Below are 57,406 nucleotides of genomic sequence, written 5' to 3' on the forward strand. Positions count from 1 at the left end.
GGTTAACGATATGCTGGTAATGACGTTTGTGTGACAAACACTATTTCACTGAGGAGCCGTATGATGCGAAAAGTATCAAGTACGGTTTTGGAGAGCAACGGCTCTCGTGAGAGAGTCGTTGACTTTAATTATTAGGGAAGAAGGGTTAAGAATACTGTCAAGAAATACTGTGGGACACACAGAATTTCAAGCTTGTGGAGAGGGCATAAGACTCGTTAGCACGCTTTGCTAAAAAGCGGCGCTCGGTGAAACAAGAATCTCCCAGAGAATAGCTTAACGGGAGAGTGTCAATGAGGGAATTTACCAATGCCAATGAACCGAATTATCAAAGGTCTGAATGAGTTCCATAACAACTATTTCAACTCTCACCGGGAAATGTTTGAACAACTATCTCACGGTCAAGCCCCAGAGATACTGTTTATTACTTGTTCAGACTCTAGAATTGACCCAAATTTGCTGACTCAAACCCAGCCTGGTGAACTGTTTATCATTCGGAATGTTGGTAATATTATTCCTGCCTTTGGAACACTAAATTGCGGCGAAGGTGCTGGCATAGAATATGCTGTTTACGCTTTGGGTATCAAGAATATTATTATCTGCGGTCATTCTCATTGCGGAGCGATGAAAGGTCTTTTACAAGTGGGTAGTTTGGCTGAAGAAATGCCTTTAGTTTATGACTGGTTAAAGCATCATGCCGAGGCTACCCGTCGTCTTGTTCTAGACAATTACAAAGATTATAAAGGTGAAAAGTTGCTAAGGTTAACTATTGAACAAAATATTTTAACCCAAATAGAAAACCTGGAAACTTACCCCTTAATTCGCGCTAGACTTCACAGCGGTCAACTCAATCTTCACGCCTGGTTTTATGAGATTGAAGCTGGAGAAATCCTCGCTTACAACGCTAGTCAAGGTGAATTTATCCCGTTGGAAAAAGGGCTATTTCCTGTACCCGACCCTCTCGCCGCCATGCGTTCTAGTTAATTAACAATCATTCCTGATATTATGCCCAGTTAATTTGCTGGACATAATGTTAAAACGTTAAATATGTTAAGTATCGGCAATGAAAAATTCTTTTTATTCCAAGAGAACGGAGCCTTTGCATAAAAAACTTAATCATCACTTATTGTCTGCTCATCAATGGTTTCAGAAAACTCCTGAAAGAGCTTTAGAGGAAGCATACCAAGCAGCCTTGATCATTAAATCTCTTGAAGAAGAGTACTTTAATGGCGAGAGAATTTGTACTGATTCTACCGATTATAGTGAAAATGTTTTGTCTTACTTAGAAACTGATTTGGGCAAGAATTTAAGTAAGGTAAGAATGCGATTGGCCGAATTTAAAGTCAGCCGCTATTTTCTGAATGTTTCTAATCCGCTTTTACTAGAGAAAGTGAAATTAATTGATAGCATCATCGAAAAATACTCATATCCTAGTAATAATTCATTAGCTTTAGTGCCGATCGCTAATTCAGTAAAACTCGACTCTTACAAAAAAAATCAATCCGTCTCCTCTATGAATATGGAAGATTTAACAACTGAAACTGTTTCAGATAAAACCGGAGCCTTACCCAGGTCAATTGGCAGAACAATTAATAAAATCAAAAGTGAATTAGACCCAAAGGCTGAGGAAGAAGTTATTAAAAAGTTTCGCAATTCTCGGAATAAAACTAGAATTTCCGTAAGATTTCTGGTAATTTTAATTACTGTTCCTTTGCTTGTCCAAATAACAGCGAAACATTTCTTAGTCACTCCTTTAGTTAATAATTTTGTCAGCCAAAACGAAGCTCAAATCTTTCTCAATTCGGAAATGAAAGAAGAAGCTCTCCGAGAGTTACAAAGTTTTGAAGAAGAGTTAAAGTTTAACAACTTAATTAATCCGACAAATCCATTATCGGCTGAAGTAATGGAAGAGCAGGTCAAACATAAGGCTAATGAAATTGCCGAAGAGTTTCGCGGCAAAAGTCGTGATGCTGTGGCTAATGTTTTTGCTGATATTATAGCGCTTTTTGCTTTTGCTTTAGTTATTGTGACCCACAAACAAGACATAGTTGTTCTTAAGTCTTTTATGGATGAAATTATTTATGGTTTGAGCGACAGTGCTAAGGCTTTTATCATTATTTTGTTTACAGATATCTTTGTCGGGTTTCACTCGCCTCATGGTTGGGAAGTACTACTGGAAAGTTTCGCAGGTCATTTGGGTATTGCGGCGAATAAAAGTGCAATTTCTCTATTTATTGCTACAGTACCAGTAATCTTAGATACGATTTTTAAATATTGGATATTCCGTTATCTCAGTCGAATATCTCCTTCCGCAGTTGCTACTTTAAGAAATATGAATGAGTAGTAAGTAGGTACATATAAATAAAGTGAAAATTAAGGGCAGGATGCCCACCCCATCCTCATATAACTATTATCACTTTATTTATTTACACCTACTTAATATCGTTTTTAGTTTAAGAATTGTTAGCAGGTAGACAAACAATGAAACAACTACCAATTCCTAGTTGACTGGTGAGAGTAATTTCACCGTCGTGCTTTTGGGCGATCGCTTGGGCTATTGATAATCCTAAACCACAACCTCCTTTCCAATAGGAACGAGATTGATCCGCCCGCCAAAATCTTTCAAACACCTGTTTTAAATGTTCCGGTGCAATTCCTACACCTGTATCGCGAACTTTTACTTCTATATAAGTACCAAAATGACTGGCTTTGATGGTAATTTTACCTCCTTCAGGAGTGTAATGTATGGCATTTTGCAGTAAATTAGTAAACAAGCGAATCAGCTGAACTGAATCACCTAAAACGTATAAATTATCAGCTAATTTTCCTAACAAATCAATTTGTTTAGCAGCTGCTTGTGGCTGATAAAGTTCAATTAAATTATTTAAAATAGCTGTTAAGTCCAGACGATCCCAATCATGACTATTGACATTATCAGTTCGGGCTAAAAACAGTAAGTCTTCTGTTAAGCGAGACATTTGATCGGTAGCATTAGCGATCGCTTGGAACTTTTCTGCATCTGTCGATCGCATTCCTTCCGGGTATTTCAACGCCACCGCTGCATTACTTTTAATTGCCATTAATGGACTTCGCAATTCGTGAGACGCATCAGCAGTAAACTGTTTTAAGCGTTGAAAGCTTTGTTCAATTGGTTGCATCGCTTGACGAGTTAAAAACACTCCCCCAACACCGCTTAAAACCAAAGCCATCACAATTCCCCCACCTAAACCAAAATCCAATTTCTGAATAGTTTCATTTAATTCTTTTAGGCTTTGACTCGCCCTAATATATCCAATTAGCTGACCATTATTACTACTAATAATCCGTAAAGTTACTCCTTCAATGGCAATCTTATCAGTTTGAAATTGTACTTTTTGCTCTGGATGTACAGGAATTGGTAAATTTAACACGACTTGTCCCTGTTGAGCAATCAATTTACCTTGAGGATTGAACCATTGTAAAGCTTGATTATGAAAAGCTAAATCTCTAAGAAAATATTCGTTTTCAAACTTTTTATTGCCTTGATAAAACTGTCCGTTAGCCGCTACTCCTTCAGCTAAAGCAATCAGTTTTTCTGTCTGCTGTTTAGCTAAGCTGCGAACAAAAACCACTCTTACAGCTAGGGCAGATATTATCAGTATTGATGCTAATACAAACAGGTAAGAACACAACAAGCGATCGCGGATTTTATTAAACATTCTCTAATTTCTCATTTCCTTAAACAAAATTATTAATTTGTTTCATTTGTTAGAGAGGCGGTAGCCAACACCGTACACAGTGGTAATTAAATCTTCCTTACTTCCAGCTTCTTTGAGTTTCCGACGCAAATTGGTAATGTGAGTTTTGATAGTATCTGACTGCGATGACTTATCAAACTCCCAGAGTTTATCTAGTAATGCTGAACGAGTAAAAACTTGCTCTGGGTTTCTCAAAAAGCATTTAAGGATCATATATTCTTTAGGCGTTAACAACAAAACTTTACCAGCATAAGTTACTTTATGACTACTAGGGTCAAGTTGTAAATCACCATAAATTAAAATAGGTTGTTGAGTTTGCCGACTTCTTCGTGATAAAGCTCTAATTCTCGCTGATACTTCCTCTAACTCAAAAGGTTTAACTAAATAATCATCAGCACCCGCATCAAGACCCATAACTTTATCTTGTGTAGTATCTCGCGCTGTTAACATCAAAATTAACGCATTTAATTGTGTATCTCGTAACCGTTTACATAAAGTGATACCATCCATTTTTGGTAACATTAAATCTAATAAAATTACATCGTATTCTGCTGAAATTGCATATTCCCAACCTTGCAAACCATCAGCAGCTAAATCCACAACGTAATGCTGATGTCTTAAATCTTCAGCTAATGGTTTGGCAATTCGTTCATCATCTTCAACGATCAAGATTCTCATACTGACATTGGATTAGACTATTAATCAATAAAGCCAAATTTACTACAAAAATAAGCCCTAAATTCCGTCGAGTAGTTCTGTTTTAAATGTGCTTCTTGGTAGTCAATCATAATCACTAGCTGGTTTGTTACCATATATAAAAATGTAATAAAATTTAATTATAATTTATTTTTCTTAAAAAAGAAGATTATTTTTTATTGTTGTTCTCATAGTTTAATAAAATAAAAACTTGTCTTCGGCATGAAATAGTGGAGTTTAAGCGAGCATAATTATGGGTCGCATGGATGGTTTTATCGGTCGTCGTAACGTTTTAAAATGGGCGGGAATTGGAAGTGCGGGTTTAGCTGTTAGTACTGCTGGCGGGTTCCTTTGGGGCGCACAGGAAGCAGTGACTCCGCAGTTAGCAGAAGCGCAAGAAAAACCGCAACCAGTCTCTGCGGATGTAGCTTTGCAGCGAATTATTGAAGGAAACAAAAGATTTGTTGAGGACAAGCGGCAAAATTTGCAGTCTAAATTGCGTTTACAAGAAACTGCTGCTGCACAGTATCCTTTTGCTTCCATTCTTACTTGTGCTGATTCCCGACTTCCAGCAGAAATTGTGTTAGATCAGGGACTTGGAGATTTGTTTGTAGTTCGGGTTGCAGGAAATGTTGCCAGTCAAACTGCCATAGGTAGCTTAGAATTTTCTACCGCAGTGTTAGGAACTCAGCTAATAATGGTTGTGGGGCATGAAAGATGTGGTGCAGTAGCAGCAGCAGTCAAAGGCGATCCACTTCCTGGAAGAATGGGGGTTTTTGTTGAAGAGATTAAACCAGCTGTGCGATTGGTAAGAGGAAAAACAGGCGATCCTGTAGACAATGCGGTTGCTGCTAATGTGAAATACCAAGTAGACAATTTGAAGCAAAAATCCACTATTTTGTCTAACCTGATTACAGAAGGTAAGCTAAAAATTGTGGGTGGTCGTTATGATTTGGATACTGGAGAATTAACAATTGTTGCTTAATAACGAATAAATTCGTTACAACAAACTGGAGATTAAGAGATTACAACTGTTTGATTTCATCTCCTAATCGTAAAATTTTTCCTGCTTCAGAAGCAGGAATTTTTGTATTAAGACTCAAGCGATAAAAGTGATTAAATCGAGATGAATTTACCCAATTTGGTAAAGTTTCTCGGCGTTTTTCGCTGAAAAGTTTTTGGAAGTTAGGATAACTTTCGCCTGTTAATGAGTTACGAGTCGGAACAATACAACGTTGACAAGGGTTAATTCCCTCAAATATCACTTCGCCAATTTGAAATTTTACGACTTCCCCCTCATTGCCAAAAAGTCGATCTTCCCAAAAGGGAGGAACACCATTTATCTCCAGGTTTGTACGGAGACGTTGGCGCATTTCGGTTACAGAAATTCCCGGAAACCAAGAGGCGACGGTTTCTAGAGTAGCGGTGCTAATTACAGTTGGGCCAGAGGCAATGTTATCATCTGGAAAACCAGTAGTTGAGTTTTTCACTAATGTGACGGCAAAACCAAAATATTGACTTAACCAGGATTCTAGCTGGGAGCGATCGCTCTCGATATCAAATTCCTGTTTTTCTGATGTTCCCTGAATCTCTAAACAAATAGTCTGTATGCTGCTATTCCAAGACGATCGCAATAAATGCACTAAAGCATTGCGTTTACCATTGACAAACCGACCTTGTGTATCTACGATAGCGAATTCTCGGTCTTGGCATAAAGCACCGCTGGGTAACACTTTTGCTTGGTTAACAGCTATTCCATCTAAGGATTTTACTGGATAAAGGGAAATACTAGCGAGATATGGCATCTAAGTGGATTCTTTAACCTTGGTTAACAATTGCTTGATCTGGTTAATCTTAATGTTACAACGGATACGCCTTTTCGTTACAAATCCAGTTATTGAAAGTACCTATTAGGTTAGACTGGAGACATGATAAGGATAGAAAAAAGTTACTTCATCCGTAGATGTGTCAACTTATATCAGGGGCGCTATTAGCAATAATAAATAGCAATAAAGGGTAAAAAAATGGCAGAGCTTAAGCTGTGTGTCTACCTGGAAAATGAAGAAAAGATAATACCAGTAGATCGAGATGAATTTATTATAGGACGTTTACCAGATAACCATTTAAATCTGCCTTATTTTGGAATTTCTCGCTATCATGCGCGAATTTTTAAGCAAGGGGAAGGCAAATGGTTCATTGAAGATACGGGAAGTAAAAATGGTACTTTCTTAAATGAAACAATGTTGACTAGTCCGGCAATTTTAGCACATAATGATTTGATTAAATTAGGGAATATTGATGCTAGAGTTATTTTGGATGATTCTACTTTACCAAAGGTAATAAAATTCGATCAACCTGAATTGGATGAGGGAATGACTATTGTTCGCAATGTGAATGATTTGAAAGAACAATGGATACAAGCGGATAATTTAGCTGATAAAGTTAAACGACAAGAAACCTCGATCGCCCGCTTAAAAGACTTAGTTGATATCGCGCAAAATTTAAACTCAGCCGAATCGATCGAAGAGATATTCTTAGCAGTTAAAAAAGTTGTTTTCCGTTACATTGAAAGTATGGAACGGTTAGGTTTGTTAATTGTTGATAATGAAACAGGGGACTTAAAACTATTTAATGGAGCAGTTAAAGAAGTTTACTATTCTCAGCCCTTACCTAATGATGCAAGTTGGATTAGTCGCAGTATATGCCAAACAGTATATGTGCAAAAGATAGCAATTCAAACTTCTAATGCCCAACTCGATGAAAGGTTCGGTAATGAAATTAGTATAATCACTAAAGATATTCACAGTGTAATGGCTGTTCCTTTATGGGATGAAACTAAAGTTGTTGGGGTTTTATATGCTGATGGACATATTCCCATTAGCGAATCAATTCAGCAAAAAGATGAAGATTTGAGTTTTTTTTCTACCTTAGCTAACTTAGTAGCTTCTAGTGTACAAAGATGGTTACTAACCCGGCAATTAAGGAATGAAGAAAAAATTCGTCATCGCTTAGAGAGATACCATTCTCCAGCAGTAGTACAACAAATGATGAAAGCGGGTAATTTATCAGACACTCGCTTAACTCCCAAAGAAAGCGAAATTAGTATTATGTTTGCTGATATCGTCGGTTTTACAGCACTTTCAGAAAAGTTAACTCCGGCAAAAATTTCCGAATTACTCAATGCTTTTTTTGAGGAAATGTTGCAAGAAGTGTTTGCGGAAGGTGGAACTTTAGATAAATTTATTGGCGATTGTATTATGGCATTTTTTGGCGCACCAGAACCGCAACAAGATCACGCGGAAAGAGCTTTTAGAGCCGCGAAAGGAATGTTAGATCGGTTAGCAAAAATCAATACAAATAAAGTGTTATTTCATCCTTTAGAATTACGAATTGCTATTAATAGCGGGAAAGCTGTTGTGGGAGATGTGGGTAGTACATTGCGGGTAGATTATACGGTTTTAGGTTCGACGATTAATTTAGCTTCGCGGATGGAATCAATCTGTCCTCCTGGTAAATTAATAGTCAGTGAAACAACATATAAAATGTTGCAACCTTCTCAACGTTTAGAGTTAGAAGAAATGGGGGAATATCGCTTTAAAGGTATCGATCAACCTATACCAATTTATCTGATAACTAAAAATTTATTGGCTACTAAACGCCAATAAAAGTTACAAAATTTTGGGGATAAATTAATTTTCACAGAAATTAGCATGGTTGTTTTCGCTAAAAGCTACGCGATCGCGCCCTTGTTGTTTAGCAGAATAAAGTGCTCGATCCGCAGCATTAATTAATTCTTGCGGCGATAATTGAGCATCTGGAATCACACAAGTAACTCCCAAGCTAACTGTCAAATGATTACTTACTAAAGATTGACTATGGGGAATCTTTAAATTATGAATTGTTTGGCGAATAAGTTCCGCTAAATAAGTTGCGCCTGACAAATCAGTGTAAGGAAGTATCACCGCAAATTCTTCACCACCGTAGCGAGCAAATAAATCAGCTGGGCGGCGGAAAATGTCACTAATAACTATTGCTACTTGGCGTAAACAATCATCTCCTGCTAAATGACCGTAAGTATCGTTATAAAGCTTAAAAAAATCAATATCAAACAAAATTAAAGATAATGGTGCTTTTTCTCTTCTCAGACGCAACCATTCGTTGTTAAGATATTCATCAAATCGACGGCGATTAGCTATTTGAGTTAAACCATCAATAGTTGCTAATTTTTTTAACTCCTCATTCGCTGTTTGTACTTGGTGATAAAGTTCTGATTGATAAATTGCCATTGCTAATTGATCGGCTATTTCTCTAGCTATTTCTATCTCTGATTCTTGCCAAGAATATTGTTGAGGTTTTAAAAGGCTCAGGCTACCCCAAGTCACTGAGTTAAAGTGTAATGGAATCAGTAACCAAGCGCCTGGAAAAATCTGAGATAAATTTTGATTAATCTCATCTTGACAAAGGCTAGTATCATTTAGCTGGACAATTTTTAATTTTTTGAGTTGTGAAGAAATCGGATTGTCTCGATCGGGAATTTTCTGCCCCATCAAGCTATTTCTCTGATTGTTTTGGCGATATTCTGCTACTGTTAACCAAACTTCTGGCTCTGGTAAATACTGAACAATAGCCACTTGCTCAACTTCTAAAAGTTCACCAATATCTGTAACAGCAGAGTCAAAAATAGTTGGTAAATCCAAGGAGTTGCGAATTATTTGAATGACTCGGTTTAGAGCTTCTTCTCTCTGCGCTTGCGATTGTAGTAATACTTCTAGCTGTTTACGTTGAGTAATATCTTGAACTGTACCAAATAGTTTAACTACTCGTCCTTGACTATTGAAAACTGCTTCTCCTCTAGCTTGATTGTAGATAACTGCACCATCTTTACGAACAGCTTTAAAATCAATTTCAAAAGATTTTCCCTCGCTAATTGCTCGGCTAATTGCCTGTAGTAATCTTTCTCGATCTTCAGGAAAACAAACTTGCAAAACTTCTTGGTAATCATATTCTTTGCGGTCGCAAAAAAAGCCAAAAATGCGGAATAACTCTGACGAACCAACAATTTTTCTAGTAATTATATCTAATTCCCAATTGCCGATCCGAGCAACTCTTTGAGCCGCCGCAAGTTTGGCTTCACTTTGTCGCAAAGCTTCTTCTGCTTGTTTACGAACAGTGATATCTTCACAAACAATTACTGTATATAAAAGGGAACCATCTTTATTTTTAATTAAAGATACTGACAAGCGTCCCCAAACAACTGCTTTATCCTTGCGGATATAACGTTTATCAATTACATAGCTATTTATTTCTCCTGCTAATAACGACTTGTGTAATTCCCGATCTATGGCTAGATCTTCGGGATGGGTAAATTCCGTAAAGTGCATCCCAATTAGTTCTTCTTGGGTATAGCCAAGAAACTGACAATCTGCTTCGTTAGCTAACATGGTATATCCGTCAGCATTAACTAATGCCATGCCTACCGGAACATTGTCAAAAACCGAACGAAACTTTTGTTCACTCTGCCGCAATCTTTCTTCTATTTCTTTGCGATCGCTAATATCAACCATCGAGCCAACCATACGGATAGCATGACCATTAGCATCTCGCACTGCTTTACCTTGACTGAGAAACCAACCATAACTACCATCTGCCTTTTTTAATCGCATTTCGCACTTATATGGCTGGTTAAATTCTAAATGTTGTTGGATTGCTTGGTTGACTCTTATCTGATCTTCTTCGTGAATTAATTGATAAAATAAGTCTAAAGTCGGATGACAACTTCCCGGCATTAAACCAAGTAAAATCAACAATTTATCCGACCAAAATAAAGTATTATTTTTGATATCCCAATCCCAAATTCCCTCATTAGTAGCCTCCAGTATTAACTGGAATATTTCATAATTTTGGGATAAATCTGTTTCAGGTTGCAGATTTTTTTGTAAGATCATTTTTTTCCGAAGCGGTTTTTGTATTTGATTAATTAAACGATTTTTGCGCCAAATTAGCACAGAAAAAGCAACTAATGCCAGCAAGGTTTCTGGAAAATAATTAAACTTCACTAAAATCGCCTTTTTTTTGCTATTATAACATTAATCTCCTAACCATAAATAAAGCAATTGTTCTAAATATGGGATACTCATTTATTATAATGGCTGATAAAACTATGTTATATTGCTCAGTGCTATACACAATTGAATAAGTGTATAGTTTATTAAACAAGAGCTAACAAAAAAATCAGAAAATCGGAACATAACCTAGACGATTCCGTAAAATTGGCATTTTCCTGGTTACATTCATTAGAGAAATACCATTGTTGCCCGAAAGCAGAAAGGCTTTTATATTTGATCAGGAAACAGTTAGCTGCTCACCGGGGTACTCTTGGATCACGATGACGCTACCTGTTGCTGACCAAGGGAGTGTTTGCCAAGTCCAGTTCTCAACTAGTATGCTGCTGTAGTTGTTTGCACAAAGCAGCAGACTCTTCAAAAGCGTATGTTAAAGCTTCATTATCTTGTGGTTGTGAGTGTGAGTGCCATAGTATGTGCTGGTATGCCCCGCATAGCTAACGCTAAAAGCGGTGTAGCCAGTCCTGAGTCCAGCAGTGAAGCAATGAAAAGTAACCAAAGTTTACCTGCTGTGGTTCAAAAGAGTGATTTATTACTTAGTAATCAAAGGCACAAAGAGGAACAAAGAAAAGCCGATCGCGAACTGCCGTTACTGGAATCCGCGACAGGGCGATCTGGCAGGCAAAGCGATCGCAATATCAAGGCTTTAACGTCAAATCATCAAGTGACAAAAAACCGCAGATCCCTATCTCCAACCAATAACTTGATGGCACAAAATCTACCAGTTAAGCGACCACCGGGCGCTGTTCCCATTCCCAACTATCTGACCCCCAATCCTAACCCATTACAGTTTCCCACCAGACCAGAAGAGGTAAACATAGAACTAACTCAACCTCTGACCTTAGAACAAGCAATAGAACTAGCAGAACGGAACAATCGCCCCCTGCAAGTAGCCCGACTACAAGCGGAACAGGCCCAAGCCCAGCTACGAGAAGCCAGAGCAGCCTTGTATCCCACAGTAGATTTAAACGCAGATGTGCAAGGGGGACGAAGCGCTGAAAACGAGTTTGGCTTTGAACGAGATCAAAGGAGAAGAGAAAGGGAAATAGATGCGGCACGAGAAGCGGCACGACAACGAGGCGAAACATTCGTCGAGCCACCTGAGCAGCTATCTGAGCCTGGAGCACTAAGTTTAAGCGGCACAATACAAGCTCAGTATAGCCTTGTAGATGGAGGGCGGCGTAACGCTCAAATTCGGGCAGCCCAAGAAAGACTTCGCAGCGCCCAGTTAGCAGTTGAAGCCTTAAGCGAACAAACACGCTTGGACGTTTCCAATGCTTACTACGACTTGCAACTGGCAGATGAACAGGTAAGAATTGCCGAATCTGCTGTCCGTAATGCTCAACAAAGTTTACGAGATGCTATAGCATTGGAACAAGCCGGATTAGGCACCAGATTCGATACCCTGCGGGCACAAGTGCAGTTAGCCAACCAAAACCAACTTTTAGTTACTAACCGCGCTCAACAGCAAGTCAACCGTCGCCAGTTAGCGCAAATTTTGAGTTTACCCCAATCAATTAATATTGTCGCTGCTGACCCTGTAGAAATTGCTGGACTATGGAATTTAACTTTAGAAGAAAGTATTGTTAGAGCATTTCAAAACCGTGCTGAACTGGAACAGCAGTTAGCGCAACGGAATGTTGCTGAACAGCAACGGCGTGTTGCCTTAGCCACTCGCAGACCGCAAGTAAGTTTAGTTGCCAACTACAATCTGCTAGATCGGTTTAATGATGGTTTCGGTTTGGCAGATGGTTATACAGTGGGGGCAAGACTGAATTGGAATTTGTTTGATGGCGGCGCAGCTAGGGCAAGGGCAGCGCAAGAGGAAGCTAATATTGAAATCGCAGAAACTCAATTTGCCGATCGGCGGAATCTAATTCGTTTCCAAGTTGAACAAGCCTTTTACAATTTAAACGCTAACTTCCAGAACATTCAAACTGCTAGACTCGCCGTAACCCAAGCCGCAGAAGCTTTACGTTTAGCACGGTTGCGTTTTCAAGCTGGAGTGGGTACGCAAACGGAAGTAATTGACGCAGAAAACGACCTGACAGAAGCGCAAGGAAACTTAGTTAGAGCAGTAATTGACTACAATCGATCGCTAGCCACCCTCACCAGATCTGTAAGTAACATCCCACTTCCCTAGAGGGGATGGGGAGATGGGGGGATGGGGAGATGGGGGGATGGGGGGATGGGGAAGTTTTTTAACTCAAAACTCTCTCCAGGGCGGGTGCGAGTAAAAAGCTTTTTCACTCACAGACAATCTCTCTTGCAAAACCCGCCCCTACAAACTCAAAACTCTCCCCTAACCGAACCCACCTCCCCACCTCCCTAACCCCTAACCCCTTCCCAGTCCCCAGTCCCCAGTCCCCAGTCCCCAGTCCCCAATATTTAAAGTTTGTAATAGTTCTTAAGAAAAAGTAAAATAAGACAGTCAACGCTAATCGACGGGTTTGTTCAAGGCGAAGATCCGGTTAATCAAGGGGTAAGTAATGGCTAACATTAAATTTGTTAAAGAAAATAGTGAAGTGGTTGCAGCCGATGGGGCGAATTTAAGAGAGAAAATGCTGCAAAATGGCATAGATTTGTATAAATTCACGGGTAAATTAATGAATTGCGGTGGTTACGGTCAATGTGGCACCTGCATTGTCGAAATTGCCTCTGGAATGGAAAACCTTTCTCCCCGCACGGAAGTAGAAAATCGGAAGTTGAAGAAGAAACCGGAAAATTATCGGCTGGCTTGTCAAACTTTGGTTAATGGGCCAGTCAGCGTAATTAGCAAACCATAAGTACTTGGCGTGATATCCTAGTTTTGTCAAAAGATTGCTGTGAACAGAGGTTGGGATTTTATGGAAGTTAACGATCTAGGGTTTGTCGCCAGTATTCTATTTGTGTTGGTTCCTACCGTTTTTCTCTTAATTCTGTACATTCAAACCAACACTCGTGGTACCGATAAGAACGTTTAACCAATAGACCTTTTACAAAATTGTTTTTAGTTGTCTGTTGGCTGAAAGAATAATCAAGAAGAGAAAATTCAAGAAGGGAAAAGGGAAAAGGGAAAAGGTTAAAGGGTAAAGGGGAAAGGAAGGAATCTAAATTTCCTCTTTCCCTTTTTCCACTTAATCCCTTTTCCTTTGATACAACTGTATTGAGTGATTAACCAACAACACGGGCTAACAGAACTGGACAAGGGGCATAAACTCTTACGTAGTCAGATAGGGAACTACCTAACAAGCGGTCTAAGTCTGGGAATGCTTTGGCGATCGACGGACGGCGATCGGGAGAACCTAGCAATAGTAAGTCTACATTATTCTCTTGAGCCAGATTACAGATTTGTTCTCCAGCTTTACCAACAGCACTCACAGACTTGGTGTTAATACCCAATTTCTTGGCTTCAGCAGTGGCGCTATCTAACACTGACGCAACAGCGGGGGGAGTCTCTTGACCTTTGGCGTTAACGTGAGCCAAAATCAATTGACCGCCTTTGATGTCGCGCAGGAGGAACAAAGCCAGCTTTAAGCATTGTTTGGCAGCGTCCGAAGCATCCAAAGCGACCATTATTTTGTTAAGTTTCTTGACGTAAATATCGTCCTTAACCAATAACATGGGACGGTTGGACAGTTGGAAAACGTATTGACTGACAGAGTTTTCCAAAATTGACTCTAGGCGCTTTAAGCCACGAGAACCCATAATAATTAAATCTGCCCCCATTTCGTCAGCGACTTCGCAAACAATGGTTTTCGGATCGCCTTGTCGCAGCATGGCGTTGACGTGGTTTGGGTCTAATTGTAAAGTTTGAATCGCAGTGGCAAGAAACTTACCTCCTTCTTCCCACTTAGCTGTCATCTCATCGGCATTGACTTGCGGGGGTACAACGTGCAACACGGTGACTGAAGCAGGTTTAATGGCGGGTATTTCCATCAAAGCTTTTAGCATTTCTTCAGTGTGACCTGTTCCAGAATCAGCCAGCAATATTTTTTCTATCATGTGTTTGTCTTTGATAGTAATTAAACTGAAGGGTAAAGTCGTTTCAATCATTCACGATAGAACGATTAGCGACTTATCTCGCAAGTCTTTTACAAGCTGTTACAAAACGCGATCGGGATTTATGGATTTACATGATGAACAGGATTATTCTAGAAATCTTGTTCATCCATAAATTTTGTAAATCCTGGTCAAAGTTTCTTCCCTTCTGGCTTCTTCATTACAAACTGTTGCCAATTAAAACGAAAGGTGCCCAGTAGTAAGGGTGAGATAAGTTTGATTTTACTGGTTGGGCGGCAGTGATGCCTCGTTGGGTTAAGTTAGTTCCTGAGTCATTGCTTTGTAAAAATTTGAGTTGGGCTTGACGGAGGGCGGCGGCTTTAGTTATTTGTGTGTCGTTGGCATTATTTGCTAGGTTACTGTAAAAGTTTTGCATTAATTGACTAGTGCTACCATCATTCACTTGCCATAATGAAGCCATGACGGATTTTGCACCACCATTGAGAAAATAATAACTTAGTCCAGAAATTTCTATTCCTTCGGCGTTTGGCCCTCCAAGGGCAGTTTCACAGGCGGAAAGTACTACTAAATGAATGTAGCTTAATCCTGGCAATTTTTTAATGTCAGGAATAGTTAGTTTACTGCCATTTCCTAATAGAAGATAGGAAGCATCTGGACTTCCGGGGACAAATTTTCCATGTGTGGCAATGTGCAAAATATTTCGTCCTGCTAAGTTATCTCGTAAGGCTTTAAAGTCAAAAGTTTGATTGATAAATTCTAATCCTGGATAGATTCCTTTGGGATCTTCTGGTTTTTGGCGGACTATAACATCTAATTCATCTGGTACGAATGGTAAAGCATTAAATTCGGCAACTGCATTGGATAATCCTAATGCTAAGATTGATGCTTTTTCGGTGCCGGGAGGTAGGCGATCGCGCATATCTGTCAAGTCAGCTGATAATACTGTAGAGACATTGTAGTTTTCAATTAAATATTTTTGTCCGTCATACAATGCACTCATCGGGATGTAGCGGGTGACGCGATCGAGTGAGAAAATTAAGTTTTTAACTTTACTAGTTTTTAATTCGGTTTCTAAAGGTTTAATTAACCCGTCATAGAGTTTTTTCCCGGTAGCTTGCACTTCGCTAATTGAAGAATTAGGTTGTTGTAATAACAGGCGAAATTTAACTACTGTTTCGCCTAATTCCCGACGATTTACTGGTACTTCTACTGTTTTAACTACGCCTCCGGGAGATGCTAATAACAGCCAAATTTTATCTTCTAAAACTAAGGGATAAATTAGCACGGTTGCAGGTTGTGCTTCGACAATTTCTTGAGTTTTACTAATTTTAGTAGGGTCAAAAAATGCGTCATCTTGGGCGCGTCTTTGTCTAATTTCTTTTTCAATTGCTTGGACTTTTTGATTAAATTGCCCAATTAAAACATCGCGTAGATCGAGTAATTGACTTAATTGATTGCATTGATTTAGCTGACATTGATATAGCTTTTGTCCAAATTGAATTAAGCTGCCATTTTCTTGTAAAATTTTGGCTTCTGTTTGGTTAAAAGCTAGTTCTGGGTTGTTACCTCCCGATCGCGTATATTCGCGCAATTCTTCGGTTTTTAATAGTTCTAAAACCTGTTGTGCTTCTAAAATTCGTCCTTGGGAAAGCAACAAATCTGCTAATTCGCGATAGATATCGGCGGTTTTTACGCGATCGATACTTTGAACTGCTTGCAAAAATGACTTTTGTAAGGCTACAGGTAAACCGCTAATTTTTCCTCTGATTTGTTCAATTTCATTGATTGCTTGTTTATAATAAGTAATGGCGGTAATTGGTAAGTTTAGGTCACGATAAACACGGGCGATTCCGGCGAGGATGCTATAATCGCTATCGATGGAAATGGCTTGTTGGTATAGTGCGATCGCTTCAGTTTTTCTCCCTAATTTACTATTCATTCCTCCTAACAAATTTAAAGCAATAGATGCCAGAGTATTATCTTTTTGTTCTTTGGCTTTAGCGAGACTCTGTTGGAAAAACTCAATGGCTTTTTGGTGATTTTCTAAACTCGCATAACCAAGACCTGAAACTAGCAAGGAATAAGCTTCAAGTTGGGGATTCTTTAGAGTACGAGAAACTGTTAAAGCTTGCTGAGAAAAATCAACTGTTTTTTGATAATTACCTTCGCCAAAATATCCAACACTTAGCATAACTAACAAAGCAGATTCTATAACGGGGTTGTCAGTTCCTTTGGCAAGAGTTAAACCTTTTTGGGCCAATTCTATAACTTTTTGATATTCACCTAATTCCGCATAAACACTCAATAAACTAAACAAAGGTAAAATTTGCGCTTGGGGATTTTTGATTCCTTGGCTAAGTTTTAAACTTAGTTCACCAAACTCCAAAGTTTTTTGATAATCTTCGAGTTGATTGTAAATATTGGCTAAATAAATCAAGGATAATAATTCAAATGGCGGCTCTTTTATTTCCTGCGACAATTGGAAAGCTTGCTGGACAAACTCTAAAGATTTCCGATATTCTTCCGGTGTATTTGCTAATTGGTAATAAGTTTGACCGATGACTAATAAAGCATAAGTTTCTCGTGATTTGTCTTTAATTTCTTTAGCAAGGGTCAAACCTTTTTGGGCGAAGGCGATCGCTTTTTCATATTCTCCCAAATTATTGTAAGTATCGCCTATTTGCGAATTTAAATATGATTCCAAAGAGAGATTTTTATATTTCTGAATGACTGCTAAACTTGCTTCAGTCAATTTTAATGATTTCTGATATGCTTCGGGAGTATTCGCCAATAAATAGGAACTTCTAGCCAAACTAAAAGAAGCAAATATTTCCATTTGGGGATTTTGTAATTCTCGCGCAATTACTAAACCTTCTTGAGCAAATTCAACAGCTTTTTGATGTTCTTCTAGATAATCATAAGCCAGTCCCAAAACTACTAAAGCACGACCTTCAAAATTGCGATTTTTAATTTGTTTAGCTACGGTTAAAGCTGATTGACCAAATTGGGTGGCTTTTTGATAATCTCCTAAGTTCGTATAAGCAAAACCGAGAGTAAATAAAGCTAAAACTTCCATTTGGGGATTTTTTATTTGCTTAATCATGGCTAAACCAGGTTCAGCAAATTCTACAGCTTTCTGATAGTTTTCTAAGCCAAGATAAGCATAACCCAATGTTACTAAAGCCATTGCTTCTAGCTCTGGTTGTTTAACTTCTCTAGCTAAGTTTAAACCTGGTTCGCCAAATTCAATAGCCTTTTTTTGGTTTTCCAAAGAAGCATAAGCATAACCGAGACTCACTAAAGTTAAAGCTTCTAATTGAGGATTTTTTGTGGCTCTAGCGATGGGCAAAACTTGTTCATAATATTCGGCTACTTTTTCTAAGTTACCCAAGGAATCATAAACAATTCCCAAACTGACTAAAGCTTTTAATTCTAACTCTTGGTTTTTGATTTCTTTGGCTATTAACAAAGCTGGTTCCAAATATTCCACAGCTTTGGAATAATTTTCTTGGAGTCGATATAGAGTTCCGATATTTTGTAATGACCTAGCTTCCAAATCACGGTTTTTTATTTCCTTAGCAATGCTCAAACTTTGCTGGTAAATTTCTATTGCTTTGGTGTTATTTCCGGCAGCATTATAAGCATTACCCAAGTTTTTTAGAGTTTCCCCTTCTCCTAGACGATCTTTAATTTCCTGATAAATAGTTAAAGCTTGTTGGAAAGTTTTAATAGCGGCTTCAGCTTGATTATTTTCTAGTTGTTGGAGTCCGGTTTTTCCCAGTGTTTCAGCTTCAATTTTCCGGTCATTTGTCGCAATTTGGGCTAAAGTATTTGTGATTCTGGGTGTTGTTTCGCCCCAGGAAATAGGAGAGAAGGAAAGGAACAGGGTAGTGGTGATTAAACTTAACTGATAAAAACGAGTATTCATTGATTTTATAGTTTTTTTAAGCATCAGCAAATTATGGTTGGGTGCGTCAGAGGGAAAATCCTCAAATATTGATCGATCGCAAAAGTCAGACACACCCAACAAGTTTATTTAAGGCTTTTTGACAAGTAACTTTTCCGCTAATTCAGCTATTTTATTCTGGTTCTTTAATAATTCGCTGAGCTACATTACTGATTACTTGGCTAAAGGGATGATTTGGTTCTTTTAGACAGAATAAATCGCTACTACCAAGCTGGATCATTTCTTCTGCGACAGGGAGAATACCTGCAACGGGAACGCTATAAATTGATTCAATTTTTTCTTTTAAAGCTTTAAAATCTAAACTGGGTAAAGCTTTATTAACCATGAGTAACATTTTTGGTACTTGCAATTTTCGGGCTACTTCTACGGTGACAGCTGTTCCTTGAAAATCTTGGCGATCGGGACGTAAAAGCAGTAGTAAAATATCAGAAATTGTGATTGAAAGTAGGGTTTCTTCGTTTAATCCGGGGTGGGTATCAATAAATAAGTAATCGAGATTTAAAGTATCAATCAGTTCGTTAAATCCTTCATTGAGTAAACCTACATCATATCCTTCACGTAGTACTTTGGTAATTTCGCCCGATCGCAAACTCGAAGGAATCAGAAAAATTTTAGTTGCTGAAGGAACTTTGTCTTTAAAAACTTTACTAACATCATAAGCTGCATCTTGAATAGGACAGTTTCCCCAGAGGTAATCATTAAGCGATCGCGTCATTTTCTCTTCATCAAAACCAAACAAAATATGAATTCCTGGAGATTGAATATCTGTATCAACGATCGCCACTTTTTTACCATAACTAGCAACAATAGCTGCTAAGTTAGCTGTTACATTAGATTTACCAGTTCCACCACGAAAGGAATGTACCGAAATAATTTCTGACATAAAAAACCTCTAATTACTAATCAAAAAACACTATACCAATTATCAGCTACTTTGGGTTAATTAGATTCTGTAGGGTGCGTCAGAACCTTAACTTTAGCCCTGTTTGCCGAAAATTATTGGCTCTGACGCACCCTACAGACTAAAAAATGAGTAATCAATCAAAAAATATACCAATTATCAGTTATTTTGAGTGAATTTCTATTCCAAAGCTTGCCAAATTTTTCCCGGAAGTTTGCGTTTTGCTGGTTTAGAAACTAGGCGAAAATGATAAATTGGATTATCTTCTGTACCAGTTTTTTGCAAGAAACCTTGAGCCACAAGAATTTCTAGCTTAGGATAAGTAAGTTCTTCTGTTTCTCCTATATTAGCAGCGACATCAGTGAGAGTAAATTCTTTTTTTTGAGAGCGGATCATCCAATTAACAATTTGCCTGAGATGATCGGGCAGACTTAAGACATCCGCCATGTTTATTCCCAGATTTTCCATTCTAAACCTTCTTTGCGTAATTGTTGCAATAGCTCCTCAGTCATTTGTTTTGGCTGGGAACTTAAGCGGAGAATTTCTAATGCGATCGCCTTAATTCCCAGAATAGCCGAATGCTCAGGATAATGCCAAGAAAAAAACTTTCCTTGTGCCATTAATCCGATGTCCTCACTAAAGGGAATCATCCCAATTACAGGCGCTTGATAAGTTGTCTCTAATTGCTGTTTTAGATGAAGAAAATCGACATTCTCCGGGATTTGATTAACTACTAAATTAATTTGGGGAACCTCCAACTTCCGAGCCAAATCTACCGTGACAGCTGTTCCCTGAAAATCTTCATTTTCAGCACATAAAACCAGCAACAAAGTCTCGCTATTTGCCAAAAATAAAAGCGATTCTTCGGTGAAACCTGCCGGGGAATCAATTAAAAGAAAATCTAGTTGTAAGTTACGAATAATGCTTTGAAAGCCATCACTTAAACACTTTATCTCGTCATCTTCATAAATCCATTGAGCAATTTCTCCTGGTAAAAATTTAGTTGGAATAATGTAAAGTCTACCTCTATTTCCGATTAAATCAGTAATATTATGAGCCATTTCAGCAAATTGTTGATGATTGTCAATGTGTTCCGCAAAAATTCGGTGAATCTCGTTTTTTTGCAAACCAAAAAACTGGTAAATTCCTGGTGATTCGATATCTGCATCTAGGATACCTACTCGCAATCGCTGAAGAGTAAGTTGTACTGCTAGATTAGCCGTCAAGGTGGATTTGCCAGTTCCAGGGCGAAATGAGTGAATAGAGACAATTTTGCTCATAGTTTATTTAAATTGTTTTCCTTTATGACTCCTGAGATTTAGAATTTTTTCGCCGCATTTGTTTGGCTTTTTTCTGCAACTCTTGAAAGTAATCTGTTTCCGTAATTTCAGCTACTTGACGCTCTTTTTTCGCCTGATCGATTTCAATTTGTAATTCTACTAATTGCTGTTTCAATTTTTGCTCACGCGCTTTGACTTCTTCAGCCATTTTGCTAAAAACTCGCACCAAATTACCGATATCATCCTCGCTTTTAGAAACTTGGTTTAATGGCTCTAAATCGTAATTTCCCTTTTCTAATTCTGTCGCTGTTTTTGTGAGAACACCAATGGGTTTAACCATACTTTTTGCTAGCAGTAAAGCCCCCAGCGCCGCCCCACTTGTCACCACAATTCCTGCTAAATAAGTTTTCCAGCGTAAATTGTATAAATGATCGAGCAACTGTTGTTTTGGTTCAATCACTCCCACCGTCCATTGTTGGTATGGGTTTTTCATGGTAGTAGAACTAACGATTTTTTTGCCGTTTTCTTTGGAGTCAGAAAATTCCCCTTGATGTGGTTTTTGAGGACTCTTGATGATTTGTGCTAGTTCATTGAATCCTAAATCTTGTTTGAGTTTTTCAGGAGGATAACCGCGATCGGCTGACACCCTTTTTAGAGCTTCTGGAGATAAAGGCTCAAGACTTTTGTAGAGGAAAGATTTATTAGGATATGCAATTACAATTCCTTCACGATCGACTAGAAAAGCAACATGTTCTTTGCCAACATTCAGCGAGTTTACAATCTTCCATATTGCGTTAGCTTTCATTTCCAAGACGGCTACGCCCAAAATTTCGCTGTTGTTTTCTGTTCCGATTAATTCTTTCCAGGTATGAGCATCAACTCTCCCTGTGATAGCAAGATTGTGTGATTTTTGAAATTCTCTGACTACCGCAGCAGTGTTAGCATCATACACATTATTAACTGATTTGATTGCAAATCCTCTTTTTTGTAACTGCTCCTCTAATTGCCTAACTTTTTTCCCTGTGTCACCTTCTTTAATTGTCTCTACTTTCCGAATTGGGCTAGAGAAATATAACCCTGGTTCACCACCCGTTAAACCAGTTAAAATTGTAGAAATATATAATTCACCTGCTATTGCTTTTTGAAAATATTGCCGGATTTGGCAATTAGTGTTTTGCCATTTTATATGTTTTTTTGTCGGGGGAATTGCTATTATTTCCCCTTTTTTATTCAACAGATAAACTGTCTCAAAATCATCACTAGGACTAGAGACGCGGAAGTTCTCCAGCATTTGATTTATTTGTGGCAACCGAGATTTTTGTTCTTCGGGGGTAGCTAAGAGAAAGTCTACGATCTCACTATCTCCGCTCAATTGTTTGACAACAAGCTGATTATCAATAAGTAATTGATCGAGGCGATCGGCTAAACCTTGAGCTAATAAACTGAGATTATCATACTCTCTCTTAGTTGTATTTTTTTCGTTTTCCCGAAAGTTGTAAGTAGTTATAAGTGCGATCGGTAAAACCGCTGCTACTACTAAAGCTGTGGAAATTTTCGCAGTAATTGACCAGCGTTTCGGATTCAGTATTTTAGGAAAATGTTTGATTTCTGAGAGCTTTTTCATAGTAATTATGGATTATGGACTAGGAACTAGGGACTAGGAAAAAGGGAATTTTTGATTGTCCTTTTTCCTATCTATGATTGTTACTTAAATAGGCAGGTTGCTGAGAATTTTTTTCCCTCTTTTCCGCCAACCTACGCCTAACATTCCTTCATCAGATCTGCCAGCAGATGTGTCAATTTCTGGGTCTTTTCTTTCCTCATCAAACAGCGGACGCAGACCATTTAATTCCGCAAGAATGGTAGAACCGTTGCTAATAATAACCGCGATTACTGGGTTTAAACTAAACAAAACTCCTGCCAAAACAACGGATATATTGGGAATAGCAACTAAGGCGATATTTTGGTTTACTATTTCCATTGTCCGTTTCGCTAGATTAATAGCATGATTCAAACTGCGTAAATCGTTATCAAGTAACACTATATCAGCTGTCGATCGGGCAACATCGCTACATCCAGTTAGGGTAATTGAGACATCAGCATAACCCAAAGCAGCAGCATCATTGAGTCCTTCACCAACAAAGGCAATTACTTTACCTTGTTCGTGTAATTGTTGCAGGATTTCGATTTTTCTTTCGGGAGTTGCTGAGGCATAAACTCTGCCCATACTCATACCTAATTTATAGGCTACTGCACTGGCGACTTGATGGCGATCGCCTGTGAGCATATAAGTATTTATCCCTGCTTTTTCCAAAATTTTAATGACTGTGGCGCTTTCTTTTCTGACTGGGTTACTGTAGATAATATATCCCAACAATTTGCCATTTTTTGCCACATAAACTAAGGAACGATTGCGAATTACTCCTTCTTGATTTTGCAATTTTTCTACATCTATTTCCACTCCTGCTTCTTGCAGAAATAAAGCTTTCCCGACTAAGATTTCTTGTTGGTTAATTTTGGCTTTTACACCCATTCCTACTTGATAATCCCAGCTTTCGCAAGCTTCTAATTTAATGTTTTTGGTTGTCACATATCCGCTAATCGCTTCCGCGAAGGGATGATGTAAAAATTGTTCAGCAGAAGCAGCTAAACTTAATATTTTTTCTGCATTTACTTCAGGAGCAAGAATTTCGATTCCGACAATTTCTCCTTTTACTTCGGTTAAAGTTCCGGTTTTGTCAAAGACAATTGTATCGACTTTAGCTAACATTTCTAAGGCGCGTCCGTTGCGGATATACACGCCAGTTTTAGCAGCATATTGGAGGGCGGATAAAATAGCGGTGGGGACAGAAAGACCAATACCTACGCCAAAGTCTAATTGTAGCGGTGCGATCGCTCGATGTACATCCCCCGTAAAGGCAAAAATTCCCGCCCCTAAACACATTGCAGGTAACACCGCTTGATTGGAAATTTCTTCTGCATAATCAGCAATTCGGCTATCATAAACAGGTGCATTTTCTATTAATTGAAATGCCTGTCCTGCTTTAGTATTCTTGCCAACTTTTTCGGCTAAAATAAATAACTGACCTCTCACTAACAAGGTGCTAGCATAAACAATTTGACCGACTTCACAGGAGATTAATTGCGATTCCCCAGTCAGGACTTGTTGATCTAACAATGCTGTTCCTTGGATCGCCTTACCATCAACCGGAATTCGATCGCCTGCGCTGACAATTATGCAATCACCTACTTGTAAATCGGACAAAGCAACTTCGGTTTTGTTACCATCTCTTTCTACCCAATATAAGCGCGAAACATCCACAAATTCTAAGTGCGATCGATGACTTTCTGAAGCAGTCATTTCCCGCAAAGTTTCGCTAGATTCATTCATTAAAATTGACAATGCTGGTGCAGTTAATTCCCCTTGCAAAGTGTGCAGAGTTACCCACATTGATTCCAACACATTAACAGTTAAATGACGTTCTTCTGTCAGGGAATGGATTGCTTTTTGATACAGAGGAACAGCACTCAGCAAAATCACACCTCCCACTACAAATGCTGGGATAGTTAACTCAAATAATGGCGTTGCTAATAGCGCCAAAACCAAACTTAGTACAGGTAAACCCAACTTTTCTAAATAGTTGATTTCGCTCCGACTTTCTAAGGGTAGATTTGTAATTTGTTTTTTTGTTGCTTGGGTAATTAGTTTAAGGCGCTGTTCATCTCGAATTAAACTAATAATTTGCTCTAGAATTAAGGAATCTTTTAGTTGATTTTTGTCGTAGATAACAATCAGCGATTTAGCTAGGGGATTGACGCGAACGTTGGTAACAAATGCGATCGACTCAACTGAGCATTTCAGGTTATTAGCATATTCTGAATCACTTGCTAGTCGGGATACCAGAATGCGTAAACGTCCCGCGATGCTGTGAATCACTTGATAATCCATTGTTTCGATCTCGTTTTTCTCTGCGATGTTGACTCGGTGAGGACTTCTGCAAACACCCATTTGTGAGATTACTTAAGTCCAATTAATCTAAGTTTAAGTATAAGCTGTGATGAAAATAACACAGTTTAAATAATTGTTAATTATGATATAAGAAGTAAAAGCAAGTATCAGGAGAGCATTACAGGAAGCAAAAGCAGGACAACGCCTACCCCTTTCGCAAATGTGGTCAGGAATAGATGTCGAATGAAACACCTTTAGTTAAAGTCGATTTAACGCCAGAGTCCAAAAGGAATTTGCTCGATCGTATAGGACTGAATCACCCTATAATCCATTTCCAATCAACACAAAAGGTGCCCAATAATAAGGATGAGAAAACTGAGAACTCCGATTAACTGGAGTCGCAGGCTTAATCTCAAAACTTACAGTAGCACGATTTTCCTTAATAGTGGAACTTTGGTTATTTCCCCGCAATAAAGTTAATTGGGCGTTTCTTAAAGCCGCAGCTTTAGTAATCGGAGACTCAGCAGTATTATGAGATAATTGATTATAGAAATTTTCCATTAATAAAGAAGTGCTGGCATCATTGACTAGCCACAAAGAAGCAATAGCCGCTTTCGCCCCACCTTCCAAAAAATAAGCACTAATCCCAGAGATTTCTAAACCTTCCGCATCTGCGCCACCCAAAGCAGTTTCGCAAGCAGATAATACGACTAAATGCACATCAGTTAAACCAAAACTGACTAAATCTTTAATTTGGGGAATGGCTAACTTTTCTCCTGTTCCTAATAACAAGTAAGAATCTTCCGGTTTTCCAGCGACAAATTCCCCGTGAGTTGCGATGTGTAAAATCTTTTTTCCTGATAACCTATCTCGCAAGATTTGCCAGTTAAAAGCGTTATTTAAGAAAGCTAAACCGGGGTAAATACCGTTTTTATCTGCGTCATTTTCGCGGACTACCATATCTACTTCAGCGAGCACATTTGGTAAAGGATTAAAACCTGCAACAGCGTCAGATAAACCGAGTCCTAAAACGGGAGTGTTGGCGGTTCCGGGGGGGAGTCTATTACTTACATCAGTCAACCCAGCTGATAAAATAGTAGAAACACTGTAATTTTCAATTAAATATTTTTCCCCATCAAACAAAGCCGCCATTGGAATATAGCGGGTAACTCGGTCAAGGGAAAAGACCAGATTAGTAACTTTTTTATTCCCTTTAATCTCAGATTCCAAAGGTTTAATCAACCAATCATAAAGTTGTTTGCTGGTAGCTTTTAATTCCTGAATATTGGAAGTAGGGCGTTGCAGTAATTGGCGGAATTTTAACACAGTTTCCCCTAATTGCTTGCGAGAAACCGGAACTTCTACACTTTTGAGAACTCCACCTTCAGCGGCTAAAAGTAACCAAGTTTTATCTTCGACAACGAAGGGATAAATTAACACAGTACCAGGTTGGGCAGCGATAATTTCTCTAGCTTTGCGTCCGAAGTCGTTGGGGTCGAGAACTTGTTGGTCTTGGGCGCGACGGTTGGCGATAATTTGTTTTAAAGTAGCAATGCTTTGATTATATTGAGTAGTTAAAGCTTGTAATTGGTCGTTGAGTTGGCTTAATTCGCTGCATTGAGTTTGGCGACATTCAATAACTTTTTGCCCGAAAGCGATTAAACTGCCGTGAGATTTGATAATCTGTTCTTCAGTGGAGTTAAGGTCGATGCCGGAAGTTCGGTTACTCGCTTTGGCGTTCCGAGTGTAGTCACGAATTTCTTGGAGTTTCAGGAGTTCTAAAACTTGTTGTGCTTCTAAGATTCTGCCTTGTCCAAGTAACAGATTGGCTAAAGCGCGATATATGACAGCTACAGTTTCGGTGTAGGATTTTTGTTGTTCTTGGGGTAGTTTACGTAAATCTTGGCGAATAATTTCGATCACATTAACTGATTGTTTGTAGAAAACAATGGCTAATTCTGGTTGGTTTTGCTCAGTTAGTAAAACGCCAAGATTATTGAGAGTCGTCCCTTCCATCACCTTGTTGCCAACTTGCCTGTGAATCGCTAAAGCTTGCTGATAAAATTCCAAAGCCTTCAGGTACTCTCCGAGACTGTAGTAAACTGACCCAACATTACTGAGCGTCGTCCCTTCCACCACCTTGTTGCCAACTTGCCTGTGAATCGCTAAAGCTTGCTGATAAAATTCCAACGCTTTCGGGTATTGTCCGAGACTGTAGTAAACTAACCCAAGATTATTGAGAGTCGTCCCTTCCATCACCTTGTTGCCAACTTGCCTGTGAATCGCTAAAGCTTGCTGATAAAATTCCAAAGCTTTCGGGTACTGTCCGAGACTGTAGTAAACTGACCCAAGATTATTGAGAGTCGTCCCTTCCCCCGCCTTGTCGCCCACTTCCCTGCGAATCGCTAAAGATTGCTGATAGAATTCCAACGCTTTCGGGTATTGTCCGAAATTGCGGTAAACTTCCCCAAGATTATTGAGAATCCTCGCTTCCCCCGCCTTGTCGCCCACTTCCCTGCGAATCGCTAAAGCTTGCTGATAAAATTCCAAAGCTTTCGGGTACTCTCCGAGACTGTAGTAAACTGACCCAAGACTACTGAGAATCGTCCCTTCCCCCGCCTTGTCGCCAACTTCCCTGCGAATCGCTAAAGATTGCTGATAGAATTCCAAAGCTTTCGGGTACTGTCCGAGACTGCGGTAAACTGCCCCAAGACCAGTGAGAGTCGTCCCTTCCCCTCTTCTATCTCCTATTTCTCGATAAATTACCAGAGCTTGTTCTAAATTTCGTATTGCTTCTCGGAATTGGCTTTGGCGATACTGCTGTTCTGCCAATTGGTACAATCTATCCGCTTCAGCTTTGCGTTGTTGATTTGTTGTCGTCTGTGCCATTGCACTTAATATAGTTGGCGTAGTTTCTCCTAATGGCAAAGTAGAAGCAACTGCAAACATCAAACTAGCAGCAAAAACACTCAGACGACTCATAGCTAACTCCGCAATTAACAGTTATCCGCTGGCTGTTCAATTACATTTATGTCTCATCGCTGAGAACTTATGCAAGTTTTTCGGGTTAAAGAAACCCGGTTTTTTGGAAAAACCGGGTTTCTGGGCAAATTTGGTAGACTACTAGAAGCACTCTCCCGAAACTTGGAGGTAGCCGAGTGACAAAGATTCTGGAAGCCACCTATACTAACGGCAATCTAATTTTAAGTGAAGCCCTCAGTCCCGACTTGGAAGGCAAAAAACTGCGAGTTTTGATTCTCGAAACTCCTGAAACAGATGAAGAATTAACCAGAGAAGAAAAGCTGACACGCTTCTTAGAACAGGCAAAACAGTTTTCATTTAAGTTGCCTAAAGATTGTAAATTTGTGCGAGATGAAATCTATGACCGATATACTGTTTATCGATAATAAAAGTAAGTTATACGAAAGCGACTTTTGCTTGTGGGTAGAAGATACCGTCTCCAAGTTGAAAGCGCAAAACTTTGATGAACTAGATTTAGAAAATCTAATTGAGGAGATTGAAAGCTTTTCCAAACGAGACAAAAGAGAGTTAAAAAACCGTCTGGACGTTCTCCTAAATCATTTACTTAAACGCTGTTACATTCCCACGCCGGAAAACTATCGAGGCTGGGAATTAACTATCAGAGAACAACGCAAACAATTACAAAGATTACTGGAACAATCTCCCAGTTTACTAGGTTATTTATTAGAAGTGTTTGCCGAAATTTGGCAAGTTGCTTTAGCAGATGCTCAAAAAGATTATCCTCAAATCAAATTCCCTGATGATTGTCCATTTCTCAAAGATGTAGAAGCAATTTTATCAGCAGAATTTTGGATTATTTAGTGTTGCGTTGCGCGGAGTTTGTTTGTTTAGTTGCATCTTGCACCAGTGCCAAAATCCGCCTGCCTTATCAATTCGCTTTTCTTAGAGCGAAAGTCCTCTTCAGAGGACTAAAAATTTGCAATCAAAATAGTTGAAATCAAAATGTTTCATTCCACGTTTTTGACTTCATTCCTCATACCGACCTTCAAAAGGATTTTTAAAAGTAATCTTTTTCCAGAGAAATGCGTAGATGATATTGATTATTAATAGGGTGCTTGGTAAGCTTTTCAACACTTAAATAGGTGTAATACCCTGTCCGGGAAGATTACCTATACTGTAGAGACGTTATATATAACGTCTAAATCAGGGTTTTGGATTAACGATAGGTTATGAAGTTTCAATTTTCATCTTCTGGGAGCAAGTAAAAATCATCTATTTCTTCGTCTTCTTCTGCGAAAATCTCCTCTTCATCTTCGGGTTCTACCTTGTTTTCTACTACTACACCCTTTCTGATAAATTCTAAACATTTACTAGTAGGATCTACGGAAAAACTGAACAAGGGACTTTCTTCTGATTGGCATTTTCCGGCGCGGAAAAAGTTACAGACTGCACAACAATCTTCTCCAGATGCGATCGCTTCCTCCACCACAATATCTCTCTGCGTTAAGGGACTAAGTTTTAAATGAAAACCTTCCCATTTCGCTTTTAAAACCCCGGTTTCCGCTAACATTTGCCAACGCGGATCTGTTTCGACAATTTCTTCTGGTATCCTAATCCAAGCACCTTCGACTTCTGCTTCTACATTCACTTCAAATTCAGTCGGTAAATCAAATTGTACCAACTTTCTCGCGCTTAAATGTCCCGGCGCTTGTCCATAAACAATTTCATCTCCAACTGAGGGAATATGGATATAATATTTATCTTTTAAATCCCCCGCACGCGATAGTTCATGTAATGCTTCGTGGGAACCGTGAATTAATATTAAATGCTGAGGATTTACCCGATGAATTACTTGAGTTAATCCAACTTTGTCAGCATGAGCACTAAGGTTAAATTTGCGAACTTGCGCTCTCACATTTAACTCTTTGCCGTCTAATGTTACCGTATCTCCTGTGTTGAGATTTTGCAACAAACGACCGGGACTTTCTTCATCAGTGTAACCAGAAATGAAGATTGCAGAGTTTTCCCTTTCTAACAAAGTACTAGCGTAATAAATTGAAGGGCCACCCGTTAACATCCCGGAACTAGCAATAATTACACTGGGTTTTGCCATTGCTAAAGGTCGTTGTTTTGGCGAAGTAATGGGGATGACGGGAGAAGGAGAATTAGGATCGAAGAAAGGTTCTTGTTTTTGTTGAGCGAAGTTTTTTACTGATTGGGGAAGTAAAGTTAAATTATCTCGAAAAACATCGGTAACTGCTCTGACTAACCCATCAACAAAAATGGGAATTTGTAGTTTATGAAATACCGCCGAAGTGCGAATTGCTAAAATAATTTCTTGTGCTCTTCCTAAAGCAAAAGCTGGAACTAAAACATTACCACCTTTTTTGACAACTTCGGCGATCGCTTCTAGTAAAGCACTCTCTTGCGCTTTCCGGTTAGGATGGTTATCCGCGCCATAAGTTGACTCAGTAATTAACATATCTGCTTTTGGCAAATCTGCTAATTTTAAACCTTCCGTTGTCCGACTTGAAGTAGTATTGTAATCTCCAGTGTAGAGTATAGATCGATCGCCATACTGCATATAAATACAAGCAGCACCGACAATATGACCAGCATTAATAAATTTTACCTTTAAACCCGGTAAAGGTTCAAAATCCACTCCAATTGGTTGAGTTTCTAACCGAAACAAAGTTCTTTCTAAATCCGTTTCATCAAAAAGTTCTGGCGAATCTTCGCTCATTTGCTGAACTTTCAAACAATCTTGTAACATCACATGAGCAATTTCTCGCGTTCCCGGAGTGCAAATCATTCTCACACCTGGAAACCGCGCCTGAAACACCGGAACTGCACCAATGTGATCTTGGTGAGCATGAGTAATTAACAGTAAATTTGGGTTTTGTAAATGATCTAACGCTGGCAAAGGATCGTAACCTTTCGGACGAGTGCCACAATCCATTACTATTTCATAAGGGCCAATAAATACTTGAAAACAAGAAGCACCAATTCCCTTTGCTGCACCCAAAGGACGGACAATTAATCTAGTATTTACATTATTTTGAGCATCAAATTTTATTTCGCGATCGCTCTCTAAATCAACTATTTCTTTAATCTCTGGCGCATATTCATAAACCTTAATTTTTTCACCTTTAATCAATACTCTGGCACGTTTTCCCGTTGTTGGTAAAACTGCTTCCCACTCCCAACCATCACGGCGTTTGATTGCTGGCGCAAGTTGCCAACCTGACTCTTTTGTTTCTTCCAAAAGTGCAGTTAAAGCAGCATCATTTGGCGGTGGAGTTTCTGGCGATGGTAACTTTTTGGCAGGTTCTACAGTTGGCAAAATTGAGATAGGTGTAATTTGATTTTCTGCACCGCTTCCCTGATTTTCGTCAAGAGATACTGCACTCAAAATTTGCAAAAATTTTCCCACTCGTTGCGCTTGCACTTTGAGCAATTGACTTAGTTTCAGGTTAAGATTTTGGGAATTAAGCAAAGTCAGCTTGAGAGTCTTTTGTTCCGATCGCTTGATCTTAAACTGAACCAAAGCATTACGTTTACCAAGTTGTATCACCCTTCCCACTAACTCACAGATATCCGCAACTTCTGCGTCACTGGGTAATTCTTCCGAACTAACCAAAGTTACCTGAGACACTTCCGCTGTAGAATCAGTGCTGGGGATAATTTGCCAACTGCGCTTTCCTTCCTTCCATTCGGGGACTTTTTGTGCGACGCGAAAGCGGGTGTTGTCCGCACATTGAAGGTACATTACCCCTTCGATCGAACAAATCTCTCCGCTCCAAGTGCAGTTAAAAATCTCAGTCTCAGAAGTCCCGGCAGCAATAGTAGCATCAATCATATTCGGCATCGGCATCGCTGTGCGATCGCTCATCGTACTATTAGTTTAAGATACTGCTAGTTTGTCACTGCAACGACTCTAACACCCAAAACAGGTTTCTGGTTGCAGATTAATTTAGCTAATTTAGTATTAAAATAACTTGTCATCTCTCCCGGGAGTGAATTATTTTAATCAAAGTTGATGCCCAAGCGCATTTTATCTAAAAAGTTAGGTGAGAGGATAGGTTGGGGTGTGCTGTTTTTATGAGTAATCCTAGTAGACTACTGAGATTAGTTTTAGCCCTTGGTGTTTTTTTCTTAACTTTCCATTTTAGAACCCCTGTTTGGTCAGATTGGGGAAACTTGTTATTTTGGCTAATTATCATCCTTAGTAGCTTCCTAATTCTCACAGAAATTTGGGCTTTTCACAAAATCTTTCGCCGGAAAGGAAGACGACTTAGCGTAATAATTGTAGCCTTAGCTTGGTTGAGTCTTTCTATTGCTACAGCTTCCCAAGTAAAATTCTTGTTAACCAAACAAACTGTCTTAGAAAATTTAACCGCTGCCACCCCAGAAACCCCCAAAACTCCCAAAACCCCCAAAACCCCCGAAACTCCAAATATTGTCAATTTAGGTCAGCATTTCGTTATTGGTTACAGAGATTTTGATGAACTAAAATTATTAGTGGAAAAACAAGGAGTAGCAGGAGTTTTTATCACTAACAGAAATGTGCGCGGCAAAACCAAAGAGCAAGTAAAACAAGAAATTAAAACACTACAAGAAATTCGCCAAAGTCAAGGTTTACCTCCTCTTTTAATTGCCGCAGATCAAGAAGGAGGCATAGTATCAAGATTATCACCCCCCTTAACTAAATTACCTTCTTTAGCCAAAATAATTGATGATGATAAAAACATCGACCAACAAAAACAGAAAGTCATTGAATATGCAGCTAAACAAGGGCAAGAATTAGCCGAAATTGGGGTGAATTTGAATTTCGCGCCAGTAGTTGATTTAAACAAAGGAATCAGAATTGTTAATGATAAGTATTCTAAGATTAACTACCGTGCGATTTCGGAAAATAAAGAAGTCGTCGCTAAAGTTGCTTTGTGGTATTGCCAAACATTAGAAAAATATAACGTTAAATGTACAATTAAACATTTCCCCGGTTTAGGAAGAGTCAAAACTGATACCCATATTGCCGAAGCAGAATTAAATGCTTCTGTAGCCGATTTAACTAATGATGATTGGGTTCCCTTTCGGGAAGTGATGAAAAATACCCAAGCATTTACGATGATTGGACACGCTAAATTAATGGCAGTAGATCCAGTAAATGCCGCTTCTTTTTCTCATAAAGTAGTAACAGATATTATTCGCAAAAATTGGCAACATAATGGGATTTTAATTACTGATGATTTTGGAATGCAAGCGGTTTATGGAAGCAAAGATGGTTTAGAAAATGCTACCGTGAAATCGATTAATGCTGGAGTTGATTTGATATTGCTTTCTTATGACAATGATTTATATTACGATGCGATGTATGCGTTAATGCAAGCAGCAAAAACCGGGAAATTAGATGCTGAGGTGTTGAGGAAAAGTGGGGAGAGGATCGATCGCTTTTCGTCAACAATAAAGTAAGAAAGGCTGAAGCTTGAAGGGAATAAAATTCTGTTTTGTTGCTCCATGTATGCTAAAATAGTACTTATAAGTGCATATTATTTGTGAAGCTAATAAACGTTATGAAGCGTCTTGTTGATTACGTTAAAGCGATTAAAGGTGTAGCGTTGAGTTTGAGGACGAAAAAAGCCACCTATTTCAAAGCAGTTCAGAAATTAGCAAATGGATTGCATAGGATGACAAATTAGCAGATTAACAGTATAGAGAAGGATAAGCTGAGTTTACCTTCTCTATACTGTTAATAAGGGTTCGCTTTTGAGTAATTCAAGCTTATCTGAAAGAGTAATCGCCTCTCTAACTTGATAACTACCCCACCGCCAACTTTGTAAACTTCCGCATATAAGGCGACCTGTAACCCAGCACAATATCAGATTTAGGCACTCCGGCTTCAATTAATTCGTTGGCTATACCTTCTTCAGTTCCATCTCGTTGAATCCAAATTTTTTCCGACTTAATTTCGATGTGAATCACACAGCCAAAAACTCGTTTTTCTCCACGCCATCCGACATGAAACATTAGGTAGCGATCGCGCTCTAGATCGAAAGCAATTTGAGTTTCCACTTCGCGATCGTCACTATCTCCCTCAGAATGTTTTTCGACAATCGATTTAATTATTTCTCTATATTTCTCTATATCCATATTACAATCTCCTCTCTAATCGTATTAAATATGAGCAAGTTTAATTGCATCCGCGTCACTGACATTTGAGCTAAACGCCGAGTGAAAAACTCTTCATAGATATCTTCTGGAACTGCTAAATAAAGAATTCTATTTGGTTCTTGTTCTTCAAGGACAACTTTATAGTTCCAGGCTTGACCAATCGCTTCATGAAAATCATTAATCAATTAAAGACCTAAAAAACTTTCTATTCCTCTGAACAGCTAGCTGAAAAATTGGTTTTTGAAAATGTCGAATATAGATCGCTTGACTGATAGCTAGAAACAACTGGCGATCGCTAAACATTGAATAATATCGATCGCCTTCTTCTGTAACTGGTATATGCGTTTCGGTTCCCGGATTATCTTGAGGGTCGTATTTACCGCTTTCTTGGCGATCGTCTTCATGAATATCTGATGTCATAACTTTGCACTCACACAAAACAGGTTATCCCACAAGCTTAGTATTCCGTTTCTCCTATTTGTTCTATCGTCAGACATGACATCATTTGCGATCGCACTTGGTATCTCATAGCACGAGCTTTCTTTAACATTCTCTGTGTTAGCGATCGCCTGCGGTGCATCATCCCGATCCTAACCTCCATGAGTTACGAGGCTTTGCAGAAAACCGTTCCCCAGAATTATTTCCCTATAGTTGAGATAGTCTGATTATTTAGTTTCAGGGTAAAAGTAAAGTTATTTATCATTTTTAAGCAGAAGATTGAGAAGATGGTAAATTAATAATTGAAGCTTCTAGAGCTTCTCGGATAGAGATTACAGCCTAAGCCCACTATTGAATTAAGGAGGAAAAAAGCTGTTTCGTTTACTATCTCTTGTATTAACTAACAACAGCACTCAACAACTAGAAAACTGATATTTCCTCAACTGAAAAAAGGGGAGTAAGACAACAGAAGCTAAGTTTTTCATTGTCTCTCCAACTTGAATTAACTAACAGAGGAAATCACTCGGTAAGTCCAGTTTGGGTGCTGTTGTTGTTGGAAACAACAAGTTTTGCTAGAATGTATTGTGTTAGACATCTGGCAACATACTCAGCAAGTTTTACTGGGATGACTTTAGTGGCTAAACAGGATCTTTGTAGCTAGCCAAGGTTTAAAAAGAAGAACATCAAAGACAGCTTTTACCTCGAAGGTAGTATCAAGATTTTTGATAACAGAATTAAATTACCGAGAATTAAATGGGATGCTAGAGTGAAGCTCACAATGGGAGATGTTACAGTTGTCCTGTGACTACCTTCCCTGATGGTGGTCGCTGACCAGTTTAGTCTGAGTTAATGGATTAGGAAACCTCCCATGTCTGGAACTCAACCCGAATCAACAACCAATCAATCTCCGCCAGTTGTAACTCCAACTCCGGTTAATTCCACAGTTACAACTTCGCCTGCATCGCAAACAATTCAAGCTAAAGTCAATGGATTTTTTAGTAATTGGAAAGTGAAAGCTGGAATCATCGGTACAATTGTAGCAATTTTTGCTATTGGGATATTTACCCTCAATTTCTATTGGGTTAACATAGTTGCCACTAAAGGGCTGAAAGATTGGTCTAAACACGCCAACATTCAACCCATAGAATGTATGATGAGGGACACCGATAATAATGGTTACGTTAGCTGTAGTGCGAAGGACAATGATGGTAAACCGATCGCTCTGGAATGTGGTTCTAATATATTCAACATCGGTTGTCGAGTGAAAGTCAAAATGGAACCTTAAGTTCCTTTGAGTACCTAATAATTTTCATGCACTAATTTTTGAGAGCGAAGGGAACTTTATTTTACCTCGCTCTCAAAAAATTTAGATTGATTATTAGAGATTTTAAATTAAACCAAACTTCAAAATCTGAAATTGCTTGAGCAAGGAAATAACTTATGATTGCGAGAAAGAGAAAAACAACCAAATCAAAAATTGACGATCGCCAAAAGTGTGTTTGTCCGATTTGCTGCATTATTCCTCCCTATATGTTAAGGGAAATTGCTGTAAATGGAACAGACGAACAGCGAAATTGGGCTTTTCAAACATTAATCGTTTCCGAACAATTTCGCGGAAGAAGAGAAGCAATTGGCGGGATTCAATTAATGCCACCACCAGGGGAAAAACGCCGCAGTATTTATGATGCGAAAAATGGGATTGAGTTACCGGGAACTTTGGTGCGAGTGGAAAACGATCCGCCAACGGGTGATTTAGCGGTGGATGAAGCTTATGATGGTTCGGGTGCAACTTACGATTTTTTCGGTGATATTTACGATCGCAATTCCATCGACGATCGCGGCATGGCTTTAGATTCTACCGTTCATTATGGCGTAAATTATGACAACGCTTTTTGGAATGGTAGTCAAATGGTTTACGGTGATGGAGATGGGGAAATTTTTAATCGGTTTACTAAAGCAGTTGATGTAATTGCCCATGAATTAACTCATGGAATAACAGAAAACGAAGCGGCTTTAATTTATTATGGAGAATCAGGGGCTTTAAATGAATCTTTTTCCGATGTTTTTGGGGCTTTAGTAAAACAAAGACTGCTCAATCAAACCGCAGATCAAGCTGATTGGATTATTGGCGAAGGTTTGTTTACCGAAAAAGTTAATGGTGTGGGTATTCGTTCCATGAAAGCACCAGGAACAGCATACAACGATCCCTTACTTGGTAGAGATCCCCAACCTGCAAATGTTAAAGACCAATATCGAGGTAGAGATGATAATGCTGGGGTGCATATCAACTCAGGAATTGCTAACCGTGCTTTTTATTTAGCTGCGATCGAAATAGGCGGTTATGCTTGGGAAAAAGCCGGAAGAATTTGGTATATTGCTTTGCGCGATCGCTTACGTTCCAGAGCTAATTTTAGACGTGCTGCTAATACAATTATTGCGATCGCAGGTGAATTATATGGCCCTGAAAGTTTAGAACAAAAAGCAGTCCGTAACGCTTGGCAACAAGTAGGAGTGCTCTAGAGGCAGAAGAGATGGGGTGATGGGGTGATGGGGAAGTTTAACTCAAAACTCTGTAGGGGCAATTCATGAATTGCCCCTACAACTCAAAACTCCCCCCACCTCCCCACCATTCGGCTGACCAAGACGGAAGCCTCCCCACCTCCCCACCTCCCCAGTCCCCAGTCCCCAATCACTTTACCCTCATCAGCCATTCTAAAAGCGGTCTTAAAGTATCTGGAACTGCTTGTTCGCTAACTATAACTCTGTGTTGTCGCTGACTTTTTTCCACAGTGATTTGGTAGTGAAAGCGATCGGGTTGAGGATTAGCAGAAGTTATATTTTCAGGTAATTTAAAGAAATTAGCCGCTTCAATTAACAGCTGTAGCTGATTTCTTTCACTTTCTGGAAGCGTATCAATATCAATTGTTTTGGTTATCCGTATTCCGGCAAAACCACCACTACGTTCAAAAATTACCCGCATAATTAAGAGATTGGTAATTACTGGATTTTAGATTTTAGAACCTAACATCTAAAATCTAAAATCTAAAATTGCTTATGCCATCACCATACCACCATCGACATTAAATACTTGTCCTGTAATATAAGCAGCCGCAGGATCGGCAGCTAAAAAACGCACCATACCAGCAATTTCTTCTGGCTTTCCGTAACGTCCTAAAGGAATATATTTGAGGATTTCCTCAGATTTTAAATTGCTGGTCATATCTGTTTCAATAAATCCTGGTGCAACAGCATTTACTGTAATTCCCCGACTAGCAAATTCTTTGGCAATAGTTTTAGTAAAACCAATTACGCCAGCTTTAGCAGCACTATAATTTGCTTGACCAGGATTTCCCATTTGTCCAGCCACAGAAGTAATATTAACAATTCTGCCAGAACGTTGTTTCAACATTACTTTACTAACGGCGCGGGTACAGAGGAAAACGCCTGTTAAATTCAAGTCAATTACTGCTTGCCAATCTTCTGGTTTCATGCGTAATAAAAGTGTATCGCGGGTAATTCCAGCGTTATTGACTAAAATATCAACTCGACCCCACTTTTGTGTAACGGCATTGAGGATATTGTCTACTTGTTCAGCTTGAGAAACATCTGCTTGTAAGGCGATCGCTTCACACCCCATACTGTTAATTTTGGCTACCACTTCTTCAGCTGCGGTACTGGAACTAGCGTAGTTAACTACTACATTTGCGCCTTCTGCGGCTAAAGTTAAAGCGATCGCGCGACCAATTCCCCGCGATGCACCAGTAACAATGGCAACTTGTCCACGTAAACGCTGAAGATTCTCTGGTAATGGTTCCATGAAAAGTTCCTTTTTTCTGTCTGAATGCCACAGTAAGTAAAAACACTGCGCTAACTATCTTAGGTTGATTTGTACCCTAGTCGGACAGAATTTTTTAAATAAGGAATTAGGATGTATTTATGGTTGTTCAAAAAGGAATTTTATTATATGGCGACAAAACAAGAGTTCACCAGTTTTGACGATTTGTTAAGTCAGTCCGATTTGCCTGTGTTGGTGGATTTTTACGCTGAGTGGTGTGGCCCTTGTAAAATGATGGCAAAGATTTTAGAAGATGTGAATGCTCAGTTGAGCGATCGATTAAGAATTGTAAAAATTGATTCCGAAAAGTATCCTGAGTTAGCATCGAAATATAATATTTACGCTTTGCCAACTTTAATACTGTTTAAAAATGCCGATCCTGTAGAAAGAATTGAAGGAGTAGTTCAACCAGGACAACTAATTCAACGTTTACAAGCTTTCATTTAATTGATGGATAATTTACTTAAGCCACCTGATTCTCCGAGTCGGGTGGTTTTATAATTAAACTAATAATTTGGCACGGGAAAGACAATGGCTGAAACTAAATCTAATCGGGTGGTACGACGAGGCAGAATTTTTCCAGAAATCCAATGGTCTGAGGAAAGGAAAGCGCAATGGGAAGCTGAAAGCAAAGCCTTCCGTCAGCGTTGCGAAGTAATTTTTAAACAAGTGCAACCAGAGTTAATTAAAACTCATTACAACTGGTATATTGCTGTTGAGCCTGAGAGTGGAGATTATTTTATCGATAAAAATGACATGGTGGCTACAAAAATAGCTCTAGAGAAACATCCCCATCGCAAATTACACCTTTTTCGTATTAATGAAACAGGGGTTTGTGGCACGATATGATTCAGGGGAGATTTGGCGAGAGTGATGAGTTATTTTTTGAAATTGAGTTGATTACTGGGGAAGGGTTAGAGTTACCAGTTGAAGCGTTATTGGATACTGGATTTTCTGGTTGGTTAGCAATAAATTATCAAGATTTAGATGGTCTTGATTGGATTTTTGTAGAGCAACAAGTAATGGGAACAGCACAAGGAGATTTTGAGTTGGGAATCTATGCTGGAAAAATGCGAATAGATGGAGAAGAATTTGATATTCCAGTTCATGTGGGGAATGGAGTTCCTGAAATTTTAATTGGTCGGCAATGGTTGAAAAGTCGGCGGTTGGTGGTGGATATGTTATCAGGTATTTTGACTTTGGGGAATGGTTGAAAAGAGCGATCGCCAACTCTAAAAAATCAGCTTTATGTAAATTATTGGTGCGTTACACTGCGTTAACGCACCCTACAATTAGTTTAAGCCTAACGCACCATTCCCAAATTTTGTGAGATGATGAACATTTTTCCCCATCAACCCAAAAGAGCCAAGAGCGATCGCTAACTCTAAAAACTCAGCTTTATGTAAATTATTGGTGCGTTACACTGCGTTAACGCACCCTACAATTAGTTTATGTCCGTTTGCAAAGTAACCAGCGTAATTCCATTGGTGGTCTACCATTAGCTACGGGGAAAAGATCTCTACCAGTTGACCAATTAATAAACCAACCTGTGGGGGGCCAAGCTTCTGCTGGTAAATTTTCTTTTTCATATTCAAATACAGGTTCATCGGAAATTAATTCCAATGGTAAACCTTCCATTGCTGATTTTAAATCTGCTCTGGTAAATACAGAAGACCAAGCAATTTCTGCCATTTCTCTGACAGTTCGATCGGGTTCATAACCATCAACAGCTAAGAAAGTATTAAATAGTAATAAACCACCTGAACGCAGAACATCACTCATTTTGGCTAGCAAAAGTCGCAGTTGATCTGCATCGCGAAAATGGGAGATTACTTCAGAAACAATTGCTAATTTATAGTGTGCAGGTCGCATTCTTACCATTGGGTCGAGAATGTTACCTTCAGTAACTACTACTGGCAAACCTTCTGCTCCTACAGCTGCTTGAATTTGTTGGACAAAAGCGGGTGTTAGTTCTACAGCGTGAACTAAATAACCGAGTTTTCCCAATGGCAATGTGTTGCGACCTGTTCCGGCTCCTACATCTAAAATTGGTGTAGTACTAGGGTCTTGCTTCATTTCTGATACCACAGCCATGACTTTGGCATCTGGATGAGAACCAAATAAGGGGGGTTTTCTATTTTCTACCCAGCTTTTATATTGGTCTGCAACTGTGGAAACGGCTGTGGAAATGTTGCAAGTTAAACCCACTTCTGGCGCTTTGGCTGGCTCGTATTTAATGATTACGTTAGAGTGGGGAGAAACTTCAAATCCTTGCTGTAGTCTTTTACTAAGAATCTGACGCAACTGATCTAATTCTGCTTGTGAAAAAGGTCTACCAAAGGTTTCAAAGAGTGTTTCCAGTCTCTTCATGTAATTATCTAGCATGGATGGCACGCAAGGCAGTACCAATTCTCCACGCGGATAAATGCGAGTATTTAGCTTGCTGATAATGATTTTTTCTAGTACAGCCTGGTCGGTGATAAAAGGCTGTTGTTCTGTCTTTGCTGGTGTGTCTTTAGAGGCGACCAAGTTGCTAGTCTCCGTTGCTTGAGATCTGTCAGATTGATTTTCGATTTTATCTTAACCTTTGACTTTCAGAGTTAAGCTTACGCTTTTCCCCCATCCCACTTTACCCGCTGTGAACCCACCCCGCTTGCCAACTCTAGTTGCAGCCAATATACTTTAATCAGCTAATTTTACTAAAATCCAGCCAAAGTATCGCCAATGTCTGACACTCCTTTAATTGTTTCTCCCCAATGGCTATCTGAACATCTCGAAGATCCCCAAATTATCATTGTGGATTGTCGTTTTTCGTTAGCCGATCCAGAATTAGGACGCAAACAATATCAAACTAGTCATATTGCTGGTGCATTCTATCTTGATTTGAATCAAGACCTTTCCTCGCCAGTGGGAGAACATGGCGGAAGACATCCGTTACCTAACATAGAAAAATTAGCCCAAAAGTTAGCAGCAATTGGAGTCAATTCTCAGGAAACTTTAGTTGTTGCTTATGATGATTCGCGGTTTGGTTTTGCGGCGCGTTTATGGTGGTTATTGCGCTATTTGGGACATGACAAAGTAGCTTTGTTAGATGGTGGGTGGAAGTCTTGGGTGAATGGTAATTATCCGGTGTCAGATGCGATACCAACTGGTAAACCGGGGAGATTTGTGGTGAATTTGCGATCGCCAATGGTAGTCGATATTGAAACAGTAAAAACCCGCAAAGATTTACCCCAAGTTGTCTTAGTTGACTCGCGAGAAGGCGAACGTTACCGAGGGGAAAAAGAACCAATAGATCCGATCGCCGGACATATTCCCGGTGCAGTAAACTATCCTTGGCAAGAAGTCACAGACGAACAAGGAAACGCCAAACCACCAGAAGCACAAAAAAGCCGTTGGTCAGAGGTAGAAAACGCCGAAGAAATTATTGTTTATTGCGGTTCTGGGGTGACAGCTTGCGTCAACTTACTCTCATTAGAAATAGCGGGGATTAAAACTGCTAAACTGTACGCAGGTAGTTGGAGTGATTGGTGTTCTTATCTTAATAAATCGGAAAGTTGATACTGTAAGTGAGATTAAATAACCAATCATTGTAATTCAAGAAGTTCTCCGAAGAATCTCCCGTACTAAAGCCAAACTTAAAAATTAATTGGTTCTGGCGATTTATACTGTAAGTCACCCGACCCAGAAAGCGACTAAAGTAATCTAGACGCTGTACTTTAGTGTAGTCAGAGAGGAAAAATTGGTATTCTACACCGACTTGAAAACTTGGGCGAACATAGTAACCTAAATAGAGAGTTAAAAAGTGAGTAAACCGACTGCGATCGTCCGGGTCAGCCAAATCCAGAGCCACATTATAATAAGAAAAAAGTTCTAATTTTGGAGTGATAAAATCTCGTCGTGATAGCCACAAATAGAAGAAATTTTCCTGCAAAAAGCGATCGCCATTAGTCCGAAACAGCTGTTGATTATACCAACCAACTTCCCCAGTCATTCGAGAATTTAACTGCTGACGAACACCCGTTTTAAACCGCACCAAATTATAATCAAACTGAGACTCCTTAAAATAACGAGTCAAGTTCCCATCCAAAGAAAAACTTAACCAAGTCCTCTCACCAATCTTTGGCGTTGACCAAAACAGAAATCCAGGGGAAAACTGTGAATCCGTAACCGGATCAATACTAAAAAAAAGATTATTGCTGCGGGAGAAATTTAGCGTAGGAACAAAATATAAAACAGGTTGGCGTTCCGTAGGCGGAACCCTTTGTAACCGCAACCGCAACCTACCTAAATCTGGATCAACCTCTACATTCTCTGGTGTTGATTGTGTTTCCGTTTGCGCCACAGAAGAATCAGAATCAGACAGATTATTTGCTGGAATATCATCCACTGCTAAACTTTCGACAGTCACCACGCGATCGAGCTTTACCGCTAAACCTGGAATTTGCAAATCTGCTGCGGACTTACTTACCGAACCCAACACAGTTTTTTCGTAAGAAATCAGTGGTAAATTAGGAGCCTGATGACGTAAACTTTCCCCGGAAAAATCAGGAGCAAAAGACTCTCTTTCCAAAGTGCCTGGACTAGCGACAGCAGCATTCAAATCCAAAGTCAAACAAGCAACACCACTAGACAGTAAAAACAACCAGAAAAAAAGACTTTCTTTAGGTTGCCGCTGTGGTTCTAAATAGTGCGGTAAAGAAACTTTTAGCTTGCTAATAATGGCACTCCCGGAACGAGATTGACAGCTAAATGCTGAGTTGTAATTAATTCTCAACCTAACATCACCCACAAAGTTGGATTAAATTAGTATCAACACCTAGACCTTACAAAAGGAATGACGCTTAAATGGCTGATTTAATATACCCAAAAGTGTAATCAAGCCAGACACTAAAGACCTTATCTTTAGTAGTATGAGGCTAAAGCGGCTATTCCAATGCGACGATGGTACGGGTTTTCTTGCTGAGGTAGATCCATGTCTCAAAAGTTTATTCTGCTTCTGGGCGTAATTGTATGGGGCATTATAGCCTTCTCACTACCCAATGCGGTACGTGCTCAAACGCCTTTAACCAGAGCCCTTGTTGAAAGTATACGTAATTTAGTGCGGCTGATTCCGCAAAATCAAGGAGGACGACCTGCCAGAATATACGATCGAGTCAGTCCCGGAGATTCCCTGGCAACAGGGCCAGAATCTTTAGCAGAATTACGCTTCAATGATGGTTCTTTAGCCCGCATTGGTCAACAAGCAGTATTTTTGTTTTTACCCAATACCCGTACTTTTCGGTTGAATAACGGTACGATGCTGCTGCTGATTCCGCCTGGACGTGGTGAAACTCGCGTGCAAACGCCTAACGCTAGAGCAGGAATTCGAGGATCTGCCTTATTTGTACGCTACATTCCTAATACAAATACTACGATCGTAGGCGCTCTCACAGATAGCAACATAGAAGTATTTAACAACAGTGGCTCACAACGAGAAGGACTGCGAGCAGGACAGTTAGCAGTCATTGAAAAAGACAGAATTACAGGCATATATGATTTTGATCTGAAAACTTTTTATGAAACTAGTGAATTAACCAGAGGGCTCAATCTAACTGAATTAACAAACCAAGTTCCAACCGATCCCGCAAGAGCACAAGTTCAAGCCGAAACTTCCACAGCTTTAGCTGCTCAGCCTCCTATAACTGGTAGGGGTATTCTAGAAACTCCAGCTTTTGTCCGCCTTCCCACAAATATATCAAACCCATACCAAGTTGTGCTGCGATGCGCTGCTTCTGGCGTTGCGGGAAAGCAGGAAAGCCGAGCAGTAGATGAGTCTTTCCAATTACAAATTTCTTTTTCTCCTGCTGTTAGTTCCGGGAATACCTCAAATTGCGATCTATCACTAGCCTTTGATGAATCTAAAATTATCCTCCCTGAACCGAATCTGCCTTTTCCAAACAATTCACCTATAGATAGAAATCCTTTAGAATCATTCCCTCCCGTTGAAGCTGGGGAGGTTTTGTTTAATCAATCACCCACACCACCGCCGCCTGCGCCACCCGTAGAACCACCACCGCCGCCTGCGCCACCGCCGCCTGCGCCACCCGTAGAAGCACCACCACCGCCTGCGCCACCGCCGCCTGCGCCACCGCCGCCTGCGCCACCGCCGCCTGCGCCACCGCCGCCTCTGCCACCGCCGCCTCTGCCACCCGCGCCTGCGCCACCGCCGCCTGCGCCACCGCCGCCTGCGCCACCGCCGCCTGCGCCACCCGTAGAACCACCACCCGCGCCTGCGCCACCGCTGCCTGCGCCACCCGTAGAACCACCACCCGCGCCTGTGCCACCGCCACCGCCGCCTGCGCCACCGCCGCCTGCGCCACCGCCACCTGCGCCACCCATAGAACCACCGCCGCCTGCGCCACCCATAGAACCACCGCCGCCTGTGCCACCGCCGCCTGCGCCACCGCCGCCTGCGCCACCCATAGAACCACCACCGCCTGTGCCACCGCCGCCTGCGCCACCGCCGCCTGCGCCACCCATAGAACCACCACCGCCTGTGCCACCGCCGCCTGCGCCACCCATAGAACCACCGCCGCCTGCGCCACCCGTAGAACCACCACCCGCGCCTGCGCCACCGCTGCCTGCGCCACCCATAGAACCACCACCGCCTGTGCCACCGCCGCCTGCGCCACCGCCGCCTGCGCCACCACCGCCTGCGCCACCGCCGCCTGCGCCACCGCCACGACCAGAGGCTTAAGTTAACGGGTTTTAACCCGTTGGCGATTTCCCAAATACTTTTGACCACACCCTTAAGCTGGTGTGTGTGGTTGGTCTAGTTACGATGTGCTGCACTAAAACGCCGATTTAGTAATCATAGAAACCTGTTTTCCAGGTTATCTTGAATACTGAATCGGCGCTTTAGTGGGCTTTAATTTATTTTGTTATCAGAAAACCTATTGGCGTTTACCAGTTTTTAAGAAATAGTTTTTCTGATTAGTGATAATTTAATTGTTAGGCGGTAGGGAAAAGGTTTGAGATTCGACAGACCAGTTTTTTGTGGGAGTATTAATCTCTGAAAAATCTGTTATATCTAACGAATCATTTGTCCAGTTTTTGGTCTCTATTTCCTCTTCTGAAGCATCTGTGATTTCCAGTGAAGCTTCTGACCAGTTTCTCGTAGGAAGGTTTAATTCTAGGTAATCTGTTTTTTCTGGTGTATTTTTGGTTGCAGGCAAAGCATGATTAGGAGAGTTGGTTAACTCTAAAAGATCTTCTATTACTTCTGTTGCGGTCTGATACCTTTGATTAAAATCGGAATACACCATTTTGCTGACTATAGCTGCTAGTTCTGGGCTAATTTGCACTTTATGCGTCCACAAGATTTCTCCTGTTTTTGGGTCTTGAATTAATTGTGTAGGAGATACTCCTGTGAGGGCTTTAATTGCGGTCATTCCTAATGCGTAGATGTCGCTGTTTGGTCTTGGTCTACCGCTACATTGTTCTGATGGTGCATATCCTTGTGTACCAATGGCGACTGTGAAGCGAGTTGACCCGTCACTGTTTAGTACTTGAGTGCTAATTTGTTTGACTGCACCGAAGTCAATGAGGACTAATTTCTGATCTGAGTGTCGTCTAATTATGTTGTTGGGTTTAATGTCTCGGTGAATAACTCCGTTATTATGGACGAATTCTAATACTGTTAAGAGCTCTTTTAACATATTGATGACTTCGCCTTCGGGAACTTGCTTACCTTGTGGTAATTCGTCTTCTAAGGAATGTCCATCAATAAATTCTTGGACTAGGTAAAATTCTTCATTTTCTTCAAAGTAAGCTAAAAGTTGGGGAATTTGGTCATGTTTACCTAGCCTTTCTAAGGTTTCTGCTTCTCGCGGAAATAAACGTTTAGCTAGGTCTAAATGTTTGGGGTTATAAATGTCTGGTTTAAGTTGTTTGACTACACATAAGGGATTGCCCGGTCGCTGGGTGTCTTGGGCTATGTAGGTTTCGCCAAATCCTCCTGCACCCAATATTTTAATGATTTCGTAGCGACCACCAATTTTTTTGCTGGATGATTCTAGGTCTTTTATGGGAAGTAGGTCGGCTAGATCGTCTTGTTGGCTGATAATTTGTTTGACGATCGCTGAATTTGCATATCTCTTTAAGGTTTCATGGAGTAAGAGTTTTTTCACTTTTTCTTGGGCTGCTTCGGTGGTTGAGTAGCTAATTCCGGTGAGGACGATCGCGATCGTTGGTACGGCTGTTGGTAATATTTTGTACCCGTGATTAAAGGCTATATAACTAATACTTCCCCAGGCAATTATCATGCCTATTGTGTAGCTTAATCTATTAATGTTACTTTTTTGTTTGTTGAGTATTATCGCTGCCCCTCCCACACCTATCAGTACAACTATTGCTTCGATAAATCGATTGGAAATTGCTTTGGCGAGGGCTGTTCCTTGCTGCAAGGTGGCGATCGCATTGGCATGAATTTCTACTCCAGGCATTTCTGAAGAAAATGCTGTTGGATAAAAATCTTTTAAGCTGGTATCAGTGGCTCCAATTAATACAATTTTGTCTTGAAATTCAGAAAGTATTTTTTTCCCTTCTCTTGGATCTAATACTTGCCAAAACGAAATTTGTTTAAATGTTCCTTTGGAACCGAAGAAATTTATCCGATCGCCTTTGGCTGGCGGATAATTTATTTTCGCTGCTTGTAATGTTGCTTCGGCAAAATCAAACCCAGCTTTCTTTAATTTCAGGTTGTCAGTTGCTTGTAGCTGGTGTTGATAATTTGCTGCTAATTTCTGACGATAGGCGTTAGTAAAACGGTGAATTTTCCCATTTGCCTCTAATAAATAATTAATTGAACCCAGAGAAATTGGATTTGTTTGTAATAGCGGTAATGGTTCTATTAGTTGTACTTGTAGTCCGGTAGGAGTGTTGTATTCATCGTAAGCTGCTGGTAAGGTAATCCGACCTGCAAAGCGCTGTAATGTTTGTTGCAAGCGGCGATCGTCTGCTGCTCCATAACTGCTAGGATTAATAAATTCTATATTTACAGCTACAGATTTTGCCCCGGCTGCCATCAGTTTATCTATTACTTGTGCATAAGCTGTTCTTGGGAAAGGAAAGCTTTGTAATGGCTCTAAACTAGCGTTATCTTTGGGAGCAATTTGATATAGTTGTCGGGGTATTGATAATGTGTCATTGTCGATCGCTAAAATCACTATGTTATTAGGTGGAACAATTGGCCCTCGCAGTTGAAAAAATATGTTTTGCATTTCGTTTTCAACTTTCTGCACTACTTGCGGGTTCATTCCTGTAGCGATCGCTGCTGCTATCACCCACACTCCGGCAACCATATTACCCCAACGATGAAAACGATTACTCTGCAAAGATTTACCTCTGGATTTAGCGCTAGTTAATTTGCTTTTAACTGAGGGAAGTTCTGTAGTAGACTGAGCTAACTTACTGGAGGCTACGGTTGGTTTTAATGGCATATCTTACCTCTCATCTTGAGTTGAGTATTTATTATCTCTAAGTTTTCAATTTTATTTGTTCATTCCTTATTTAGAATAGCTACTTGGCTCTTTATTTCTTTATTACCACAGGTATATTTTGCTTCACTTAACTCATCACACTTTTTGGCTGCGATCGGCAAAAGGTAATTTCTGGATTTTGTTCCCAGATCTTTAGAAAAATTAACTCTCTGCTTAGTATAACTGCTATCGGAAGTTTATCTCCTATATCCTTTACTAAATTTTTTGTGTTTTTTTATACAAATTATCGGTAAAACTTGTGGCGATCCGGAATTTATCGAACCGGAATCCTGGCAATTTGTTTTCTCCTGATTGATTGTAGTATCAGTTTGATTATCGGACATAAAACTTAAATTTATTGCAACATTAAGAGAATAGTGGTAAATATAAGCAACTGGCAATTAAAAATTTTAATGATAACTCAAAATTAGAACAGCAGTGTAACTAATTTTCTAGTATCGACGTTTACTTAAATTAGTCAAGCCCCACTGAAATTGTCCAAAAAGTAACTTAAATAGTTACATTATTTCAAACTCAGATAGGATAGTCATAAAAGCCAATAGCAGTGGAAACTTAACTTATATCCCTCCTGTCATACTTAGAAATGAATAGTTTGGCTTCTTGACCTTGGTACACCTTCTGTCCTAACCTGACTACATACACAAGCCTGTAGTTGTGGTGAAACATCGCTAGGCTAGTATTACTTAGAAATGTTAAGAGGAAGTAACTGATGGAAAACGACTAACTTACCCTTCAGGTTAAACAAGTAGGTAAAATATACTTTTTGTCAAGTAGCCTAGTTAGTAGAATTAGCTTTCCAGAGTTAAAATGCTAAAACAGGTGATCCCAGGCAATTCGGCTCTCATAGAGCTAGGCTAGAGATAAAACAAAATTCAGTAAATTTACTGGGGGAGGAAAATATGGACTAAGATGGAGGCTAAAAAGCAATCAACTCAATAAATTTAGTAAAGTAGAGTGAAAATAGGATGATCAGTCCGCAGCGCACTCTATGGAAGTCAATCCGCTCGTTTGAAGCTCGATTATATAGACAATTTCTAAGCTTGAAGAAGTATAAATAAAGGTTTGACTAGCTAGTAAAAGACTTCTTATTAACTTTGGTTAGGCAGAGTTGCTATAATTGAGTATTCCACTTAAATAGTTTTCTACAAATTTTAGCAGTAAGTTTCTATGGCTAATTCCAAGAACCGTCTTTCTATTTTTGTAGACGGGAACAATATGTTCTACGCCCAACAAAAAAATGGTTGGTTTTTCGATCCCCGTCGTGTTTTGCAGTATTTCACTAACGATCCAGATATAAATCTAATCAATGCTTTTTGGTATACAGGATTAAAAGATCCGCAAGATCAAAGAGGATTCAGGGATGCGTTAATTAGTTTGGGTTACACAGTTCGGACAAAGATTCTTAAGGAGTATTACGATGATAGTTCTGGGAGATATTCACAAAAGGCAAATTTAGATATAGAAATCGTTGTGGATATGTTTAATACTGTCGATCAATACGATCAAGTTGTTTTGTTTAGCGGAGATGGAGATTTTGAAAGGGCGATCGAACTTCTCCGGTCAAAAAATACTCATATCACAGTAGTTTCTACTGAAGGAATGATTGCTAGAGAATTACGTAATGCCACAGATAGATACATCGACCTAAATGATATTCGCGCACACATTGAGAAAATCGATTATTAATGGCGGTAATTGGTAATAGATGTTACGTCTAGGTCAAGAATAAATGGTTAAAAAGCTATTAGGTAATTGGTGAATGGTAGATTGCCAAAAGTCAGTTACCTATTACTTATTCGCAAATGATAAGTAATGAAAAAGTTTTAACTGTTAGCCATTTTCAGTTACAGGAGGCTGAAAAAATGAACCCAAAACCCGATCGAATTATTATCTTCGATACCACTTTGCGCGATGGGGAACAGTGTCCCGGCGCGACTTTAAACGTAGATGAAAAATTGTTGATTGCCAAGCAATTAGCACGTTTGGGAGTTGATATTATTGAAGCGGGATTTGCGGTAGCGAGTCCGGGAGATTTTGAGGCGGTAAATCGAATAGCCCAAACTGTAGGAACTCCAGATGGGCCGACTATTTGTAGTTTGGCAAGGGCCGTACAAAAGGATATTCAAACCGCTGCCGAAGCTTTAAAACCTGCGGCAAAACCGCGAATTCACACCTTTATTGCTACTTCTGATATTCACTTAAAGTATAAGTTGAAAAAGACGCGATCGGAAGTTTTAGCAATTACCGAAGAAATGGTTGCTTATGCTAAATCCTTTGTGGATGATGTGGAATTCTCCCCAGAAGATGCAGGACGAAGCGATCCAGAATTTTTGTATCAGGTGTTGGAGGTGGCGATCGCAGCTGGCGCAACTACAGTTAACATTCCCGACACCGTTGGTTATACCACACCTGCTGAATTTGGGGCGATAATTAAAGGGATTAAAGAAAACGTTCCCAACATCGACAAAGCGATTATTTCGGTTCACGGACACAATGATTTAGGTTTAGCAGTTGCTAACTTTTTGGAAGCAGTAAAAAATGGTGCCAGACAATTAGAATGCACCATTAATGGTATTGGTGAACGGGCGGGAAATGCTGCTTTAGAAGAGTTAGTCATGGCGCTTCATGTAAGGCGACAATATTACAATCCTTACTTGGGTCGTCCGGTAGATTCGGAAGCACCATTAACTAATATTGACACTCAGCAAATTTACAAAACATCGCGGTTAGTTTCTAATTTAACTGGGATGTTGGTACAACCGAATAAGGCGATCGTTGGCGCGAATGCTTTCGCCCATGAATCTGGCATTCACCAAGATGGAGTTTTGAAAAATAAACTCACCTACGAAATTATGGATGCCCAATTGATTGGTTTAAATAACAATCAAATTGTCTTGGGTAAACATTCCGGTCGTCATGCTTTTGGGGCGCGGTTGAAAGAGTTGGGTTTTGAACTTGCAGAAGGCGATTTAAACAAAGCTTTCATCAGATTTAAGGAAGTTGCTGACAAGAAGAAAGAGATTTCTGATTGGGATTTGGAAGCAATTGTTAATGATGAAATTCAGCAAGCGCCTGACCTTTTTAGGGTAGAATTAGTACAGGTTTCTTGTGGTAGTAATGCTTGTCCAACGGCAACAGTAACTTTGCGAACTCCTGAAGGGGAAGAGTTGACTGATGCGGCGATCGGTACTGGCCCTGTTGATGCAGTTTATAAAGCAATTAATCGGGTGGTAAATGTGCCGAATCAGTTAATTGAGTTTTCTGTTCAGTCGGTGACTGCGGGTATTGATGCGATCGGGGAAGTTACTATTCGGTTGAAGTATGGAGAAAGAATTTTCTCTGGTCATTCGGCAAATACTGATATTATTGTCGCTTCTGCCCAAGCATATATTAATGCTTTGAATCGTCTTTATGCGGCGTTGAAAAAGCAAGAGGAAGCTGGTAAAGCTGAGGGAAATACTTCTGCTGCTGCTTCTGTTTAGGTTTTGAAAGGTTAATTTTTGGCACGAAGGGAGGTTTCCTTTCGTGCTTTTTTTTAACCACAGATGTAGATTTAAGTTATCTGTTTTTGCCTAAGTTCTATTTTCTCGTTCCCAGGTTCAACCTGGGAATGCAGTTTTGGAGGTTCTACCTCCATTGCTGTGCGATCGATCTAGAACTCCTATCCCTCAGAGATAAATTATTCAGCAAACCCTAAATAAATTTAGACATAATTCTCACACATACATATAATATATGTATGCCAGTTGAATGGAATCCTGAAAAAGCTAAAAGCAATTTACAAAAACACGGAGTAAGTTTTTCTGATGCTGAGGCTGTGTTGTTCGATCCTTATGCACTTTCTTTTGAAGATCGATCGGCAAAAGGTGAACAGCGATTTATTGTTATGGGCATGGATCACCTTTGGCGGTTGCTAGTGGTAGTCTATACCTATCGAGGTGATAACATTCGCTTAATTTCTGCCCGTCCTGCTACTTCTAAGGAGAGACGTGAATATGAAACCGGAATATGATTTTGATCAGGCTAAACGGGGTGCAATTATCCCACAAGAAGGTAAAACTCGCATTACCATTTATATTGATAATGATATTCTGGAAGCGTTTAGACAAAAAGGAGACGCTGAAGGGAAAGGTTATCAAACAATGATCAATCAAGCGTTACGACAATATCTTGATCAAACCAAACTCCCCTTAGATGAAGATACTCTACGCCGGATTTTTCAAGAAGAACTGCGGGCTGTAACTTTTGTTAGTTCAGTTTGATCGCCCTTCTATGGTCTAATTAACTAATTGCAATAATTAAAAGAATAACTTCCGAGATATTCAAGTTTCGGAAGTTTAAATTATTTTTTATTTATGTTAGGAAAAATGTTAATTTGGTAATAAAAAATTCACATTTATAATCCTGTTATGCTACAATTAAATATTGGATTGGGTTTTTATTAAATTTATTTTCAATGTTTGCCAATCAAACTTTAACTCCAGCAGAAATCGAAACAATTTTTCGAGAATTAGTTAATCAATGGCAAGAAGAAACAAGAGGAATTTCAGCTTCTACCGAATTGATTTTACACCCTGCGTATCAACAAATTATCGGCATGGGTAAAGATGTTATCCCTTTATTATTAAGAGAATTAGAGCGAAAATCTGGACGATGGTTTTGGGCTTTGCAATCAATTACTAGGCACGATCCTATACCCGTAGAATTAAGGGGTAAAACTGACGCAATGATTAATATTTGGTTAGATTGGGGGCGTAAAAACGGTTATCAATGGTAGGAAATAATGCTTGGCAAAAACAGGTAAAAAACTGGATTGAAACAGATTATCCTCACCTAAAATCTACAGAGAAACTAGATCCCTTGGCAGACAAGTTAGACTATATGGTACAACAATGGATTAGTCAGGCAAATCTAAAATATGGCTTTTCAACCCGGAGATAAATTAAATAATGGCAAATATACTATTGATCGAGAGTTGGGTAAAGGGCGCTTTGGCGTTACCTATCTTGCTAAAGATGCCAAAGATCAAAAATGGGTAATTAAAACTCTTAGCGACGACTTACTCAATCAATTAACTCAACCGGAAATCGATCGGCTTCAGGAGAAATTTTACCAAGAAGCAGTGAATTTAGCTAGGTGCAAACACCCGCATATTGTTCAAATTAAAGAAATTTTTCGGGAAGGCCGATTAGTTTGCTTAGTTATGGAGTATATTCCAGGGAAAGACTTAGGTAAACTCACCACAAAAATTTGGTCTGAAGCCGAGATTTTACCCTATATTCGCCAAATTGGGGAAGCGTTGCAAGTAGTTCACAAAAATGAATTGGTGCATCGAGATATCAAACCAGATAATATTATGATCCGCGATGGTAAATCGGAAGCGGTGTTAATTGATTTCGGTTTAGCTAAGGGATTTGATAACCCTTTGACTACCGTTAATGCAACAACCGTTGATGGTTTTGCACCGATGGAACTTTACGATGTGAATGCAGAACGGGGGGCTTATACTGATGTTTATTCATTGGCGGCGACTCTTTATTTTTTATTGACAAAAGAAGTGCCGCCAAGTGCGGAAAAACGCAGCCGAAATAAAGCCAAATTAGTGCCACCAAAACAAATCAATTCCCAAATTAGTGATAAAGTAGATGAAGCAATTCGCGAAGGTATGAGGTTAGCGCCAGAAGAAAGACCCCAAACAATGCAGGAATGGTTAAATTTATTGGGGTTGAAGTCTGCAAAGGTTAACTTGCCGAATTGGAATACATTGGAATGGATAGCAGCAATGGGCGCAATAGCAGCTGTTTTAGGCGTAATTGTAGCGATTTTGGCTTGGTTAAGACCAAATTCGCCGCCAACGGAAAATTCCCCCTCACCATCGTCGCCTGTACAGGTAACACCGAATAAATTGGGCGATTAAAATCACCGCTACACAAACAAAGTCCGCCTACGCGGACTAAACAATATATAATCTCCGTAACCTGCGAAGGCAGGTTTTGTCTGTGTAGATGCGAATTCCATTCGCCCTATATTCACAAATTCCATTCGCCCTATACTATATGTCACAATTTAATTCAGTAACCTATTAAAATTCGGTCATGGTTTTGCCGACAGGTACAAATTTATACGGAAACCGCTATATTATCGAAAGCAAGCTAGGCGAGGGTGGTTTTGGCATCACCTATTTGGCGAAAAACCGAAAAGGCGAGTTGGTGGTAATCAAAACCTTGAAAGATGAGGTGATGACTAACCCAGATTTTGCTGATTTTCGGGAAAAGTATCAGCATGATTTCCGAGATGAGGCGTTACGACTTGCAGTTTGCAGACATCCTCACATTGTTCAGATTGAAAATGTGTTTCATCACGACTCGCTTCCCTGCATTGCGATGGAATATGTTGCGGGGGAGGATTTATGGAAACGGGTAAAAAGTCGTGGTTGTCTGCCGGAAGCGGAAGCTTTGCGTTATATTCGGCAAATTGGTGAGGCGTTAACTGTTGTTCATGATAAAGGTTTGCTGCATCGGGATTTGAAACCACATAATATTATGGTGCGTTCTCATGTTTCGGAAGCAGTTTTAATTGATTTTGGCATTGCTAGAGAGTTTATTCCTAATCTTACTCAAACGCATACTTGGGCGCTAACTCCTGGTTTTGCACCGCTTGAGCAGTATGATGAACAAGAACATCGAGGAGAGTTTACTGATGTTTATGCTTTAGCTGCGACGCTTTATTGTTTGTTAACTGCAAAAACTCCGCCTCCTTCTCCTAACAGAGTTTTGAGAGATTCTTTGGTGATACCCAATAATGTTAGTGAGTTGGTGCGGAACAGTATTCTAGAGGGAATGAAGTTACAAGCGGAAAATCGTCCGCAGTCGGTATCGGAATGGTTGAGATTATTTGAGTCTGATTCGGATGATTTAAGTACGGATAAAGGGGTAGATTACCAGAATTTACGGGATTTACTCAAAGCGGGAAATTGGCGAGAGGCGGATTTAGAAACTGCTAAAGTAATGCTTAAAGTTGCTGGAAGGGAAAAGGAAGGTTACTTAAATGTCGAACATATCGAAAATTTTCCCTGTACCGACCTTCGCACCATTGACCGACTTTGGGTAAAATACAGCAATGGGCGCTTTGGTTTTTCTGTACAAAAGCGCATTTGGGAAAGTGTCGGGGGAAAACCTGGAGAGTATGATTGGGAGATTTACAAGAAGTTTGCCGATCGCGTAGGCTGGTATGAGATGAAAAAAGACACCTGGAAATCATACGATGACCTCACCTTCTCCCTAAATGCCCCTGGGGGCCAACTCCCGTGTCTGTGGTGGTGGGGTGTGGTTGGGATTGTGGGTGGTTCTCTCTTCTCTCGCGTCGAGACTTGTAAATTGTAACCTATAAGGCTTTCCGAAAATTTTTAAGAATTGCAACAGAGGGAATTTGCTCGAAGCTATGAGGATTCTGGCTTTCCGATACCTGGCACCGAGGTCGGATAAAAGGAATTAGCCTGAATAAACTTTTCTGCCACCTCTGCAATTTCCGGGTCAGTTGCTTCCCACTCGCCCCAAGGAAAGCACATCTGTCCAGGGGCGGATTTTTTGGCTTTGCATTTAATTTTCATTCCCGCTAACAGACGACTACCCCAATGATTTTTCTTGTCTGATTTTGGCAAAGGGCGATATTTTTTACAGAAACCTCGATATTTAGCAGCGCATTCATCCAGAGTTTTACCGAGAGACAAAAAAGCGGGATGCCATTGAGTAATCCCATCATCGCCTAATCTATCGTGAATGCCATAATTGCTGAAATCATAGAAAAACCCTTGTTGGATTCCCGCTGCTTTCGGGTTGGCGTGAATGTAGCGTAAAGTATTTAAAGCCCTGCGCTTATCGGTGTTAGGAAAACCCGTACTGTGATAGCGTTTTTCCCAAAAATGCCCGGTACGATTCAGCATTCGATTAAAACACATCGCAGTGTACCAATTCAACCAGTGCATAATTTTCGGTAAATCTTCTGCTTGTGCAGGTTGTAGCAAATAATGAACGTGATTGCTCATTATACAAAGAGCAAAGAGTTTAAATTGGTATTTGTGCTGTGCTTTTTTAATGGCGTAAAGAAACACTTCTCGACATTCTAATCGTGTTAGGCGAAACTCGCGGTTGTTGCAGCGAGTTGTAACGTGATAAGAGTATCCTGTTTGTAGTTGACGTTGCTGCCGAGGCATGATAATGGTTTCAAAAATTAGTAACCTATCAAAAATTAATTCTACTCTCTCAGTTTTGTTAAACGAATTAGGAGAAGAATGCGAAACAGTGCTATTTCTACTAACACAACTAAAATTACCTAATCTAACAGACGATCAAAAAGGCGATATTCTAGCTGAACTAACTGGCGCAGTCTCTCACTTGCACGTACATACAGAAGATTTACCCGATTTAATTGGGGATGAGATTGAAAGTTTACCCGATGAGTAAGAGGATTAAAAATGTCAGAACTATCAAAATTTTCTGAAGCGGAAATTGACGAAATTGTAATCGCAGAAGCCGATGATGATTCAGCATGGGAAGCACCGATTCAAGTATCTCAAAAACAGCCAAATTTTGTACAAATTCCCTCAGAACTCGCAGCAAGAATAGCTTTTGTTGCTAACTTACATTCGGAAGAAGTTCAAGACTGGATTGCACGGATAATTAAAGAGCGAATTGAACTCGAAGAATCAGCTTTTTCGGCAATCAAGCGCGAGTTAGTCACAAAAAAGGTTGGTTAGATAAAATTTTTGCACAAAATCAATTTTACTTTCAAGTAATAACCGTTATGACATCAAATTTAACTGAAGAAGAAATCAAAAAGATGATTTTCCAGCTACCTGTCGAACAAATTATTGCACTGATGGCAGATATTGAGGAAAGAGTGGAAAATCTCACAATGATGCAGTTAGTTGTAGGGTGCGTCAGACCATAAATCTACTCAACAGTATCAAGGTCTGAATTTCTGACTACTGTTAGAATCTACCGTTGATAAACATCCCTTTTAACAATCTCCATCAACGCAAAGGAATCAGAACTCTTCACCTCTTGAAACCCAAATTGGCGATAAAGTTCCTGTGCGTCTTTCGTCACTAACAACCATCGGCGCAAACCTTGCACTTCGGGATGTTGTAACATTGTTTCAACTAACCATTTACCCAAACCTAAACCGCGATATTCTTCTAAAATAAACACATCGGAAAAATAAGCAAAAGTCGCATAATCTGTAATTAATCTACCAAATCCTACTTGTTTCTCACCTTCATAAACTCCAAAACAGAAAGAGTTCTCAATACATTTTTCGACAACTGATAAAGGTATGTTTTCTGCCCAATAGGAGTTTTTTAGGAAGTTGTGAATTGTTTCTAGGCTCAATTTCTCTTTGTCAGTGCTAATGGAAAATCTGTTTTGTAACTCTTCATTCATTTTTGCTTAAGAAAAAGTGGAAATGGTAAGTTTCATTATATATTAATTTTAAAGGCGATCGCATAGTTGTCAAATCTTCTCGGAATCATTATCATTCAAATAGATGAGGCTAGGATAAACTTTATCTCAAGGGATAAACGTTATGACATCAAATTTAACTAAGGAAGAAATCAAAGAGATGATTTTCCAGCTACCTGTCGAACAAATTATTGCACTGATGGCAGATATTGAGGAAAGAGTGGAAAATCTCGCAATGATGCGGTTAGCAGAAACAGGATTTGCAGAGTGGAACGATCCAGAGGAAGATATTTATAATGACGAAACCTAATCCTACAGAAATTTGGTTA

At 39.7% G+C, this 57,406-nt stretch carries 54 protein-coding genes, 2 pseudogenes and 1 CRISPR repeat array (1 of these 57 cut by a window edge); of the genes and pseudogenes, 31 read left to right on the plus strand and 25 right to left on the minus strand.

What is annotated here, in order from left to right; translation table 11 throughout:
• Window positions 1–130: 130 nt before the first annotated feature.
• From ACE1CC_RS36725 to ACE1CC_RS07505, 3 genes and pseudogenes are all read left to right on the plus strand, one after another.
• Window positions 131–272 (plus strand): annotated as a pseudogene (locus ACE1CC_RS36725) (RNA-guided endonuclease TnpB family protein); the annotation flags it as partial.
• A gap of 34 nt (window positions 273–306) precedes the next feature.
• Complete coding sequence (locus tag ACE1CC_RS07500; RefSeq protein WP_413269847.1) at window positions 307–981, plus strand: carbonic anhydrase; 675 nt, start codon at window positions 307–309, stop codon at window positions 979–981.
• A gap of 79 nt (window positions 982–1,060) precedes the next feature.
• Window positions 1,061–2,341, plus strand: coding sequence for a proton extrusion protein PcxA (locus tag ACE1CC_RS07505; protein ID WP_413269848.1), 1,281 nt, complete (start codon window positions 1,061–1,063; stop codon window positions 2,339–2,341).
• 109 nt (window positions 2,342–2,450) lie between these two features.
• Here ACE1CC_RS07505 and ACE1CC_RS07510 read toward each other — a convergent pair whose 3' ends face one another.
• Window positions 2,451–3,695 (minus strand): sensor histidine kinase, encoded by a 1,245-nt coding sequence (locus ACE1CC_RS07510; RefSeq protein WP_413269849.1) that lies wholly within the window; start codon window positions 3,693–3,695, stop codon window positions 2,451–2,453.
• Window positions 3,696–3,737: 42 nt separating this feature from the next.
• Entirely contained in the window at window positions 3,738–4,412 is a 675-nt protein-coding gene (locus ACE1CC_RS07515) for a response regulator transcription factor (RefSeq protein ID WP_413269850.1), read from the minus strand.
• Between the two features lie 271 nt (window positions 4,413–4,683).
• On the opposite strand from ACE1CC_RS07515, the gene ACE1CC_RS07520 reads away from it, so the two are divergent.
• Window positions 4,684–5,415: a carbonic anhydrase gene (locus ACE1CC_RS07520; protein WP_413269851.1), complete on the plus strand. Its 732-nt coding sequence runs from the start codon at window positions 4,684–4,686 to the stop codon at window positions 5,413–5,415.
• A 40-nt stretch (window positions 5,416–5,455) separates the two neighbouring features.
• Here the strand turns inward: ACE1CC_RS07520 and ACE1CC_RS07525 are convergent, their stop codons facing one another.
• Window positions 5,456–6,235: an MOSC domain-containing protein gene (locus ACE1CC_RS07525; RefSeq protein WP_413269852.1), complete on the minus strand. Its 780-nt coding sequence runs from the start codon at window positions 6,233–6,235 to the stop codon at window positions 5,456–5,458.
• A 219-nt stretch (window positions 6,236–6,454) separates the two neighbouring features.
• Between ACE1CC_RS07525 and ACE1CC_RS07530 the strand changes: the two genes are divergently transcribed.
• Entirely contained in the window at window positions 6,455–8,095 is a 1,641-nt protein-coding gene (locus ACE1CC_RS07530) for an adenylate/guanylate cyclase domain-containing protein (protein ID WP_413269853.1), read from the plus strand.
• A 24-nt stretch (window positions 8,096–8,119) separates the two neighbouring features.
• On the opposite strand, the gene ACE1CC_RS07535 is transcribed toward ACE1CC_RS07530, so the two are convergent.
• On the minus strand, window positions 8,120–10,486 hold the full coding sequence (locus ACE1CC_RS07535) for a PAS domain-containing protein (RefSeq protein ID WP_413269854.1): 2,367 nt from the start codon (window positions 10,484–10,486) through the stop codon (window positions 8,120–8,122).
• Between the two features lie 466 nt (window positions 10,487–10,952).
• Between ACE1CC_RS07535 and ACE1CC_RS07540 the strand changes: the two genes are divergently transcribed.
• The 3 genes from ACE1CC_RS07540 to psbM all read left to right on the plus strand — a co-directional run bounded on the left by ACE1CC_RS07540 (window position 10,953) and on the right by psbM (window position 13,515).
• On the plus strand, window positions 10,953–12,695 hold the full coding sequence (locus ACE1CC_RS07540; RefSeq protein WP_413269855.1) for a TolC family protein: 1,743 nt from the start codon (window positions 10,953–10,955) through the stop codon (window positions 12,693–12,695).
• Between the two features lie 346 nt (window positions 12,696–13,041).
• Window positions 13,042–13,338, plus strand: a complete 297-nt coding sequence (locus ACE1CC_RS07545; protein WP_413269856.1) for a 2Fe-2S iron-sulfur cluster-binding protein — start codon at window positions 13,042–13,044, stop codon at window positions 13,336–13,338.
• Between the two features lie 60 nt (window positions 13,339–13,398).
• A complete protein-coding gene (gene psbM / locus ACE1CC_RS07550; RefSeq protein WP_413269857.1) occupies window positions 13,399–13,515 on the plus strand; it encodes a photosystem II reaction center protein PsbM in 117 nt (38 codons plus the stop codon).
• A 190-nt stretch (window positions 13,516–13,705) separates the two neighbouring features.
• On the opposite strand, the gene ACE1CC_RS07555 is transcribed toward psbM, so the two are convergent.
• From ACE1CC_RS07555 to ACE1CC_RS07590, 8 genes are all read right to left on the minus strand, one after another.
• On the minus strand, window positions 13,706–14,536 hold the full coding sequence (locus ACE1CC_RS07555) for a universal stress protein (protein WP_413269902.1): 831 nt from the start codon (window positions 14,534–14,536) through the stop codon (window positions 13,706–13,708).
• Window positions 14,537–14,753: 217 nt separating this feature from the next.
• Window positions 14,754–18,482: a CHAT domain-containing protein gene (locus ACE1CC_RS07560; RefSeq protein ID WP_413269858.1), complete on the minus strand. Its 3,729-nt coding sequence runs from the start codon at window positions 18,480–18,482 to the stop codon at window positions 14,754–14,756.
• A 151-nt stretch (window positions 18,483–18,633) separates the two neighbouring features.
• Window positions 18,634–19,404: a MinD/ParA family ATP-binding protein gene (locus ACE1CC_RS07565; RefSeq protein ID WP_413269859.1), complete on the minus strand. Its 771-nt coding sequence runs from the start codon at window positions 19,402–19,404 to the stop codon at window positions 18,634–18,636.
• Window positions 19,405–19,602: 198 nt separating this feature from the next.
• Entirely contained in the window at window positions 19,603–19,890 is a 288-nt protein-coding gene (locus tag ACE1CC_RS07570) for a hypothetical protein (RefSeq protein WP_413269860.1), read from the minus strand.
• A complete protein-coding gene (locus ACE1CC_RS07575; protein ID WP_413269861.1) occupies window positions 19,872–20,702 on the minus strand; it encodes a MinD/ParA family ATP-binding protein in 831 nt (276 codons plus the stop codon). The genes ACE1CC_RS07570 and ACE1CC_RS07575 overlap by 19 nt, the downstream gene beginning before the upstream one ends.
• A 22-nt stretch (window positions 20,703–20,724) precedes the next feature.
• Complete coding sequence (locus ACE1CC_RS07580) at window positions 20,725–22,326, minus strand: peptidoglycan-binding protein (RefSeq protein ID WP_413269862.1); 1,602 nt, start codon at window positions 22,324–22,326, stop codon at window positions 20,725–20,727.
• Window positions 22,327–22,410: 84 nt separating this feature from the next.
• Window positions 22,411–24,651, minus strand: coding sequence for a heavy metal translocating P-type ATPase (locus ACE1CC_RS07585; protein WP_413269863.1), 2,241 nt, complete (start codon window positions 24,649–24,651; stop codon window positions 22,411–22,413).
• A 321-nt stretch (window positions 24,652–24,972) separates the two neighbouring features.
• Window positions 24,973–27,633 (minus strand): CHAT domain-containing protein, encoded by a 2,661-nt coding sequence (locus ACE1CC_RS07590; protein WP_413269864.1) that lies wholly within the window; start codon window positions 27,631–27,633, stop codon window positions 24,973–24,975.
• Between the two features lie 176 nt (window positions 27,634–27,809).
• Here ACE1CC_RS07590 and ACE1CC_RS07595 point away from each other — a divergent pair, with 176 nt between their 5' ends.
• Together ACE1CC_RS07595 and ACE1CC_RS07600 are read left to right on the plus strand one after the other, a co-directional pair.
• Window positions 27,810–28,058 carry a hypothetical protein gene (locus ACE1CC_RS07595; protein ID WP_413269865.1) on the plus strand — a complete coding sequence of 83 codons (249 nt, stop codon included), beginning with the start codon at window positions 27,810–27,812 and terminating at the stop codon, window positions 28,056–28,058.
• Entirely contained in the window at window positions 28,033–28,494 is a 462-nt protein-coding gene (locus ACE1CC_RS07600) for a DUF29 domain-containing protein (RefSeq protein WP_413269866.1), read from the plus strand. The genes ACE1CC_RS07595 and ACE1CC_RS07600 overlap by 26 nt, the downstream gene beginning before the upstream one ends.
• Window positions 28,495–28,870: 376 nt before the next feature.
• On the opposite strand, the gene ACE1CC_RS07605 is transcribed toward ACE1CC_RS07600, so the two are convergent.
• Window positions 28,871–31,525, minus strand: coding sequence for an MBL fold metallo-hydrolase (locus ACE1CC_RS07605; RefSeq protein WP_413269867.1), 2,655 nt, complete (start codon window positions 31,523–31,525; stop codon window positions 28,871–28,873).
• A 209-nt stretch (window positions 31,526–31,734) separates the two neighbouring features.
• Here ACE1CC_RS07605 and ACE1CC_RS07610 point away from each other — a divergent pair, with 209 nt between their 5' ends.
• Window positions 31,735–33,105 (plus strand): glycoside hydrolase family 3 N-terminal domain-containing protein, encoded by a 1,371-nt coding sequence (locus ACE1CC_RS07610; RefSeq protein WP_413269868.1) that lies wholly within the window; start codon window positions 31,735–31,737, stop codon window positions 33,103–33,105.
• A gap of 345 nt (window positions 33,106–33,450) precedes the next feature.
• Here the strand turns inward: ACE1CC_RS07610 and ACE1CC_RS07615 are convergent, their stop codons facing one another.
• Genes ACE1CC_RS07615 through ACE1CC_RS07630 form a run of 4 tightly spaced genes read right to left on the minus strand, consistent with a single transcriptional unit; the run spans window position 33,451 to window position 34,387 of the window.
• Window positions 33,451–33,783, minus strand: a complete 333-nt coding sequence (locus ACE1CC_RS07615; RefSeq protein WP_413269869.1) for a XisI protein — start codon at window positions 33,781–33,783, stop codon at window positions 33,451–33,453.
• Window positions 33,774–33,989 carry an element excision factor XisH family protein gene (locus ACE1CC_RS07620; protein WP_413269870.1) on the minus strand — a complete coding sequence of 72 codons (216 nt, stop codon included), beginning with the start codon at window positions 33,987–33,989 and terminating at the stop codon, window positions 33,774–33,776. The genes ACE1CC_RS07615 and ACE1CC_RS07620 overlap by 10 nt, the downstream gene beginning before the upstream one ends.
• Window positions 33,982–34,224, minus strand: a complete 243-nt coding sequence (locus ACE1CC_RS07625; protein WP_413269871.1) for a hypothetical protein — start codon at window positions 34,222–34,224, stop codon at window positions 33,982–33,984. Before ACE1CC_RS07625 ends, ACE1CC_RS07620 begins: the two co-directional genes overlap by 8 nt.
• 37 nt (window positions 34,225–34,261) lie before the next feature.
• Window positions 34,262–34,387 carry a hypothetical protein gene (locus tag ACE1CC_RS07630; protein ID WP_413269872.1) on the minus strand — a complete coding sequence of 42 codons (126 nt, stop codon included), beginning with the start codon at window positions 34,385–34,387 and terminating at the stop codon, window positions 34,262–34,264.
• Between the two features lie 723 nt (window positions 34,388–35,110).
• On the opposite strand from ACE1CC_RS07630, the gene ACE1CC_RS07635 reads away from it, so the two are divergent.
• Together ACE1CC_RS07635 and ACE1CC_RS07640 are read left to right on the plus strand one after the other, a co-directional pair.
• Complete coding sequence (locus ACE1CC_RS07635; protein ID WP_413269873.1) at window positions 35,111–35,527, plus strand: hypothetical protein; 417 nt, start codon at window positions 35,111–35,113, stop codon at window positions 35,525–35,527.
• Window positions 35,528–35,682: 155 nt separating this feature from the next.
• Window positions 35,683–36,762 carry a M4 family metallopeptidase gene (locus ACE1CC_RS07640; RefSeq protein ID WP_413269874.1) on the plus strand — a complete coding sequence of 360 codons (1,080 nt, stop codon included), beginning with the start codon at window positions 35,683–35,685 and terminating at the stop codon, window positions 36,760–36,762.
• A 169-nt stretch (window positions 36,763–36,931) separates the two neighbouring features.
• Here the strand turns inward: ACE1CC_RS07640 and ACE1CC_RS07645 are convergent, their stop codons facing one another.
• Both ACE1CC_RS07645 and fabG read right to left on the minus strand, forming a co-directional pair.
• Entirely contained in the window at window positions 36,932–37,222 is a 291-nt protein-coding gene (locus ACE1CC_RS07645) for a protealysin inhibitor emfourin (RefSeq protein ID WP_413269875.1), read from the minus strand.
• Between the two features lie 72 nt (window positions 37,223–37,294).
• Window positions 37,295–38,059, minus strand: a complete 765-nt coding sequence (fabG, locus tag ACE1CC_RS07650; protein WP_413269876.1) for a 3-oxoacyl-[acyl-carrier-protein] reductase — start codon at window positions 38,057–38,059, stop codon at window positions 37,295–37,297.
• Window positions 38,060–38,206: 147 nt separating this feature from the next.
• On the opposite strand from fabG, the gene trxA reads away from it, so the two are divergent.
• The 3 genes from trxA to ACE1CC_RS07665 all read left to right on the plus strand — a co-directional run bounded on the left by trxA (window position 38,207) and on the right by ACE1CC_RS07665 (window position 39,291).
• Window positions 38,207–38,524 carry a thioredoxin gene (gene trxA / locus ACE1CC_RS07655; RefSeq protein WP_413269877.1) on the plus strand — a complete coding sequence of 106 codons (318 nt, stop codon included), beginning with the start codon at window positions 38,207–38,209 and terminating at the stop codon, window positions 38,522–38,524.
• A gap of 84 nt (window positions 38,525–38,608) precedes the next feature.
• Window positions 38,609–38,926, plus strand: coding sequence for a hypothetical protein (locus tag ACE1CC_RS07660; RefSeq protein WP_413269878.1), 318 nt, complete (start codon window positions 38,609–38,611; stop codon window positions 38,924–38,926).
• Window positions 38,923–39,291: an aspartyl protease gene (locus ACE1CC_RS07665; protein ID WP_413269879.1), complete on the plus strand. Its 369-nt coding sequence runs from the start codon at window positions 38,923–38,925 to the stop codon at window positions 39,289–39,291. The genes ACE1CC_RS07660 and ACE1CC_RS07665 overlap by 4 nt, the downstream gene beginning before the upstream one ends.
• A 235-nt stretch (window positions 39,292–39,526) precedes the next feature.
• Here ACE1CC_RS07665 and ACE1CC_RS07670 read toward each other — a convergent pair whose 3' ends face one another.
• Window positions 39,527–40,606 carry a class I SAM-dependent methyltransferase gene (locus tag ACE1CC_RS07670; RefSeq protein WP_413269880.1) on the minus strand — a complete coding sequence of 360 codons (1,080 nt, stop codon included), beginning with the start codon at window positions 40,604–40,606 and terminating at the stop codon, window positions 39,527–39,529.
• Between the two features lie 195 nt (window positions 40,607–40,801).
• Here ACE1CC_RS07670 and ACE1CC_RS07675 point away from each other — a divergent pair, with 195 nt between their 5' ends.
• The gene (locus ACE1CC_RS07675) at window positions 40,802–41,638 is read left to right on the plus strand and encodes a sulfurtransferase (protein ID WP_413269881.1); all 837 of its coding nucleotides are present in this window, start codon (window positions 40,802–40,804) and stop codon (window positions 41,636–41,638) included.
• On the opposite strand, the gene ACE1CC_RS07680 is transcribed toward ACE1CC_RS07675, so the two are convergent.
• Window positions 41,619–42,854, minus strand: coding sequence for a hypothetical protein (locus ACE1CC_RS07680; protein WP_413269882.1), 1,236 nt, complete (start codon window positions 42,852–42,854; stop codon window positions 41,619–41,621). The genes ACE1CC_RS07675 and ACE1CC_RS07680 overlap by 20 nt on opposite strands.
• A 198-nt stretch (window positions 42,855–43,052) precedes the next feature.
• Here ACE1CC_RS07680 and ACE1CC_RS07685 point away from each other — a divergent pair.
• Window positions 43,053–43,424 (plus strand): annotated as a pseudogene (locus tag ACE1CC_RS07685) (hypothetical protein); the annotation flags it as partial.
• Window positions 43,425–43,747: 323 nt separating this feature from the next.
• Here ACE1CC_RS07685 and ACE1CC_RS07690 read toward each other — a convergent pair.
• Together ACE1CC_RS07690 and ACE1CC_RS07695 are read right to left on the minus strand one after the other, a co-directional pair.
• On the minus strand, window positions 43,748–44,020 hold the full coding sequence (locus ACE1CC_RS07690; protein WP_413269883.1) for a hypothetical protein: 273 nt from the start codon (window positions 44,018–44,020) through the stop codon (window positions 43,748–43,750).
• A gap of 109 nt (window positions 44,021–44,129) precedes the next feature.
• A CRISPR array of direct repeats spans window positions 44,130–44,767; the repeat unit is 35 nt; unit sequence CCACCGCCGCCTGCGCCACCGCCGCCTGCGCCACC.
• Window positions 44,768–45,063: 296 nt separating this feature from the next.
• On the minus strand, window positions 45,064–47,559 hold the full coding sequence (locus ACE1CC_RS07695) for a CHASE2 domain-containing protein (RefSeq protein WP_413269884.1): 2,496 nt from the start codon (window positions 47,557–47,559) through the stop codon (window positions 45,064–45,066).
• 1,227 nt (window positions 47,560–48,786) lie between these two features.
• On the opposite strand from ACE1CC_RS07695, the gene labA reads away from it, so the two are divergent.
• From labA to ACE1CC_RS07735, 8 genes are all read left to right on the plus strand, one after another.
• Window positions 48,787–49,305, plus strand: a complete 519-nt coding sequence (gene labA, locus ACE1CC_RS07700; RefSeq protein ID WP_413266529.1) for a low amplitude/bright protein LabA — start codon at window positions 48,787–48,789, stop codon at window positions 49,303–49,305.
• A gap of 176 nt (window positions 49,306–49,481) precedes the next feature.
• Entirely contained in the window at window positions 49,482–51,101 is a 1,620-nt protein-coding gene (locus ACE1CC_RS07705) for a 2-isopropylmalate synthase (protein ID WP_413269885.1), read from the plus strand.
• A 257-nt stretch (window positions 51,102–51,358) separates the two neighbouring features.
• Window positions 51,359–51,631 carry a BrnT family toxin gene (locus tag ACE1CC_RS07710; protein WP_413269886.1) on the plus strand — a complete coding sequence of 91 codons (273 nt, stop codon included), beginning with the start codon at window positions 51,359–51,361 and terminating at the stop codon, window positions 51,629–51,631.
• Window positions 51,615–51,881, plus strand: coding sequence for a BrnA antitoxin family protein (locus ACE1CC_RS07715; RefSeq protein WP_413269887.1), 267 nt, complete (start codon window positions 51,615–51,617; stop codon window positions 51,879–51,881). Before ACE1CC_RS07710 ends, ACE1CC_RS07715 begins: the two co-directional genes overlap by 17 nt.
• Window positions 51,882–52,075: 194 nt before the next feature.
• Complete coding sequence (locus ACE1CC_RS07720) at window positions 52,076–52,396, plus strand: hypothetical protein (protein ID WP_413269888.1); 321 nt, start codon at window positions 52,076–52,078, stop codon at window positions 52,394–52,396.
• Complete coding sequence (locus tag ACE1CC_RS07725; RefSeq protein WP_413269889.1) at window positions 52,390–52,560, plus strand: hypothetical protein; 171 nt, start codon at window positions 52,390–52,392, stop codon at window positions 52,558–52,560. The genes ACE1CC_RS07720 and ACE1CC_RS07725 overlap by 7 nt, the downstream gene beginning before the upstream one ends.
• Window positions 52,538–53,536, plus strand: a complete 999-nt coding sequence (locus ACE1CC_RS07730) for a serine/threonine protein kinase (protein ID WP_413269890.1) — start codon at window positions 52,538–52,540, stop codon at window positions 53,534–53,536. Before ACE1CC_RS07725 ends, ACE1CC_RS07730 begins: the two co-directional genes overlap by 23 nt.
• A gap of 178 nt (window positions 53,537–53,714) precedes the next feature.
• Window positions 53,715–55,001, plus strand: coding sequence for a GUN4 domain-containing protein (locus ACE1CC_RS07735; RefSeq protein ID WP_413269891.1), 1,287 nt, complete (start codon window positions 53,715–53,717; stop codon window positions 54,999–55,001).
• A gap of 56 nt (window positions 55,002–55,057) precedes the next feature.
• On the opposite strand, the gene ACE1CC_RS07740 is transcribed toward ACE1CC_RS07735, so the two are convergent.
• A complete protein-coding gene (locus ACE1CC_RS07740) occupies window positions 55,058–55,831 on the minus strand; it encodes a transposase (protein WP_413269892.1) in 774 nt (257 codons plus the stop codon).
• A 4-nt stretch (window positions 55,832–55,835) separates the two neighbouring features.
• Between ACE1CC_RS07740 and ACE1CC_RS07745 the strand changes: the two genes are divergently transcribed.
• From ACE1CC_RS07745 to ACE1CC_RS07755, 3 genes are read left to right on the plus strand one after another with little or no spacing between them, the layout of a single operon-like run.
• Window positions 55,836–56,081, plus strand: coding sequence for a hypothetical protein (locus ACE1CC_RS07745; RefSeq protein WP_413269893.1), 246 nt, complete (start codon window positions 55,836–55,838; stop codon window positions 56,079–56,081).
• Window positions 56,082–56,092: 11 nt separating this feature from the next.
• Window positions 56,093–56,374, plus strand: a complete 282-nt coding sequence (locus tag ACE1CC_RS07750; RefSeq protein ID WP_413269894.1) for a hypothetical protein — start codon at window positions 56,093–56,095, stop codon at window positions 56,372–56,374.
• A gap of 47 nt (window positions 56,375–56,421) precedes the next feature.
• Window positions 56,422–56,568 (plus strand): hypothetical protein, encoded by a 147-nt coding sequence (locus ACE1CC_RS07755; protein ID WP_413269895.1) that lies wholly within the window; start codon window positions 56,422–56,424, stop codon window positions 56,566–56,568.
• A 47-nt stretch (window positions 56,569–56,615) separates the two neighbouring features.
• Here ACE1CC_RS07755 and ACE1CC_RS07760 read toward each other — a convergent pair whose 3' ends face one another.
• Window positions 56,616–57,059, minus strand: a complete 444-nt coding sequence (locus ACE1CC_RS07760; RefSeq protein ID WP_413269896.1) for a GNAT family N-acetyltransferase — start codon at window positions 57,057–57,059, stop codon at window positions 56,616–56,618.
• Between the two features lie 142 nt (window positions 57,060–57,201).
• Between ACE1CC_RS07760 and ACE1CC_RS07765 the strand changes: the two genes are divergently transcribed.
• Together ACE1CC_RS07765 and ACE1CC_RS07770 are read left to right on the plus strand one after the other, a co-directional pair.
• Window positions 57,202–57,387, plus strand: coding sequence for a hypothetical protein (locus tag ACE1CC_RS07765; RefSeq protein WP_413269897.1), 186 nt, complete (start codon window positions 57,202–57,204; stop codon window positions 57,385–57,387).
• A protein-coding gene (locus ACE1CC_RS07770) for a type II toxin-antitoxin system PemK/MazF family toxin (protein ID WP_413269898.1) crosses the window boundary here: on the plus strand, window positions 57,374–57,406 show its start. The gene runs 315 nt beyond the window's last position; the window shows 33 of its 348 coding nt (coding positions 1–33); the start codon lies at window positions 57,374–57,376; its stop codon lies beyond the right edge, outside the window. Before ACE1CC_RS07765 ends, ACE1CC_RS07770 begins: the two co-directional genes overlap by 14 nt.

This window comes from Floridaenema aerugineum BLCC-F46, assembly GCF_041929345.1.
In the GTDB taxonomy this organism is placed as follows: domain Bacteria; phylum Cyanobacteriota; class Cyanobacteriia; order Cyanobacteriales; family Aerosakkonemataceae; genus Floridanema; species Floridanema aerugineum.

Excerpts from the sequence above, each read along its gene's own strand:
- ACE1CC_RS07500 (WP_413269847.1), top strand. The coding sequence starts at position 307 with ATGCCAATGAACCGAATTATCAAAGGTCTGAATGAGTTCCATAACAAC.
- ACE1CC_RS07505 (WP_413269848.1), top strand. The coding sequence starts at position 1,061 with ATGAAAAATTCTTTTTATTCCAAGAGAACGGAGCCTTTGCATAAAAAA.
- ACE1CC_RS07510 (WP_413269849.1), bottom strand. The coding sequence starts at position 3,695 with ATGTTTAATAAAATCCGCGATCGCTTGTTGTGTTCTTACCTGTTTGTA.
- ACE1CC_RS07515 (WP_413269850.1), bottom strand. The coding sequence starts at position 4,412 with ATGAGAATCTTGATCGTTGAAGATGATGAACGAATTGCCAAACCATTA.
- ACE1CC_RS07520 (WP_413269851.1), top strand. The coding sequence starts at position 4,684 with ATGGGTCGCATGGATGGTTTTATCGGTCGTCGTAACGTTTTAAAATGG.
- ACE1CC_RS07525 (WP_413269852.1), bottom strand. The coding sequence starts at position 6,235 with ATGCCATATCTCGCTAGTATTTCCCTTTATCCAGTAAAATCCTTAGAT.
- ACE1CC_RS07530 (WP_413269853.1), top strand. The coding sequence starts at position 6,455 with ATGGCAGAGCTTAAGCTGTGTGTCTACCTGGAAAATGAAGAAAAGATA.
- ACE1CC_RS07545 (WP_413269856.1), top strand. The coding sequence starts at position 13,042 with ATGGCTAACATTAAATTTGTTAAAGAAAATAGTGAAGTGGTTGCAGCC.
- psbM (WP_413269857.1), top strand. The coding sequence starts at position 13,399 with ATGGAAGTTAACGATCTAGGGTTTGTCGCCAGTATTCTATTTGTGTTG.
- ACE1CC_RS07555 (WP_413269902.1), bottom strand. The coding sequence starts at position 14,536 with ATGATAGAAAAAATATTGCTGGCTGATTCTGGAACAGGTCACACTGAA.
- ACE1CC_RS07560 (WP_413269858.1), bottom strand. The coding sequence starts at position 18,482 with ATGAATACTCGTTTTTATCAGTTAAGTTTAATCACCACTACCCTGTTC.
- ACE1CC_RS07565 (WP_413269859.1), bottom strand. The coding sequence starts at position 19,404 with ATGTCAGAAATTATTTCGGTACATTCCTTTCGTGGTGGAACTGGTAAA.
- ACE1CC_RS07570 (WP_413269860.1), bottom strand. The coding sequence starts at position 19,890 with ATGGAAAATCTGGGAATAAACATGGCGGATGTCTTAAGTCTGCCCGAT.
- ACE1CC_RS07575 (WP_413269861.1), bottom strand. The coding sequence starts at position 20,702 with ATGAGCAAAATTGTCTCTATTCACTCATTTCGCCCTGGAACTGGCAAA.
- ACE1CC_RS07580 (WP_413269862.1), bottom strand. The coding sequence starts at position 22,326 with ATGAAAAAGCTCTCAGAAATCAAACATTTTCCTAAAATACTGAATCCG.
- ACE1CC_RS07585 (WP_413269863.1), bottom strand. The coding sequence starts at position 24,651 with ATGGATTATCAAGTGATTCACAGCATCGCGGGACGTTTACGCATTCTG.
- ACE1CC_RS07590 (WP_413269864.1), bottom strand. The coding sequence starts at position 27,633 with ATGAGTCGTCTGAGTGTTTTTGCTGCTAGTTTGATGTTTGCAGTTGCT.
- ACE1CC_RS07600 (WP_413269866.1), top strand. The coding sequence starts at position 28,033 with ATGACCGATATACTGTTTATCGATAATAAAAGTAAGTTATACGAAAGC.
- ACE1CC_RS07605 (WP_413269867.1), bottom strand. The coding sequence starts at position 31,525 with ATGAGCGATCGCACAGCGATGCCGATGCCGAATATGATTGATGCTACT.
- ACE1CC_RS07610 (WP_413269868.1), top strand. The coding sequence starts at position 31,735 with ATGAGTAATCCTAGTAGACTACTGAGATTAGTTTTAGCCCTTGGTGTT.
- ACE1CC_RS07615 (WP_413269869.1), bottom strand. The coding sequence starts at position 33,783 with ATGGATATAGAGAAATATAGAGAAATAATTAAATCGATTGTCGAAAAA.
- ACE1CC_RS07625 (WP_413269871.1), bottom strand. The coding sequence starts at position 34,224 with ATGACATCAGATATTCATGAAGACGATCGCCAAGAAAGCGGTAAATAC.
- ACE1CC_RS07630 (WP_413269872.1), bottom strand. The coding sequence starts at position 34,387 with ATGATGCACCGCAGGCGATCGCTAACACAGAGAATGTTAAAGAAAGCT.
- ACE1CC_RS07635 (WP_413269873.1), top strand. The coding sequence starts at position 35,111 with ATGTCTGGAACTCAACCCGAATCAACAACCAATCAATCTCCGCCAGTT.
- ACE1CC_RS07640 (WP_413269874.1), top strand. The coding sequence starts at position 35,683 with ATGATTGCGAGAAAGAGAAAAACAACCAAATCAAAAATTGACGATCGC.
- ACE1CC_RS07645 (WP_413269875.1), bottom strand. The coding sequence starts at position 37,222 with ATGCGGGTAATTTTTGAACGTAGTGGTGGTTTTGCCGGAATACGGATA.
- fabG (WP_413269876.1), bottom strand. The coding sequence starts at position 38,059 with ATGGAACCATTACCAGAGAATCTTCAGCGTTTACGTGGACAAGTTGCC.
- trxA (WP_413269877.1), top strand. The coding sequence starts at position 38,207 with ATGGCGACAAAACAAGAGTTCACCAGTTTTGACGATTTGTTAAGTCAG.
- ACE1CC_RS07660 (WP_413269878.1), top strand. The coding sequence starts at position 38,609 with ATGGCTGAAACTAAATCTAATCGGGTGGTACGACGAGGCAGAATTTTT.
- ACE1CC_RS07665 (WP_413269879.1), top strand. The coding sequence starts at position 38,923 with ATGATTCAGGGGAGATTTGGCGAGAGTGATGAGTTATTTTTTGAAATT.
- ACE1CC_RS07675 (WP_413269881.1), top strand. The coding sequence starts at position 40,802 with ATGTCTGACACTCCTTTAATTGTTTCTCCCCAATGGCTATCTGAACAT.
- ACE1CC_RS07695 (WP_413269884.1), bottom strand. The coding sequence starts at position 47,559 with ATGCCATTAAAACCAACCGTAGCCTCCAGTAAGTTAGCTCAGTCTACT.
- labA (WP_413266529.1), top strand. The coding sequence starts at position 48,787 with ATGGCTAATTCCAAGAACCGTCTTTCTATTTTTGTAGACGGGAACAAT.
- ACE1CC_RS07705 (WP_413269885.1), top strand. The coding sequence starts at position 49,482 with ATGAACCCAAAACCCGATCGAATTATTATCTTCGATACCACTTTGCGC.
- ACE1CC_RS07710 (WP_413269886.1), top strand. The coding sequence starts at position 51,359 with ATGCCAGTTGAATGGAATCCTGAAAAAGCTAAAAGCAATTTACAAAAA.
- ACE1CC_RS07715 (WP_413269887.1), top strand. The coding sequence starts at position 51,615 with ATGAAACCGGAATATGATTTTGATCAGGCTAAACGGGGTGCAATTATC.
- ACE1CC_RS07720 (WP_413269888.1), top strand. The coding sequence starts at position 52,076 with ATGTTTGCCAATCAAACTTTAACTCCAGCAGAAATCGAAACAATTTTT.
- ACE1CC_RS07725 (WP_413269889.1), top strand. The coding sequence starts at position 52,390 with ATGGTAGGAAATAATGCTTGGCAAAAACAGGTAAAAAACTGGATTGAA.
- ACE1CC_RS07730 (WP_413269890.1), top strand. The coding sequence starts at position 52,538 with ATGGCTTTTCAACCCGGAGATAAATTAAATAATGGCAAATATACTATT.
- ACE1CC_RS07735 (WP_413269891.1), top strand. The coding sequence starts at position 53,715 with ATGGTTTTGCCGACAGGTACAAATTTATACGGAAACCGCTATATTATC.
- ACE1CC_RS07740 (WP_413269892.1), bottom strand. The coding sequence starts at position 55,831 with ATGCCTCGGCAGCAACGTCAACTACAAACAGGATACTCTTATCACGTT.
- ACE1CC_RS07745 (WP_413269893.1), top strand. The coding sequence starts at position 55,836 with ATGGTTTCAAAAATTAGTAACCTATCAAAAATTAATTCTACTCTCTCA.
- ACE1CC_RS07750 (WP_413269894.1), top strand. The coding sequence starts at position 56,093 with ATGTCAGAACTATCAAAATTTTCTGAAGCGGAAATTGACGAAATTGTA.
- ACE1CC_RS07755 (WP_413269895.1), top strand. The coding sequence starts at position 56,422 with ATGACATCAAATTTAACTGAAGAAGAAATCAAAAAGATGATTTTCCAG.
- ACE1CC_RS07760 (WP_413269896.1), bottom strand. The coding sequence starts at position 57,059 with ATGAATGAAGAGTTACAAAACAGATTTTCCATTAGCACTGACAAAGAG.
- ACE1CC_RS07765 (WP_413269897.1), top strand. The coding sequence starts at position 57,202 with ATGACATCAAATTTAACTAAGGAAGAAATCAAAGAGATGATTTTCCAG.